Source organism: Gaiella sp., from assembly GCF_035558935.1.
Classification (GTDB): domain Bacteria; phylum Actinomycetota; class Thermoleophilia; order Gaiellales; family Gaiellaceae; genus Gaiella.
Genome location: NZ_DATMBZ010000033.1, coordinates 1 through 40,986, shown reverse-complemented (window position 1 = coordinate 40,986; position 40,986 = coordinate 1). Strand labels below are relative to the sequence as shown.

44 protein-coding genes are annotated in these 40,986 nt (G+C 70.9%); 30 read left to right on the top strand and 14 right to left on the bottom strand.

Annotation, left to right across the window (positions count from 1 at the left end; genetic code table 11):
* The 4 genes from VNM44_RS03875 to VNM44_RS03860 form a co-directional block, all read right to left on the bottom strand.
* On the bottom strand, nt 1–852 hold an 852-nt coding region (locus VNM44_RS03875; RefSeq protein ID WP_325622827.1), incomplete at its 3' end, for a sulfate/molybdate ABC transporter ATP-binding protein.
* The gene (locus VNM44_RS03870; protein WP_325622825.1) at nt 852–1,643 is read right to left on the bottom strand and encodes a sulfate ABC transporter permease; all 792 of its coding nucleotides are present in this window, start codon (nt 1,641–1,643) and stop codon (nt 852–854) included. The genes VNM44_RS03870 and VNM44_RS03875, both read right to left, overlap by 1 nt.
* Nucleotides 1,636–2,508, bottom strand: a complete 873-nt coding sequence (cysT, locus tag VNM44_RS03865; RefSeq protein ID WP_414652952.1) for a sulfate ABC transporter permease subunit CysT — start codon at nt 2,506–2,508, stop codon at nt 1,636–1,638. Before cysT ends, VNM44_RS03870 begins: the two co-directional genes overlap by 8 nt.
* On the bottom strand, nt 2,501–3,505 hold the full coding sequence (locus VNM44_RS03860; protein ID WP_325622819.1) for an extracellular solute-binding protein: 1,005 nt from the start codon (nt 3,503–3,505) through the stop codon (nt 2,501–2,503). The genes cysT and VNM44_RS03860 overlap by 8 nt, the downstream gene beginning before the upstream one ends.
* A 122-nt stretch (nt 3,506–3,627) precedes the next feature.
* Between VNM44_RS03860 and VNM44_RS03855 the strand changes: the two genes are divergently transcribed.
* Genes VNM44_RS03855 through VNM44_RS03830 form a run of 6 tightly spaced genes read left to right on the top strand, consistent with a single transcriptional unit; the run spans nt 3,628 to nt 7,379 of the window.
* Nucleotides 3,628–4,005: a TOBE domain-containing protein gene (locus VNM44_RS03855; RefSeq protein ID WP_325622817.1), complete on the top strand. Its 378-nt coding sequence runs from the start codon at nt 3,628–3,630 to the stop codon at nt 4,003–4,005.
* Nucleotides 4,002–4,574: a ferritin-like domain-containing protein gene (locus VNM44_RS03850; RefSeq protein ID WP_325622815.1), complete on the top strand. Its 573-nt coding sequence runs from the start codon at nt 4,002–4,004 to the stop codon at nt 4,572–4,574. The genes VNM44_RS03855 and VNM44_RS03850 overlap by 4 nt, the downstream gene beginning before the upstream one ends.
* A gap of 8 nt (nt 4,575–4,582) precedes the next feature.
* Complete coding sequence (gene modA, locus VNM44_RS03845) at nt 4,583–5,335, top strand: molybdate ABC transporter substrate-binding protein (RefSeq protein ID WP_325622813.1); 753 nt, start codon at nt 4,583–4,585, stop codon at nt 5,333–5,335.
* Nucleotides 5,336–5,376: 41 nt separating this feature from the next.
* A complete protein-coding gene (locus VNM44_RS03840) occupies nt 5,377–6,162 on the top strand; it encodes an ABC transporter permease (protein WP_325622811.1) in 786 nt (261 codons plus the stop codon).
* On the top strand, nt 6,102–7,139 hold the full coding sequence (locus tag VNM44_RS03835; protein WP_325622809.1) for an ABC transporter ATP-binding protein: 1,038 nt from the start codon (nt 6,102–6,104) through the stop codon (nt 7,137–7,139). Before VNM44_RS03840 ends, VNM44_RS03835 begins: the two co-directional genes overlap by 61 nt.
* 9 nt (nt 7,140–7,148) lie before the next feature.
* On the top strand, nt 7,149–7,379 hold the full coding sequence (locus VNM44_RS03830) for a hypothetical protein (RefSeq protein ID WP_325622807.1): 231 nt from the start codon (nt 7,149–7,151) through the stop codon (nt 7,377–7,379).
* Here the strand turns inward: VNM44_RS03830 and pgsA are convergent.
* Complete coding sequence (gene pgsA / locus VNM44_RS03825; RefSeq protein WP_325622805.1) at nt 7,328–7,873, bottom strand: CDP-diacylglycerol--glycerol-3-phosphate 3-phosphatidyltransferase; 546 nt, start codon at nt 7,871–7,873, stop codon at nt 7,328–7,330. The genes VNM44_RS03830 and pgsA overlap by 52 nt on opposite strands.
* A 23-nt stretch (nt 7,874–7,896) precedes the next feature.
* Here pgsA and VNM44_RS03820 point away from each other — a divergent pair, with 23 nt between their 5' ends.
* Together VNM44_RS03820 and VNM44_RS03815 are read left to right on the top strand one after the other, a co-directional pair.
* Nucleotides 7,897–9,684, top strand: a complete 1,788-nt coding sequence (locus VNM44_RS03820) for an acetyl-CoA carboxylase biotin carboxylase subunit (RefSeq protein ID WP_325622803.1) — start codon at nt 7,897–7,899, stop codon at nt 9,682–9,684.
* Nucleotides 9,681–10,844: an SAM-dependent methyltransferase gene (locus VNM44_RS03815; RefSeq protein ID WP_325622801.1), complete on the top strand. Its 1,164-nt coding sequence runs from the start codon at nt 9,681–9,683 to the stop codon at nt 10,842–10,844. The genes VNM44_RS03820 and VNM44_RS03815 overlap by 4 nt, the downstream gene beginning before the upstream one ends.
* Nucleotides 10,845–10,846: 2 nt before the next feature.
* On the opposite strand, the gene VNM44_RS03810 is transcribed toward VNM44_RS03815, so the two are convergent.
* Nucleotides 10,847–11,413, bottom strand: a complete 567-nt coding sequence (locus tag VNM44_RS03810; protein ID WP_325622798.1) for a hypothetical protein — start codon at nt 11,411–11,413, stop codon at nt 10,847–10,849.
* An 86-nt stretch (nt 11,414–11,499) separates the two neighbouring features.
* On the opposite strand from VNM44_RS03810, the gene sucC reads away from it, so the two are divergent.
* The 6 genes from sucC to VNM44_RS03780 are packed head-to-tail and all read left to right on the top strand — an operon-like array spanning nt 11,500 to nt 15,693.
* On the top strand, nt 11,500–12,642 hold the full coding sequence (gene sucC, locus VNM44_RS03805; protein ID WP_325622796.1) for an ADP-forming succinate--CoA ligase subunit beta: 1,143 nt from the start codon (nt 11,500–11,502) through the stop codon (nt 12,640–12,642).
* Nucleotides 12,639–13,283 carry a class I SAM-dependent methyltransferase gene (locus VNM44_RS03800; protein ID WP_325622794.1) on the top strand — a complete coding sequence of 215 codons (645 nt, stop codon included), beginning with the start codon at nt 12,639–12,641 and terminating at the stop codon, nt 13,281–13,283. The genes sucC and VNM44_RS03800 overlap by 4 nt, the downstream gene beginning before the upstream one ends.
* Nucleotides 13,283–14,152: a succinate--CoA ligase subunit alpha gene (gene sucD, locus VNM44_RS03795; protein ID WP_325622792.1), complete on the top strand. Its 870-nt coding sequence runs from the start codon at nt 13,283–13,285 to the stop codon at nt 14,150–14,152. The genes VNM44_RS03800 and sucD overlap by 1 nt, the downstream gene beginning before the upstream one ends.
* Nucleotides 14,153–14,171: 19 nt before the next feature.
* Nucleotides 14,172–14,888, top strand: coding sequence for a hypothetical protein (locus VNM44_RS03790; RefSeq protein WP_325622790.1), 717 nt, complete (start codon nt 14,172–14,174; stop codon nt 14,886–14,888).
* 48 nt (nt 14,889–14,936) lie between these two features.
* Entirely contained in the window at nt 14,937–15,341 is a 405-nt protein-coding gene (locus VNM44_RS03785) for a potassium channel family protein (RefSeq protein WP_325622788.1), read from the top strand.
* A gap of 10 nt (nt 15,342–15,351) precedes the next feature.
* Complete coding sequence (locus tag VNM44_RS03780; protein WP_325622786.1) at nt 15,352–15,693, top strand: cupin domain-containing protein; 342 nt, start codon at nt 15,352–15,354, stop codon at nt 15,691–15,693.
* 15 nt (nt 15,694–15,708) lie between these two features.
* Here VNM44_RS03780 and VNM44_RS03775 read toward each other — a convergent pair whose 3' ends face one another.
* Nucleotides 15,709–16,902 carry a DEAD/DEAH box helicase gene (locus VNM44_RS03775; RefSeq protein ID WP_325622784.1) on the bottom strand — a complete coding sequence of 398 codons (1,194 nt, stop codon included), beginning with the start codon at nt 16,900–16,902 and terminating at the stop codon, nt 15,709–15,711.
* A gap of 216 nt (nt 16,903–17,118) precedes the next feature.
* Between VNM44_RS03775 and VNM44_RS03770 the strand changes: the two genes are divergently transcribed.
* Entirely contained in the window at nt 17,119–18,201 is a 1,083-nt protein-coding gene (locus tag VNM44_RS03770) for a PLP-dependent aminotransferase family protein (RefSeq protein WP_325622782.1), read from the top strand.
* A 6-nt stretch (nt 18,202–18,207) separates the two neighbouring features.
* On the opposite strand, the gene VNM44_RS03765 is transcribed toward VNM44_RS03770, so the two are convergent.
* From VNM44_RS03765 to VNM44_RS03745, 5 genes are all read right to left on the bottom strand, one after another.
* The gene (locus VNM44_RS03765) at nt 18,208–18,471 is read right to left on the bottom strand and encodes a LapA family protein (RefSeq protein ID WP_325622780.1); all 264 of its coding nucleotides are present in this window, start codon (nt 18,469–18,471) and stop codon (nt 18,208–18,210) included.
* Nucleotides 18,472–18,808: 337 nt separating this feature from the next.
* Nucleotides 18,809–19,819 (bottom strand): PDZ domain-containing protein, encoded by a 1,011-nt coding sequence (locus VNM44_RS03760; RefSeq protein WP_325622778.1) that lies wholly within the window; start codon nt 19,817–19,819, stop codon nt 18,809–18,811.
* Nucleotides 19,816–20,562, bottom strand: coding sequence for an SDR family oxidoreductase (locus tag VNM44_RS03755; protein ID WP_325622776.1), 747 nt, complete (start codon nt 20,560–20,562; stop codon nt 19,816–19,818). Before VNM44_RS03755 ends, VNM44_RS03760 begins: the two co-directional genes overlap by 4 nt.
* Nucleotides 20,563–20,625: 63 nt before the next feature.
* A complete protein-coding gene (mdh, locus tag VNM44_RS03750) occupies nt 20,626–21,561 on the bottom strand; it encodes a malate dehydrogenase (protein ID WP_325622774.1) in 936 nt (311 codons plus the stop codon).
* 32 nt (nt 21,562–21,593) lie between these two features.
* The gene (locus tag VNM44_RS03745) at nt 21,594–22,673 is read right to left on the bottom strand and encodes an isocitrate/isopropylmalate dehydrogenase family protein (RefSeq protein WP_325622772.1); all 1,080 of its coding nucleotides are present in this window, start codon (nt 22,671–22,673) and stop codon (nt 21,594–21,596) included.
* Between the two features lie 83 nt (nt 22,674–22,756).
* Here VNM44_RS03745 and VNM44_RS03740 point away from each other — a divergent pair, with 83 nt between their 5' ends.
* The 4 genes from VNM44_RS03740 to VNM44_RS03725 are packed head-to-tail and all read left to right on the top strand — an operon-like array spanning nt 22,757 to nt 25,877.
* Nucleotides 22,757–23,839, top strand: coding sequence for a citrate synthase 2 (locus tag VNM44_RS03740; protein WP_325622768.1), 1,083 nt, complete (start codon nt 22,757–22,759; stop codon nt 23,837–23,839).
* Nucleotides 23,840–23,847: 8 nt separating this feature from the next.
* Complete coding sequence (locus tag VNM44_RS03735; RefSeq protein ID WP_325622766.1) at nt 23,848–24,348, top strand: HEAT repeat domain-containing protein; 501 nt, start codon at nt 23,848–23,850, stop codon at nt 24,346–24,348.
* Between the two features lie 36 nt (nt 24,349–24,384).
* Complete coding sequence (purE, locus tag VNM44_RS03730; RefSeq protein ID WP_349258007.1) at nt 24,385–24,849, top strand: 5-(carboxyamino)imidazole ribonucleotide mutase; 465 nt, start codon at nt 24,385–24,387, stop codon at nt 24,847–24,849.
* A 5-nt stretch (nt 24,850–24,854) separates the two neighbouring features.
* Entirely contained in the window at nt 24,855–25,877 is a 1,023-nt protein-coding gene (locus tag VNM44_RS03725) for a 5-(carboxyamino)imidazole ribonucleotide synthase (protein ID WP_325622762.1), read from the top strand.
* A 33-nt stretch (nt 25,878–25,910) separates the two neighbouring features.
* Here VNM44_RS03725 and VNM44_RS03720 read toward each other — a convergent pair whose 3' ends face one another.
* Together VNM44_RS03720 and VNM44_RS03715 are read right to left on the bottom strand one after the other, a co-directional pair.
* Nucleotides 25,911–26,825, bottom strand: a complete 915-nt coding sequence (locus VNM44_RS03720) for a tyrosine recombinase XerC (RefSeq protein WP_325622760.1) — start codon at nt 26,823–26,825, stop codon at nt 25,911–25,913.
* Between the two features lie 49 nt (nt 26,826–26,874).
* Entirely contained in the window at nt 26,875–27,714 is an 840-nt protein-coding gene (locus VNM44_RS03715) for a tyrosine-type recombinase/integrase (protein ID WP_349258005.1), read from the bottom strand.
* A 53-nt stretch (nt 27,715–27,767) separates the two neighbouring features.
* Here VNM44_RS03715 and VNM44_RS03710 point away from each other — a divergent pair, with 53 nt between their 5' ends.
* The 11 genes from VNM44_RS03710 to VNM44_RS03660 form a co-directional block, all read left to right on the top strand.
* A complete protein-coding gene (locus tag VNM44_RS03710; protein ID WP_325622758.1) occupies nt 27,768–28,349 on the top strand; it encodes a hypothetical protein in 582 nt (193 codons plus the stop codon).
* Complete coding sequence (locus VNM44_RS03705) at nt 28,346–28,942, top strand: lysophospholipid acyltransferase family protein (protein ID WP_325622756.1); 597 nt, start codon at nt 28,346–28,348, stop codon at nt 28,940–28,942. Before VNM44_RS03710 ends, VNM44_RS03705 begins: the two co-directional genes overlap by 4 nt.
* Before the next feature lie 89 nt (nt 28,943–29,031).
* Nucleotides 29,032–30,840, top strand: a complete 1,809-nt coding sequence (locus VNM44_RS03700; protein ID WP_349258006.1) for an ABC transporter ATP-binding protein — start codon at nt 29,032–29,034, stop codon at nt 30,838–30,840.
* A gap of 70 nt (nt 30,841–30,910) precedes the next feature.
* Complete coding sequence (pckA, locus tag VNM44_RS03695; RefSeq protein WP_414652951.1) at nt 30,911–32,509, top strand: phosphoenolpyruvate carboxykinase (ATP); 1,599 nt, start codon at nt 30,911–30,913, stop codon at nt 32,507–32,509.
* Entirely contained in the window at nt 32,506–32,916 is a 411-nt protein-coding gene (locus VNM44_RS03690; RefSeq protein ID WP_325622750.1) for a VOC family protein, read from the top strand. The genes pckA and VNM44_RS03690 overlap by 4 nt, the downstream gene beginning before the upstream one ends.
* A 92-nt stretch (nt 32,917–33,008) precedes the next feature.
* Nucleotides 33,009–33,788, top strand: coding sequence for a hypothetical protein (locus VNM44_RS03685; protein ID WP_325622748.1), 780 nt, complete (start codon nt 33,009–33,011; stop codon nt 33,786–33,788).
* Nucleotides 33,789–33,874: 86 nt separating this feature from the next.
* A complete protein-coding gene (locus VNM44_RS03680; protein ID WP_325622746.1) occupies nt 33,875–35,215 on the top strand; it encodes an O-antigen ligase family protein in 1,341 nt (446 codons plus the stop codon).
* Nucleotides 35,216–35,226: 11 nt separating this feature from the next.
* The gene (locus VNM44_RS03675; protein ID WP_325622744.1) at nt 35,227–37,107 is read left to right on the top strand and encodes a hypothetical protein; all 1,881 of its coding nucleotides are present in this window, start codon (nt 35,227–35,229) and stop codon (nt 37,105–37,107) included.
* Between the two features lie 154 nt (nt 37,108–37,261).
* On the top strand, nt 37,262–38,962 hold the full coding sequence (locus VNM44_RS03670; RefSeq protein WP_325622742.1) for an FAD-binding protein: 1,701 nt from the start codon (nt 37,262–37,264) through the stop codon (nt 38,960–38,962).
* 130 nt (nt 38,963–39,092) lie between these two features.
* Nucleotides 39,093–40,187, top strand: a complete 1,095-nt coding sequence (locus VNM44_RS03665) for a succinate dehydrogenase/fumarate reductase iron-sulfur subunit (protein WP_325622740.1) — start codon at nt 39,093–39,095, stop codon at nt 40,185–40,187.
* The coding region (locus VNM44_RS03660) for a CoB--CoM heterodisulfide reductase iron-sulfur subunit B family protein (protein ID WP_325622738.1) at nt 40,184–40,986 on the top strand (803 nt) is incomplete at its 3' end. The genes VNM44_RS03665 and VNM44_RS03660, both read left to right, overlap by 4 nt.

Genomic DNA, 40,986 nt, shown 5'->3' with positions numbered 1-40,986 from the left:
CTCGCCGTCGCCGCCGACGAGATCGAGCCGGACGTCGAACCCGAAGTGGACGATGCGGTCGATCATCACCTCGCGTGTCGAGCCGTTCGGCTCCAGCGTCACCTCGAGATCGTGCGGGCGCACGAACGTGTCGCCGAGCCGGTGCGCCTGGCCGACGAACGTCATCACGAACGCATTCGCCGGCTGCTCGTAGACCTCACGCGGCGATCCCACCTGCTCGATCTGCCCCTCGCTCATCACGGCCACCTGGTCGGCGACCTCCATCGCCTCCTCCTGGTCGTGCGTGACGATCACCGTCGTGGTGTGCGTCTCGTCGTGCAGCCGCCGCAGCCAGTCGCGGAGCTCCGCACGGACGCGGGCGTCGAGCGCGCCGAACGGCTCGTCGAGGAGGAGCACGGCCGGGTCGATCGCGAGGGCCCGGGCGAGACCCATCCGCTGCCGCTGCCCGCCCGAGAGCTGCGACGGATATCGCTTGGCGAGCCCTTCGAGCTGGACGAGCCGGAGCAGCTGGTTCACGCGCTCGGCGATCTCCGCCTTGGGTCGTTTGCGGATCGCGAGGCCGAAGGCGACGTTGTCGTGGACGGTCATGTGCTTGAAGGCGGCGTAGTGCTGGAAGACGAAGCCGACCCCGCGCTTCTGCGGCGGACGGGCGGTGACGTCCTGCCCGTCGATGAAGACGGCGCCGTGATCTGCCGCCTCGAGCCCGGCGACGATTCGCAGCAACGTCGACTTGCCGCTCCCGCTCGGGCCGAGCAGGGCGGTGAGGGATCCCTTCCCGACGTCCACCGACACGTCGTCGAGAGCGACGAAGTCGTCGAAGCGCTTCGTGATGTGACGGATCGAGATCGACATCAGCGTCGGGCTCCCTTTGGTTGGAGGACGATCATCAGGACGAGAATGAGAATCGCCGTCGCCGCGAGCACGAACGAGATGCCGTACGCGGGGGCGTAGTTCCCGTACGCGAACTGGTACGCGTCTTCGACCCGAAGGGTCGCCGTCTGCGTCTGGCCCGCGATGTTCCCCGACACGAGGGCGACCGCGCCGAACTCGCCGATCGCGCGCGCGGTGGTGAGGACGACGCCGTAGACGACGGCCCAACGGATCGAGGGAAGCGTGATCCGCCAGAACGTCTGCCACCCCGACGCGCCGAGTGTCTGGGCGGCCTGCTCCTGCTCGGTGCCGATCTCGCGCAGCGTCGGCACGACCTCGCGCGCGACGAACGGGAGCGTGACGAAGATCGTCGCCAGCACGATTCCCGGCGTCGCGAAGAGGATCTCGAAGCCGTTTCGCTGGAACCAGCCGAACCAGCCGTTCACGCCGTAGAGCGCGATCAGCGAGAAGCCGACGATGACCGGCGAGAGCGCGAGCGGGAGGTCGATGAAGGCGTTCAGGAGCCCCCGGCCGGGGATGTTGCCGCGGACGATCACGAGCGCGCACACGATCCCGAAGACGGTGTTCACGGAGACGGCGATGGCCGCGACCTTCAGCGTCAGCGCGAAGGCGGCGACGGTGTCGGGATGCGTGATCGCGGTCCATGCGCCGTCGAGGTCCTCGGCGGTGCGCCAGACCATCATCGCGAGCGGCCCGACGAGAATGAGCGTCAGGTAGCCCAGGGCGACGAAGCGGAGCGAGAGCCTACCCACGCTCGTGCCTCGTGACGAGCCAGCGAAGCGCGCCGATGCCGAGCAGGACGGAGAAGGAGATCACGAGCAGGACGACCGCGATCGCCGCGGAGCCTTCCGGATCCTGCTCGATCCGATAGAAGAGGTGGATGGAGGCGACCTCCGTCTTGAAGGGGAGGTTCCCCGCGATCAGGACGATTGCCCCGATCTCCCCGACCGCGCGCGCGAACGCCATCGCGACGCCGGACAGGATCCCCGGGAGGATGCCCGGCAGCACGATGCGCCGGAAAGTGGTGAAGCTGCCCGCCCCGAGCGACTTCGCGGCGTCCTCGAGCTCCTGATCGAGCTCGATGAGCACGGGCTGCACGGTGCGGACGACGAAGGGGAGCGTGACGAACAGCAACGCGACGTAGATCGCGCCGCGCGTGAAGGTCACGTCGGCGTCGAAGTGGAACGAGCCGATCGTGACGTCGAGCGGCGTGCGTGGCCCGTAGAGCGCCATGATCACGAGCCCCGCGACGATCGTCGGTAGCGCGAACGGCAGGTCGATGATCGCGTTCACGACGCTCTTCCCGCGGAACTCGTCCCGCACGAGGACCCACGCGATGACCGTGCCGAACACCGCGGTCGTCAGCACCGCCAGCGTCGAGATCACCAGCGTGAGCTTCAGGGCCGCGACGGCCTGCGGGGAGGAGACGACCTCCCAGAACCCGGACCAGCCGTTGCCGGTCGACTTCGAGATCACGGCCGCGATCGGCAGCACGACGACGACGAGCAGGAACGTCGTCACGAAGCCGACCTGCAGGGGCAGAGTGTTGGTGGCTGTCTCCCCGCGACGCGCCGTCGGCGCCGGGAGGCGCGGCGCCCCGGTGACGGTGCTAGCCAGTGGAGACTCCGAGCGACTGCTCGATGCCCTGCATGATGCTCCTGTTCGGGTCGAACCACTTCTTGTCGACCGCACGCCAGCCGCCGAGCAGCCTGCTCGTGATCTTCGTCTCGCCCGGGCGGACCGGGAACTTGCGGCGGGACTCCGTGAGTGCCTGCTTGTTGACCGGGCGGTAGCCGTTCTCGGCGAGGATCTTCTGGGCCGGATACGTCTTCAGGAACCGCGAGAACGCGTTCCACTCCGCCTTGTTCTGGCTCTTCTCGATGGCCGCGATGTAGACGTCGATCAGCATCGTCTGGCGCGGGATGACGTACGGGATCTTCCCGTTGATCGCCTCGCTCTCGAACGTGAGGAGGACGTCGCCCTTGCCGGAGAGGAACGTGTTCGTGGCGTTCGACCCCGACGAGTCCTGCGACACGACGTTGTTCTTGTAGAACGTCCGCAGGTAGTCCACTGCCTGCTTGTCGGTCTTCCCGAGGCGGCGCTGCGCGACGTAGCCGGCGAGGATGTTCCACTTGGCGATCCCGCCGGTGAACGGGTTCACCGTCACCACCTGCACGCCGGGCCTCGTCAGGTCGTTCCAGCCCTTGACTTTCTTCGGGTTGCCGTTACGCAGGCCGAAGACGACGACCGAGTTCCAGACCACGCCGTTGTGGCTCTGCTTGTCCCAGTTCGGGCTGATCAGGCCCTTGTCGACGAGATCGTTGATGTCGTTGCCGGTGTTGAGGATCACGCCGTCGGCCGGAAGGCCGTTCGCGACGGCCTGACCCTGGGCCGACGAGGCGCCGTAGGACGCGCGGATGCTGATGTCGGCGCCTGCAGGCGTCTTTCGGAACTCGTCGATCAGCTTCGTCAGCACCGGCCGCGGCGTCGAGTACGCGACGAGGTTGAGCGTCACGCCCTTCGAGCTCCTGTCGGCGGCGCTCGCGGTGGCGGCGACCGCGACCGCGGCTCCGAGGGCAAGGGTCAGTACCGTCGCGACGAGACGTCCTCGCATCGGGCTCCTCCTGTTCTCTGCAATCTCCATCAGGGTGATGGAGATTAGCAAATCATATTCCAGGCATTAGCGTGACCCGCACATGATCCGTGAGCGTCCTCGTCTGTGGTATTGAATAGGCAATGCCTAGGAAAACCCTGACTGCCGCACAGGCCTCGCGAGCGCTCGGGATCAGCCTCGACACGCTTCGGCGTTGGGATCGCGAGGGCAAGCTCCGTGTCGAGCGCGACGCGGCGAACCGGCGCGTCGTCCCGGCCGCGGAGGTCGAACGGCTCCGCGGCGCGGAGGGCACAGAGGGACTGACGGCGCGCAACCGCTTCCGTGGGATCGTCCGCTCGGTCGAGACCGACGGTCTTCTCGCCCGCGTGGAGATCGACGTCACGGAGCCCGCGCGCGTGGTCGCCATCGTGACCCGCGAGTCCGTCGAGGAGCTCGGCCTCGCTCCCGGCGTGAGCGCGGCGGGAGTCGTCAAGTCGACGAGCGTGATGGTGGAACGGTGACGAGGCTCCTGAGTCGCCGCCGACTGCTCGGGGTCGCCGCGGGAGGGGTCGCTCTGGCGACGGTGCGTGTGCCTGCGGCTCCTGCCGCCAGCGACGACGAGCTCGCCTACGCGAACTTCGGGCTCGCGGCGTCGTTCCTCGCGGCCGACTACTACCTGCGGGCGGCGGAGTCGGGCAAGCTCGGCGCGGGCGCTCGGCCGAAGCTCCGCAGCAATCGGGCCGGGTCGCTCGCCCAGGCTCGCGCGCTCGGCGATCTCGTCACGGGCGCCGGAGACACGCCCGCAGCCGCCGAGGACTTCGACTTCGCGTGGCCGACGAACGCGTTCGCAACCGCAGCGAACGCGCGCAGGACGGGCCTCGCTGTTCTGCGACCGACCCTCGGCGCCTATCAGAGCGCTGCTGCGACGGTCGCGGTGCCGACGTATCGCGTGCTCTACGCGAGCCTCGGCGCGAGCCTCGGCCAGCAGATCGGCGCCCTCGCAGGCCCGGCCGGCGCGCGCCTGGAGCCGTTTCCCGTCGCCATGGAGCTCGAGGCCGCGAGCGCGGCGCTCGAGTCGTACCTCGGTTAGGAGATTCGTTGAGCCACCGCCTCGCATCGCTCGTCCTGGCGCTCGTCGTCACCGCATTCGCCGCGACCGCGGCGAGCGCGCGTACGACCGCGGCGTCCCCGCTGACGATCTACGCGGCGGCGTCGCTGACACAGGTGTTCAAGGTCCTGGATCCCGCACCGAACTACAGCTTCGCCGGGTCGAACGCGCTCGAGACGCAGATCCGGAACGGCGCCCCGGCGGACATCTTCGCGTCGGCTGCGCCGCTCAACACGCAGCGCCTGTACAAGGCGGGCATCGTCGACAAGCCGGTGACGTTCACCGCCAATCGGCTCGCGCTCATCGTCCCGAAGTCGAATCCGGCCGGCATACGGTCGATCTACGACCTGCGCTCGAAGCCGGTCAAGCTCGTCGTCGCGGCTCCCGCGGTGCCGGTCGGCGGGTACACCCTCACGGTGCTGAGGAGGATGGGGCTCTCCGGCGTGCTGAGCAAGGTCGTAAGTCGCGAGTCCGACGTCAAGGCCGTCACGGGCAAGGTTGCGCTCGGCCAGGCCGACGCGGGGTTCGTCTACGTGACCGACGCGCGTCCCGTCAGCGACCAGGTGACCGTGGTTCGCATCCCCGCCTGGGCTCAGCCGCGCGTGCGCTACGAGATCGCCGTGGTCTCGAAGTCGCCGAACAAGGCTGCGGCCCGGGCGTGGATCACCATGCTGCGGTCGGCGAGAGGCCAAACGGCGCTCGAGAATGCCGGTTTCCTGCCGGTGCCGAAGCCATCGACGTAGGGCGGTTCCTCTTCCGCTCCGCGCTCGTCCTCGCGACGGGCGTGGCGCTCGCGTTCCTCGTGCTACCCGTCGTGGCGATCTTCGCACGGGTTCCCCCCGGCGAGCTGCTGTCGGCCCTCGGCACCGAGGCGGCGAAGGACGCGCTCGTCGTCACGGTGAAGACGAACCTCGTCTCCATGGCGCTGATCCTCGCGTTCGGCACCCCCGCGGCGTACTGGATCGCCACTCGTGAGCCCCGCCTTCGGGACGTGGTCGTAACGCTCGTGGAGCTCCCGCTCGTGCTGCCGCCGGCCGTCGCCGGGATCGGGCTCCTCGCCGCATTCGGGCGCCTGGGGCTGCTGGGCGGGACGATGGACGCGCTCGGGATCGACATCGCGTTCACGCAGACCGCCGTCGTCCTCGCGGTGACCTTCGTGGCGAGCCCGTTCTACGTGCGGACGGCGGTCGCGGCCTTCGAGGCGGTCGATCCGGCCCTGCCCGCGGCGGCGAGGACGCTCGGCGCGGGCCCGGGGCGTGTCTTCTTCCGCGTTGCGCTTCCGCTCGCTGCGGGCGGCCTCGGCGCAGGTGCCGCTCTCGCGTTCGCGCGTGGGATCGGCGAGTTCGGCGCGACGATCATGTTCGCGGGCTCGCTCGAAGGCCGGACCCAGACGCTCTCGCTGGCGATCTACGAGCAGTTCGATCTCGACTTCGACGTGGCGCTCGCGATCAGTGCCCTCCTCGTCATCGTCAGCGGCACCGTCCTCCTCTCCGTCAAGCTGCTCACCCGATGGCGCTCCGGATCGACTACTCCCATTCCCTTCGCCCCTTCGACGCGCACGTCGAGCTGACCGTCGCCGCGGGCGAGACGCTCGCGCTCGTCGGCCCTTCGGGGGCGGGGAAGACGACGACGCTCAGGGTCGTCGCCGGCTTGCTCCGCCCCGATCGCGGGATGGTGGCGGTGGACGGCGAGACCTGGCTCGACACGAGCGCCGGCCTCGAGCGACCGGCCGAGCAGCGGCGCGTCGGCTACCTGTTCCAGGAGTACGCGCTCTTCCCGCACCTGGACGTCGCGGCGAACGTCGGATTTGGCGCGCCGCGAGGCGCGTCGATCGACGAGCTGCTCGAGCGGTTCCGGATCGGCGCGCTCGCCCGCGCTCGCGTGCGAGAGCTCTCGGGCGGCGAACGGCAGCGCGTCGCGCTCGCCCGCGCGCTTGCCCGGCGGCCCGCCACCCTCTTGCTCGACGAGCCGCTGTCCGCGCTCGACGCGCACACGAAGACGACCGTGCGAGGAGAGCTGCACGAGCTGCTCCGCGAGCTCGGCCTCCCGACGATCGTCGTCACGCACGACTTCGAGGACGCGGCCGCGCTCGCCGACCGCGTCGGCGTCATCGTCGGCGGCCGGATCGTGCAGCAAGGCCCCGCCGCGGGCCTCGTCGCCGAGCCCCGCGACGCCTTCGTCGCGAGCCTCACCGGCGCCAGCCTGCTGCCGGGCGTGGCCCGCGCGGCGCCCGACGGCCTCACGGAGGTCGTCCTCGACGGCGGCGGCTCCGCGTGGAGCACCGACGCCGCGACCGGCCGCGTCGGCGTCGCGATCCACGCGTGGGAGGTCGCTCTCGCGCGCGAGACACCGGACGACTCGTCGCTCAACCACTTCCGCGGGGCGATCACCTCGGTCGTGCCGCTCGGAAACAGGGCCCGCGTACGGGTAGGCGATCTCGTGGCGGAGATCAGCTCGGCGTCGCTCGACCGGCTCGCGCTCCAGGAGGGCGACGTCGTCGTGGCGTCGTTCAAGGCGACTGCGGCGCGCCTGGTGCCGCTCGCGTAGCCTCGCTCTGTGGCGCTCGAGCTCGTTCCGCCGCCCGACGACGCGCTCGGCGCCGACGTCGTCGCGCGCGCGGCGGTGGCCGTCGGCTTGTCGCTCGAGCCGCCTCGACTCAGCGACGGCGCGTGGTGGCGCGCCGGTTTGGCGGAGGCGGTGGAGCGGGCTCCCGCGGTCGCGCGGCCGTCGCCGGCCTACGAGGCTGCGCCCTCGCCGCGGAGCACCCGCGGGGCGACGCGCGCGTAGTCGAGCCCCGAGATCCACGTCAGGAGCGTTGCGACGAGGAGCGCCCACCACGCGACGTCCGCATCCCACGCTCCGGCCGCCTGGAGCCCTGCGAGCGTCGCCGCGAGCGTCTGCGCCCAGGTCTTCAGCTTGCCGAGGTCGCGCGCGCCCATCACGACGCCGCGCTCGATCGCCGCAAGCCGGAGGCCCGACACGGCGACCTCGCGAGCGACGATCGCCGCGACCATCCACGCGGGCGCGACGCCCTCGGCGACGAGCATCACGAGCGCGGCGAGCACGAGGACCTTGTCCGCGATCGGGTCGAGGAGCGACCCGAAGGCCGACGTCTGGTTGCGCCGGCGTGCCAGCCAGCCGTCGACCTGGTCGGTCGCCATCGCGATGACAAAGACGCCGGTCGCCCAGTACAGGTGATCCTCGAAGTCCCAGGCGAAGAGGACGATCACGACCGGGACCGCAAACGCCCTCGCGAGCGTCAACTGGTCGGGCAGCGTCACGGTTCGGGGAGAATACGCGCCGTATGCCTCCCTTCTCGAAGGTCCTCGTGGCCAACCGGGGTGAGATCGCGATCCGGGTGTTCCGGACGCTGCGCGAGCTCGGGATCGGGTGCGTCGCGGTGTTCTCGGAGGCCGACCGGGGGCGCGCGCACGTGCGCGCCGCCGACGAGGCGTACCTCGTGGGGCCGGGCCCGGCGGCGGAGAGCTACCTCCGCGCGGACGTGCTCGTCGAAACGGCGCTCCGTGCGCGCGCGGAGGCGATCCATCCCGGCTACGGGTTCCTCGCCGAAAACGCGGCCTTCGCGCGGCTGGTGGAGGAGGCCGGCCTGACCTGGATCGGCCCGCCGGCGTCGGCGATCGAGCTGATGGGCTCCAAGACGGCGGCCCGCTCGACGATGCGGGCAGCAGGCGTGCCCATCATCCCGGGCGCGGTCGAGGCGCTCGCCTCGGCGAAGGACGTCGTCTCGCTCGGCGAGGAGATCGGATACCCGCTCATCATCAAAGCGGCTGCCGGGGGCGGCGGAAAGGGAATGGAGATCGTCACCGGGCCCGACGAGGCCGAGCGCGCCTTCGAGGCTGCGACGAGGCAGGGCGAGAAGTACTTCGCCGACGCCGCCGTGTACGTCGAGCGCTACATCGAGGATCCACGGCACGTCGAGGTCCAGGTGCTGGCGGACGCCCACGACAACGTCGTCCACCTCGGAGAGCGCGACTGCACGATCCAGCGCCGGCACCAGAAGCTCGTCGAGGAGACGCCCTCGCCCGCCGTCGACGACGACCTGCGGGAGCGGATCGGGCGGATCGCGGTCGACGCCGCGCGTGCCGCGGGCTACCGCTCCGCGGGGACCGTCGAAGGCCTTCTCACCCCGGAGGGCGAGTACTTCTTCATGGAGATGAACACGCGCATCCAGGTGGAGCACACGGTCACGGAGGCCGTGACCGGCCTCGACCTCGTCCGCGAGCAGGTCCTCATCGCCGCCGGCGAGCCGCTCTCCGTCCGCCAGGACGACGTCGTGCTGCGCGGCCATGCGATCGAGTGTCGGATCAACGCGGAGGACGTCGCGCAGGGGTTCCTCCCGGCACCAGGGCGGATCACCGCGTATCGGGAGCCCGCCGGGCCCGGCGTCCGGGTCGACTCGGGCATCGAGGTCGGCGACGAGGTGAGCGGTCTCTACGACCCGATGATCGCCAAGCTGATCGTCCACGACGTCGACCGCGACCGCGCGATCGCGCGGATGTTGCGGGCCCTCGAGGAGTTCCGGATCGAGGGCCCGCCGACGCTGATCGGGTTCCATCGAGCGCTGCTCGAGCATCCGTGCTTCGTCAGTGGCTCGACCTGCGAGGGGATCGTCGAGTCCGAGCAGCTGGCGCAGCGAGCGCAGGAGCTGGAGGAGTCGTTCTCTCATCGGACAACTAGTGTCGCACAGGGCGCGGACGGAGCCGTTCCGACCGTCGCTCGCCTCGTCGGCGTCGAGGTGGACGGGCGCTCCTACGACGTGCGTCTCCACGTCACCGAGCCGCCCTGGGCCGAGCTCGCCCGCCGCCGGCGCGAGCGAGGCGCCTCCGGGCGCGGCGGCGGCGACGACGACGGCGAGGTGACGAGCCCGATGCAGGGCACTGTCCTCGCCGTCGCGGTCACGGAGGGGGATCCCGTGGAGGCGGGCCAGCTGCTCTGCGTCGTCGAGGCGATGAAGATGGAGAACGAGATCGTCTCGCCCCGCATCGGGATCGTCCGCGAGGTCGCAGTGGCGCCGGGAGCCGGAGTGACGTTCGGTCAGCTGATCTGCATCGTGGCCGACGCGGCGGAGTGACGCTCGACGACCTCGTCGAGCTGCTCGTGGGCGGCGCGACGCTGACCGGGGCGACCCTGAGCCGTCCGCGCGCAACAGGCACGGACGAGCCGCCGCGCATCACCGTCCAGCCGGTGACACTGAAGCGCGGCAAGCGCTGGGCGGTGCGTCGTCATTACGGGTCGCGGACGACCGACGAGAACCTCGACGATGCTGCTCTGGGACGGCTGCTGCGTGCGTCGATCGGGAAGAACTACCGGCAGGCCCTCCTCCACGCGCCGGACGCCGACTGGCAGGTGCTCGCGGGTCGTGGCGAGCCACGAATCCTGCGCAAGCCGCCGACGCGGCCGCGTGCGGCGGGCGTGCACGACCGGGTGAAGCGCCACGTGCTCCCGGAGGGGGAGCCGGTGCCGTTCCTGGTCGAGCTCGGCGTCCAGACGCCGGACGGCCGTGTCCGGGCCCAGCGTCGGTCGAAGTTCCGGCAGGTCAACCGCTTCGTCGAGCTCGTCGACGACATCGTCCCGGCGCTTCCCGACGGTCCCGTCCGTGTTGTCGATTTCGGCTCGGGGCGGGCGTACCTCACCTTCGCGCTCCACGACCTGCTCACCCGCGTCCACGGCCGGAAGGTCGACATCCTCGGCCTCGATCTGAAAGCGGACGTCGTCTCGGAGTGCGAGGCGCTGGCTCGCCGTCTCCGCGCCGACGGGCTGCGCTTCGAGCTGGGCGACATCGCAGCGGCCGACCTCGTCGGTGTCGACCTTGTCGTGAGCCTCCACGCCTGCGACACCGCGACCGACGCCGCGCTCGATCGGGCCGTCCGCGCCCGCGCCGAAGTCATCCTCGCCGTGCCGTGCTGCCAGCACGAGCTGTTCGGGCAGCTGGAGAACGAGACGCTCCGGCCGCTGCTCCGCCACGGCACGCTCAAGGAGCGGTTCGTTGCCGACGTGACCGACGCGGCGCGCGCCCGTCTGCTCGAGCTCGCGGGCTACGACGTCCAGGTCGTCGAGTTCGTTCCCCTCGAGCACACGCCGAAGAACGTCCTCCTCCGCGCGACGCGCACCGAGCGCCCGGGCCGCGATCGCGACCGTCTCGCCGCCGAGTACCGTGCTTTCGCAGACGCGCTCGGGATCGAGCCCGCGCTCGAGCGGCTGCTCGGCGACCTCGTGCCGACGGGAGGCTGAGGTCAGCTGCGCAGCCGGTAGGTGTGGTCCGTGATCCACACGAACCGCGCGGGCACCCCCTTCGGCGGCTTCCCCACCGCGACGAGTGGGCCGAAGACGACGCGGACGTAGCGGTTCGCAGCGAGCTTGCCGGGCGCCGAGATCGTCCCGCGCCACGAGGCGTCGGGCGCGAGCCGCGGCGCAAGCGCCGGGACGAACTTCTGGGCCGGGCGGAGACCGGGCAGGTCCGAGGCGTCGCTCCGCTGCTCGACCTCCCCGAGCTCGCCCGTCGCGAACAGCATCAGCCCGAACGACTGGGAGACCGCGACGGGATCCTCGCCGAGGATCCACGGGATCTCCGACCGGTTCTCGACCTCGACGTCCGCCTCCCAGCCGTGCTCGGTCACGGCGAAGCGGTGCACGCGGAAGACGAGGCCGGGGCCCGTCTCCGGGGTTCGCTCGTTCCAGGCCAGCTCCTCGGCCTGCGGCGGCGCGGCGACGGCCGGCGGAGGCGCCGTGCCCGACGAGCCGCAGCCGGAGGCGAGCAGGAGCGTGCCGAGCGCGACCAGGACGGCGGCGGGACGCTGCATCGGCGTCATGCTCGCACAGGCCGCCGCGACCCACGCACGGTGGCGCCTCCGTCCGGTGGGGCGTCTTCGATAGCCTGCCGCGCGGCGTGGACCTCTACGAGTACCAGGGCAAAGAGCTCTTCCGGAGGGTCGGGATCCCCGTCTCGGAGGGCCGTCTCGCAACGACTCCGGGCGAGGCTCGCCAGGCCGCCGAGGTGCTCGGTGGGCCGGTCGTGGTCAAGGCCCAGGTGCTCACCGGAGGACGCGGGAAGGCCGGCGGGATCAAGCTCGCGGCGAACGCCCACGAGGCGGAGGAACGGGCGAAGGAGATCCTCGGGCTCGACATCCGCGGCCACGTCGTCCGCAAGCTGTGGATCGAGCGCGCCTCGGACATCGCGAAGGAGTACTACCTCTCCCTGACGTTCGATCGCGGCGCGAAGCAGGCGCTCTACATGTTCACGACCGAGGGCGGCGTCGACATCGAGCAGGTGGCCGCGGAGAGCCCGGACGCGCTCGTCCAGCTCCGCGTCGACCCGCTGGAGGGATTCCATCCCTGGCAAGCCAGGCGGCTCGTCTACGGCGCCGGGGTGAGCGACCCCTCCGAGCAGAAGCAGATCGCGGCGATCGTCGGGAAGCTCCACGAGGCGTTCGTCGGCTTCGACGCGATGCTGTGCGAGATCAACCCGCTCATCGTCACCCCCGAAGGGGAGGTCAAGGCGCTCGACTCGAAGTTCACGGTCGACGACAACGCGCTCTTCCGCCACCCCGACGTCGCGGAGATGCGCGACCTCGAGGCCGCCGACCCGCTCGAGGCGCTCGCGCGCAAGAAGCACGTGACGTACGTGCGGCTCGACGGCGACGTGGGCGTGCTCGGCAACGGCGCGGGGCTGACGATGTCGACGGTCGACGTCGTCACCTTCGCGGGCGGCCGCCCCGCAAACTTCTGCGACCTCGGCGGCGGCGGCGACGCACAGGGGGTCGTCGACGCTCTTTCGGTGATCACGCAGGACCCGCAGGTGAAGGCGATCTTCTTCAACATCTTCGGCGGCATCACGCGCTGCGACGAGGTCGCGCGCGGGATCCTCCAGGCGCTCGGCGAAATGTCCCTCGAGCTGCCGATCGTCGTCCGGCTCGACGGCACGAATGCCGAGGAAGGCCGGCAGATCCTCGCCGAGGCCGCGCCCGCGAACCTCCGCGTCTCGCCGACGATGCTCGAGGCGGCGAAGCTGGCCGTGGAGCTGGCCGCATGACGAGCGACATCTGGAGTGGCCGCGCCGACGCCTACGTGGAGTCCGACGCGCACCGCGAGGGCGAGGACCTCGACCAGCTCGTCGCCTGGGCGGCCGGCGCGCGGACGGCGCTCGACGTGGCGACCGGCGGCGGTCACGTCGCCCGCCGACTGCGCGAGGCGGGGATCGAGGTCGTCACGTCGGATCCCGCACCGGGAATGCGCCCGGACGTCGTCTCGAGAGCCGAGTCGCTGCCCTTCGCCGACGGCGCGTTCGACGTCGTCGCCTGCAGGACCGCCGCGCACCACTTCGCCGACCCCGCAGCCGCCGTCCGCGAGATGGCCCGGGTGAGCCGGGACCGCGTGCTCCTCGTCGACACCGTCTTCATGGGCGACGAGGTCGAGGAGGCCGAGCGCCGACGCGACCCCTCGCACGTGCGGAACTACACCGAGGCCGAGTGGCGCGGGCTCGTCGAGGACGCCGGCCTCGAGATCGGCGACGTTCGCCTCTCGGCTCACACGTTCGACTTCGCCGCCTGGCTCGCGCGCACGGGCTGTGAGGGCGAGGAGGCGCAGCTCGTGGAGGACCTGCTCGGCGACCGGGTCGCCGAAGGGCGGCTGACGCTCGACAAGATCGCGATCCGCGCGGCGAAGGGGTACTAGTGGCGATCTTCGTCGACGACGACACGCGCCTCGTCGTCCAGGGGCTGACCGGCTCCGAGGGCCGCTTCCACGGCCTCCGGAACCGCGAGTACGGGACGCAGCTCGTCGCCGGAGTCACACCCGGAAAGGGCGGTCAGGACGTCGACGGCGTTCCCGTTCTGAACACGGTGGCCGAGGCCGTTGCGGAGCACGGCGCGAACACCACGATGATCTTCGTCCCGGCCCCGTTTGCCGCCGACGCGATCTACGAGGCGGTCGACGCCGGCGTCCACACCGTCGTCACGATCACGGAAGGCGTCCCGGCACACGAGATGCTGCGCATCCACGCGTACATCCGGTCGAAGGGGGTCCGGATGCTGGGGCCGAACTGCCCGGGCGCCCTCTCGCCGGGCAAGGCGAACGTCGGGATCATCCCCGCGGAGATCTTCGCGCCCGGCGACATCGGCCTCGTCTCCCGCTCCGGCACGCTGACGTACCAGATCGGCCACGAGCTCACGCAGATGGGTCTCGGCAACTCCACCATCGTCGGGATCGGCGGTGACCCGATCGTCGGGTCGTCGTTCATCGACGTGCTGACGCTCTTCGAGGCCGACTCCGAGACGAAGTACGTCGTCATGGTCGGCGAGATCGGCGGCGACGAGGAGGAGAAGGCCGCGGACTTCATCGAGGCGGAGATGACGAAGCCCGTCGTTGCCTACATCGCCGGCTTCACGGCGCCACCGGGCAAGACGATGGGGCATGCGGGGGCGATCATCTCCGGCTCCTCGGGAACGGCCGAGGGGAAGAAGAAGGCGCTCGAGGCGCGCGGCATCCGTGTGGGTACGACGCCGACCGAGACCGCTCAGCTCGCGGCCGAACTCGGCCGCTGACTGCGACCGTGTGGACGTCGTGACCCGCGCGAGGCGCTCCGAGACCTTCGCGGAGGACCTGCGAAGCGTCATATGGTGGGTGCTCGTCGGAGCCGCGGCGGGCGCGATTGCGGGAGGCGTGGTCGGTGGCATCGGCGGACGGCTCGCGATGCTGCTCCTGCGGCTCACGTCGTCCGACGACGTGCTCGGCATGACCTCTGACGACGGCTTCGAGATCGGCGTCGTCACCTTCGACACCGTCCAACTCGTGCTCGCGATGGCGATGCTCGGCGGGATCAACGGCGTGCTCTACGCCGCGTTCCGCGGCGCGATCCGGCCGCGGCTCCGGCTGCCGCTCTGGTCCGTCTTTGCGGCCGCGCTCGGCGGCGCGAACGTCGTCCACGAGGACGGCGTCGACTTCACGTTCCTGGAGCCAGCCGCCCTCGCCGTAGCGCTCTTCGTCTTCCTGCCCGGCGCCGCGGCCGCCCTCGTCGTCGTGCTCGTCGAGCGCTGGAGCCGGGTAGAGCCCTGGTCGGACCGGCGGCAGAGCGTCGCGCTCGGCGTCGCCGCAGTGGCAGGGACGTTCGCGCTCGTCTTCGCGGCGCTCGTTGCAGCCGGCGCGCTCGTCCTGCGCAGAGCGCGCCTCGACGGGCTCGCAGGACGTGTCGGCCGCATCGCAGTCCCGGCGGCGTTGGTCGTCGTGACCGCGGTGAGCGTCTGGGAGCTCGTGGGCGAATCCGTCCGCATCGTCGACTGACGCAGGGAGCGGCGCCCGTCGGGCGAACACGCATCTGTGCGCCCGCGGATGGAGGAGCGAGTTCAGCGTGCGATCGAGCGGCTGACGATCTTCCGCGCGGTGCGCATGGTGGCGCTCGTTGCGTTGAGCCTCGCCTTCGTCGCTGCAGTCCTCGAGCGGCTCGTCGATCCGGCGATGGGCGACTTCGCCGACGCCCTCTGGTGGGCGATCGTCACCGTGACGACAGTCGGCTACGGCGACGTGATACCGACGAGCACCAGCGGACGGGTGATCGCGTCCTTCCTGATGGTCGCCGGCGTGAGCGCGATCCCGATCACGACGTCGCTCGTCGTGTCGGTCTTCGTCTCGCGCGCCCAGGCCCAGCAGCGCGCGCACGACGCGGAGCTGCGGGCCGAGCTCATGGCCCGCCTCGAGCGCATCGAGCAGGCCCTCGCCGCCAGGGCAGACACGTAGGATCGCGCCCGTGGAGCTGCGCTCGCTCGCCGACGCCGAGCCGTTCACGACCAAGGACGGGTCGACGATCCGCGAGCTCCATCACACCCGGGCGCAGTCGCTCGCCGAGGCGCAGCTGGAGCCGGGGCAGGCCACGCAGCGCCACTACCACGCACGGGCCGAGGAGATCTACCTCGTGACCGAGGGGGGCGGTGTGCTCGAGGTCGACGGGGTCGTGCGCGACGTGCGTGAAGGCGACGCAGTCCTCATCCCACCCGGCGCACGGCACGAGCTGATCGCGGGCCCGGACGGCGTTCGGATCCTGTGCATGTGCGCACCGCCGTACGCGCACGACGACACGTTCTTCGCCTGACTCCTCCCGGAAGGGTCAGATCTTCCGGCGCGGCCTGGTCGAGCCCCACGCGCCGCGCCGGCGCGACGAGTAGATGAGCTTGGGGGCGGCCGTCTTCATCCCGGTCGAGACGAACGTCTCGTGCTGCCCGTTGAGTCGCGCGACGCGACTCATGTCTGCCTGCTGCTCCGGCAGGACGAGCGTCACGCCCGTGCCCGACCGGCCGGCGCGGCCCGTGCGACCCACCCGGTGGGTGTACGACTTCCCGTCCTCCGGGGGGTCGAAGTTGATCACGTGCGTCACGTCGTCGAGGTCGAGCCCTCGAGCCGCGACGTCCGTCGCGATCAGGGTCGTGACGTTGCCGGAGTCGAAGCGCTCGAGCGCGCGCTGGCGCTGCCCCTGGGTCAGGTCGCCGTGCATCGCGAGGGCCTTCACGCCCTGCTGTGCGAGCTTGCGCGCGAGCCGGTCGGCGCCGCGCTTGGTGCGCACGAACACGAGCGCGAGCCCGCGCTCGGCGTGGAGCAGCTCGACCAGCGTCGAGACCTTCGTGTCGGCCGTGACCGGGACGAACCGGTGCTCGATGTCGCCGGGTGCGTGCTCGCTCGGGAGCTCGGCCTCGATCCGGACCGGCGACTGCGTGTAGGCGCTTGCCAGCTCCCCGACCTCGCCGTCGAGCGTCGCCGAGAAGAACATCGTCTGGCGGTCGCGCGGCAGCCGTTTCACGATTCGGTCGACCTGTGGCTTGAAGCCCATGTCGAGCATCCGGTCGGCCTCGTCGAGGACGAGGATCTCCACGGCGTCGAGCGTGATCAGCCGTCGGTCGAGCAGGTCCTGGAGGCGGCCGGGCGTGGCCACGATGATGTCCGCGAAACGCGCGACGTTCGCCTGCTGGCGGAGCGCGACACCGCCGTACACGGTTGCCACGCTGAGGTCACGGGCGGTCGCGAGCGTCTGGATCTCCTCGGTCACCTGGACGGCGAGCTCGCGCGTCGGGACGAGCACGAGCGCGGCTGGACGTGCGTCGTCGTGCGGTGCGCGCTCGACGAGAGGGATCGCGAAGGCGAGGGTCTTGCCCGAGCCCGTCGGCGACTTCGCGAGGAGGTCCGTGCCCGCGAGCGCGGGCGGGATGGCCCGCGTCTGGATCTGAAACGGGCTGTCGATGCCGCGCGCTTCGAGCACCGCGGTCAGTTCTGCGCTCACGCCGAGCGCAGCGAATGTGTCCTGCGACATGTGACTCCTGTGTTGTCGTGAATCTGGCTCGAGACCTACCACACTCGAGCCCACAAGGAGTCGAACGAAGCGGATCTCACGGGCCGACGTCGTGCCGACCGTTCCCGAAAGGTAGCAGCCGGGTCGGTCGCCGCCCGATCCCGTGCAAGGCACGAAGCCGAAGTCCGAGACGGACGCGGAGGCCTGCCCGTCACGCCCCGCCGGTAGGCTCGGCGCGTGGCTCCGATCTCGTTCGCGCGCGGCGCTCCGTCCCCGGCCTGCCTCGATCCGGAGCTCCTCTCCGACTGCGCGCGCGTCGCCCTCGAGCGGGACGGCAAGACGATCCTCTCCTACGGGACGGGCGGTGGGTACGGCCCGCTCCGGGAGGTGCTCGCCCGCCGGCACGACGTCGACCCGGCGCGCATCTTCCTGACGACCGGCGGCCTCCAGGGCTTCGTCTTCTACTCCGCCGTGCAGCTCGCCCGGCGGCCGGGCCGGGTGCTCGTCGAGGGCCCGACGTACGACCGGCCGCTCAAGCTTCTCCGCTGGCAGGGCGTCGACGTCGTCGCGCTGCCGATGGACGAGGAGGGGCTCGTGCCCGATGCTCTCGAGGCGGAGCTCGAGAAGGGCGGGGAGATCTCGTTCCTGTACACCATTCCCACGTTCCAGAACCCGAGCGGCCGCACGCTGGGTGAGCGTCGCCGGCTCCGGATCACCGAGCTCTCGCGCGCCCACGACCTCGACGTGCTCGAGGACGACCCGTACGGCCTCGTGCGCTACGAGGGGTCCGCGCCGCCACGCCTCCACGCGCTCGAGGGGGGCGAGCGCGTGACGTTCACGTCGTCCTTCTCGAAGACCGTCGCGCCGGGGCTCCGCGTCGGCTGGTTCGTCGTGCCCGAGGCGCTCGTCCCGGCGTTCGACGAGCGCGCCGTCTCGACGTACATCTCGCCGCCGCTCCTCACGCAGGCGATCGTGCACGAGCTCTTCGAGCGAAACGGCTTCCGACCGAACCTCGACCGGATCCGCGGCATCCTCGGCGCCCAGCGCGACGCGATGCTCGCCGCGCTCCACGACGAGCTCGTCGGGCGGGCGACCTGGAATCGGCCCCGGGGCGGCTATTTCCTCTGGGTCGACTTCGGCAAGAGCGTCGATGCGGGCGACCTCCTCGCCCGCGCGACGGAGGCCGGGGTCACGTTCGTCCGCGGGGCGGACTTCTTCCCCGCAGGATCCGGCGGAACGAGCTCCGCGCGGCTCGCGTTCTCTTACGAGCCGCCCGAGCGGATCGCCGAGGGCGTCCGCATCCTCGCGCGCCTGCTCTGAGCGTCCTCAGCCTCGGCGTCGGCTGCGCCACCAGCGCGGGCCGATGATCGCGAGCGCCGCACCCAGCGCCATGCTGAGCAGGATCAGCCAGGGGAGCCGCGTGTTCACGGTGAAGAAGACGAAGTCGACCGACTGCTTGTCGTCGTTCAGCAGGAGGAAGGCGAGCGCGTAGACGGCGATCGCGACCCAGAGCACCAGCTTCCACGGGATCTCCCGGGAGTCGGTCCGGGATCGGTCGTCGTCCCCAGGCGGGAGTGGCGCGCTGCTCACGCGGCGATCTTATGCGCCTGCGGCGTGCGCGACCTGCGGAAGGGGCGCGCGGAGGATCAGGCGCGGCTGCACCGGCGGTGTCAGGTGAGCCGTGGCGGCGCGGAAGGTGGGGCACGGGCTGTTACCCGGGAGAGCGCACAGACCCTCTTTGCGGAAGTAGCAGTCCTCGCACGTCGCGATAGCTCGCTTGCTCATGTCCCCTCTGTTCCCCTTGCCCTTGACCCTGCTGGACAGCGGGGATTGTGGCGCTGTCCGGCAGTCTCCGCAACCCCCTCCGGGGCAGAAAACACCGCATTTTGCGGGTGTCGCCCTTCCTGACGAAATGCCTGCAAAGGGTCTATTTCTGGGGGAGCGTTTCCAGTGCGTGCAACGCCTGTTCAAAACTCTCCACAGGGACGATCCGCAAGCCCCCTGCATACCGGCGCGCCGTCGCCGCGTTTTCCCCAGCCGGGACGAGGAACACGTCCGCTCCGGACGAGCGGACGCCGTACGTCTTCTGCTTGATCCCGCCGACCGACCCGACGTTGCCGTCGAGCTCGATCTCCCCGGTCGCCGCCACGCGGTTGCCGCCGTCGACGTCGTTCCCGAGCTCCTTGTAGATCTGGAGTGCGAACGGAAGACCGGCAGACGGCCCGCCGACGTTCCCGAGATCGATGTCGACCTTCACCGGAAGCCGGATCTTCGCGTCCTGCGCCACGCGGATCCCGATGATCGCCTTGCCGGCTTCGTCGGGCGCGCGGACGGTGGCCACGGTGCGGTCGAGCGTCTTCCCGTCGCGCCGCAGGCGGAGCACGAGCTCGTCCCCCGGCCGCAGCGTTCCGGTCGCCCGGCGGAGCTCGCTCACGGTCAGCGTCTGCCTTCCGGCCGCCCGGACGATCACGTCGCCGCTTTCGAGCACCTTCGCGGCGGGCACGTCGACTGCGACGGCCTCCACGAGCACGCCGAGCGGCCTCGTCGTGACGTCGAGGCCGCCGGCCCGGAGCGCCACCGCCGCGGCGACCTGCTCGGAGCGGTTCATCTCCACGCGAGCCTCCGCGATCCGGTCGCGGAAGCTCTCGCCCGGCGCGGTGACCACGTCTGCCGGCACGAGTGACGCCCCGTCGGGACGCAGAAACGGCAGGAGGCGTTCGAGCCAGCGGACCTTGCGGACCGTGACGTCGACGTAGTAGATGCCGCCAGGCCCTCCGGGATCCTTCTTTCCCTCCACGGCGACGTTGGTCGCGACCGGATGTGCGCCGTTCGGGACGTAGAGGTAGTCGTCGGCCGGCAGCGTCGCCGCGAGGAGCACCACGACCGCGAGGAGGGCCGCGCCGGAGAGCGCGAGCCAGCGGGGTGCCGAGCCTCTCACAGCAGGCCGCGCGTGAGGCCGCCGTCGACGGGCACGACCGCGCCCGTCACGTAGCCCGCCCGATCGGAGGCGAGGAACGCGACGACCGCGGCGATCTCGGCCGCCGTCCCGAGGCGCCGGAGCGGGACTTGCTCGAGATCCGCGGCGGGCGGCCCCTCGTCGCCGTACACCGCCCGCAGGCGGTCGGTGTCGATGCGCCCGGGAGCGATGGTGTTGACGGTGATGCCGTCTGGGCCGAGCTCACGGGCCAGCGTCTTGAGCCACCCCACGACGCCGGGCCGCACGGCGTTCGAGAGCGCGAGGTTCGCGAGCGGCTCGCGCACGGACGAGGACTCGATCGCGAGGATGCGCCCGCGACCGCTCGCGCGGAGGTGGGGGAGGCAGTGCCCGACGAGCGTGACGTGCGACGTCAGGAGCAGCGCGACCGCCTCCTCGACGGACGCCGCGGTGAGCGTGGCCGCCGCGCCAGCCGGAGGTCCGCCGCCGTTCAGGACGAGGATGTCGACGCCGCCGAACGCGCCGACCGTCGCCTGCGCGAGCCGTTCGAGGTGCTGGGGAATGGTGAGGTCTCCCTGGACGGCGAGCGCGCCGAGCCGCTCGGCCTCCCGCTCGAGGAGCTCGCGCCGCCGCGCGAACATCGCGACGTTGGCGCCCTCCGCGGCGAGCGCCTCCGCGACCGCGAGGCCCATGCCGGACGAGGCGCCGCACACGATCGCCGTGCGTCCGGCAAGTCCGAGCTCCATCGCGGCGAAGGGTACCCCTGCAGGTGTTCAGCGCCGGTGAAGCGCCGCGGCGCCGGACGGCGGCTACGAGGTCGTCGTCAGGACGCCGACGACCTCGCGGACGGCGGCCGCCGACTCCCGCACCATCTTCTTCTCCTGCGCGCTCAGCTTGAGCTTCACGATCTCCTCCACGCCGCCCGCGCCGAGCCGCACGGGAACTCCCATGTAGAGCCCGTCGACCGAGTACTCGCCCTCGAGCAGCGCGGTGCAGGGGAGGACGCGCTTCTGGTCGAGGCAGATCGCGTCCACCATCTGCGCGGCCGCGGCGCCGGGTGCGTACCAGGCCGAGGTGCCGAGCAGCGAGACGAGCTCGCCGCCGCCCTTCCGTGTCCGCTCGACCATCTTCGAGATCTTCCCCCTGGTCGTGAGCTGCTCGAGCGGCACGCCTCCGACGGTCGTCGCGGAGACGACGGGGACCATCTGGTCGCCGTGGCCGCCGAGCACCATCGCCTGCACGTCCTTGACCGACGAACCGGTCTCCCAGGCGATGAAGGCGGAGAAGCGAGCGGTGTCGAGGATGCCCGCCATGCCGACGACCCGCTCCTTGGGAAACCCGGAGACGGCCTGCGCGACGTGGCACATCGCGTCGAGCGGGTTCGAGACGACGACGATCACGGCCTTCGGCGAGCGCCGAGCGACCTCCTTCGTCACGGACGCGACGATCGCCTCGTTGGTCGTCACGAGGTCGTCGCGGCTCATGCCCGGCGAGCGAGGCTTGCCGGCGGTGATCACGACGACGTCCGAGCCCTTCGTCTCGTCGTAGCGCTCGCTGCCGACGATCGCCGGCTCATAGCCGGTGACCGACGCCATCTGGTTCATGTCGAGCGCTTTCCCTGCGGCGAAGTTCGGGATGATGTCGACGAGGACGACGTCCGCGTAGTCGCGGCGTGCCACCTCGAGCGCGCACGTCGCACCGACGTTTCCCGCCCCGACGACGGTCACTTTCTTCCTGCCAGTCACGGTCTCTCCCTTGGGCTAGGCGCGGGCCCGCGTCAGGCGAGCCGCGCGATGATGGCGTCCGCGTACTCGGACGTGCCGACGGCGGACGGGTCGTCGCGCGTCGGCTTGAGGTCGTAGGTCACGCTCTTCCCCTCGGCGATCACGGCCGCGACGGCGGCCTCGAGCCTCGCGGCGGCATCGCGCTCGCCGAGGTGCTCGAGCATCAGCTTTCCCGAGAGGATCATCGCCGTCGGGTTGACCTTGTTCTGGCCGGTGTACTTCGGCGCCGAGCCGTGCGTCGCCTCGAAGACGGCGGCGTTGGCGCCGATGTTCGCGCCGGGCGCGACGCCGAGTCCGCCGACGAGGCCGGCGGTGAGGTCGCTGATGATGTCGCCGTAGAGGTTCGGCAGCACGAGCACGTCGAATTCCTCCGGGCGCTGGACGAGGCCCATGCAGAGCGCGTCGACCAGGGTCTCCCACGCCTCGATCTCCGGGTAGTCCTTCGCGACCTCGCGGAACACGGCGAGGAAGAGCCCGTCCGTGTGCTTCATGATGTTCGCCTTCGTGATGCACGAGACGCGGCGGCGTCCGTTCGCCTTCGCGTACTCGAAGCCGAAGCGGATGATCCGCTCGGAGCCCTCGGGGCTGAGCGGCTTGATCGAGATTCCGGAGCTCGCCCTGATCTGCTTGGGCTGGCGCGCGTTCAGGAAGTCGATCACCGCATGCGCGTCGTCGGTGCCGGACTCGAACTCGATGCCCGCGTAGAGATCCTCCGTGTTCTCGCGGATGATCACGACGTCCACGTCCTCGTAGCGCGAGCGCACGCCCGGGTAGGTCTTGCACGGCCTGACGCATGCATAAAGGCCGAGCTCGTGGCGCAACGCGACGTTGACCGAGCGGAAGCCCGTGCCGATGGGCGTCGTGATCGGGCCCTTCAGCGCCACGCCGTTGCGCTTGATCGACTCGAGCGTCTCGGGCGGCAGGGGCGTCCCGGCCGTCTCCATCACGTCGACCCCCGCCTCGCGGACGTCCCAGGCGAACGTGACGCCGGTCGCCTCGAGCACCCGGCGGGTCGCTTCGGTGAGCTCCGGGCCGGTCCCGTCGCCCGGCACGAGTGTCACGTCGTACGCCATCGACGCGTGAGGATAGTGACACTGCCCCGGATGACCGATCGGGTACCGTCCGCGTTCGAGCCGACGGAGGGGAAGGGAGCCCGATGACCGACTTCAAGCCTGGCCTCGAGGGCGTCGTCGCCTTCGAGACGGAGATCGCCGAGCCGGACCGCGACGGCGGCGCGCTCCGCTATCGCGGGGTCGACATCGAGGAGCTCGTCGGCTCCGTGCCGTTCGAGCAGGTGTGGGGGCTGCTGGTGGACGAGTCGCCCGAACCGGGGCTACCGCCCTCCGAGGACTACGCCGCTCGCGACCTCACCGGCCGCACCCCGTCCGACCTGCAGACCGTCACCGCGCGGCTCGGCGGGGAGTGGGGCCTCGGGCAGCTGATCGACATCTCCGACGACGAGGCCCGCGAGGACCTCCGGCGTCTCTCCGCGACGATGATCTCGGTCTGCGCGCAGTCCGCCAGGCTGGCCGACGGTCACGCCGACCGCGTCGACCCCGCGGTCGTCGCGCAGGGGGAGACCACCGCCGAGCGGTTCCTGCTCGAGTGGCGGGGCGAGGCGGACCCCAAGGACGTCACCGCGATCGACACATACTGGATCTGCACCGCGGAGCACGGGCTCAACGCCTCCACCTTCACGGCACGGATCGTCGCGTCGACGGGCGCCGATTGCGCTGCCGCGCTCTCGTCCGCCGTCGGGGCCCTCTCGGGGCCGCTGCACGGCGGCGCGCCGGCGCGGGTGCTGCCGATGCTCGACGGCGCGGCCGCCGCGCCGTCCGTCGAGGGCTTCGTCAACGATCTGCTCGACCGAGGCGACCGACTGATGGGCTTCGGACACCGCGTCTACCGCGCCGAGGATCCACGCGCGCGGCTGCTGCGCCGGACCGCGCAGGAGCTCGGCTCGCCGCGGTTCGAGGTGGCCGAGGAGCTCGAGCAGGTCGCGCTCGCGGAGTTGCACGCGCGGAAGCCGGATCGGGTGCTTGCGACGAACGTCGAGTTCTGGTCGGCCGTGGTGCTCGACGTGGCGGACGTCCCGCCGCAACTCGCGCCCGCGATGTTCGCGTGCTCGCGGACGGCCGGCTGGTCGGCCCACATCCTCGAGCAGAAGCGCCTCGGCCGGCTCGTGCGGCCGTCGGCCCGGTACGTCGGCCCGGCCGCCCGATCGTTCTCGGCGGTCTAGGTCGCGTCGTGGAGCTGGCCGAAGCCGCAGCCCGCGCCGAGGAGCTCGCCCGCACGCCGGGCAGCGAGCAGGAGCTCGCATCCCTGCGCGCGCAGTGGGACGACGAGCTCGAGGCGGCTGCGCGCAACTCCGACTACCGCGTCCGTGGCCAGGCGTTCAGGGCGGTCGGCCAGTTCCGCTTCCGGCAAAAGCTGGAGCTTCTTCGTCGAGGGCTCGAGGACGAGAGCGCGGCGGCGCGCGGGTCGGCGCTGATCGCGCTGACGACGCTGTCCTCCGACCACCCTGGCGACGTGAACACGTACCGGCCGCTCCTCAACGAGCTCGCGATGCGCGATCCGAACGCCGCGGTCCGCCGGCTGGCGATCGCCTGTCTTCGCAACGGGACACCCGACCGCGGGACGATCCAGCTCCTCGAGGGGATCGCACAGGACGACGATCAGGACCGCGACGTCCGCGAGGCCGCGCGCGTCGTCGCGGCAGCGCTGCTCAAGAAGTCCAGGACGAAGTAGCCTCCGCTCGTGGCGTCGCCGCTCGTCGGGGTGATCATGGGCTCGCGCTCCGACTGGGAGACCATGCGGCACGCCGCCGAGACGCTCGAGGAGCTCGGCGTGCCGTTCGAGCAACGCGTCGTCTCGGCGCACCGGACCCCGGACATGCTCTTCGAGTACGCGGCCTCGGCCGAGGGACGCGGCCTCAGGGTCTTGATCGCGGGCGCGGGAGGCGCGGCCCACCTGCCCGGGATGGCCGCGTCGAAGACGGCGCTGCCGGTGCTCGGGGTTCCGGTCGAGTCCAAAGCGCTCTCGGGCATGGACTCGCTGCTCTCGATCGTCCAGATGCCGGCCGGAATCCCGGTGGGGACGCTCGCGATCGGTCGCGCGGGCGCGGTCAACGCGGCGCTGCTCGCCGCTGCGATCCTCGCGGGCTCGGACACGGCACTCGCCGAGCGACTGCGGCGTTTCCGAGTGGCCCAGACGCAGGCGGTCCTGGACAGTCCCGACCCGGCGGCGTAGCCGGGATGACACTCGTTGCCTGCATCGGGGGCGGGCAGCTCGGGCGCATGCTCGGGCTCGCGGGCCTTCCCCTCGGCCTCTCGTTTCGGTTCCTCGACCCGTCCCCCGACGCCTGTGCGCGTGAGGTGGGCGAGCTCGTCGTCGCGCCCTACGACGACCGCGACGCGCTCGACCGGTTGGCCGTCGGCGCGGCGGTCGTGACGTACGAGTTCGAGAACGTCCCCGTGGAGGCTGCCGCAGGCGTGGGAGCAGTCCCGGGACCGCGTGCCCTGGAGCACGGCCAGGACCGCTTGTCCGAGAAGGAGCTGTTCCGCTCGCTGGGGATTCCGACCGCAAGGTTCGGGAGGCTGGAGGAGACCGGCCTGCCCGCGCTCGTGAAGACGCGCCGCCTCGGGTACGACGGGAAGGGACAACGGCGGGTCGATCGGGACGAGCCGCTCGAAGACGGCGAGCTCGCCGAGGAGCTCGTCGCCTTCGACCGGGAGCTCTCGATCGTCGGCGTGCGCGCGCGCGACGGCGAGACGCGCTTCTGGCCGGTCGGCGAAAACGTGCACCGTGAGGGCATCCTCCGCGTGACGCGGGCGCCGGCGCGCGATGCGCCGCAGGTCGAGGCCGAGAGGATCTGCACCCGGCTGCTGGATGCGCTCGGGTACGTCGGTGTGATCGCCGTCGAGCTGTTCGAGGCCGGCGGGCGACTGCTCGCGAACGAGTTTGCGCCACGCGTCCACAACACGGCCCACTGGACGATCGACGGCGCGGAGACGAGCCAGTTCGAGAATCATCTGCGGGCGATTCTCGGTCTCCCTCTCGGATCGACGGCCCTGCGAGCGCCGTCGGTGATGGTCAACGTGATCGGCGGCATCCCGCCCGTCGAGGAGCTGCTGGAGTTGCCCCGAGCGCATCTGCACCTCTACGGCAAGGCCCCGCGCCCAGGCCGGAAGATCGGCCACGTCACCCTTGTCGATCCCGACGAGGAGACGGTCGCGCGCGCAGTCGCTCTGGCCTCCGAAGAAGGGGGGCGAGGCTAGAACCGCGCCCCGGCACTCCCGGGTCCCGCCTTCCTAACGGGCGTCCGGCGTTCGTTCGCCTCGGCGTCGGGCGTGCGGGTGCGCGCGGAAGTACGCCTCGCGGCGGTGCCGGTCGGAGACGTGCGTGTAGCGCTCGGTCGTTCCGACGTCGGCGTGGCCGAGCATCTCCTGGACGCTCCGGAGGTCGGCGCCACCTTCGAGCAGGTGGGTCGCGAACGAGTGGCGGAGGAGATGCGGATGCACGCGGCCCGGCTCGAGGCCTGCGCGGTCGGCCAGGCGGCGGAGGATCAGGAACGCTCCCGCCCGGGTCAGTGCGCCGCCACGCGCGTTGAGGAAGAGATCGGGGCGATGCCGACGGTCGAGGTGCGGCCGTCCGAGCGCCATGTACCGCCGCACGGCGTCGGCTGCCGGCCGCCCGAGGGGGACGAGGCGCTCCTTGCTGCCCTTCCCGACGACTCTGACGATGCGCTGGTCGAGGTCGACCGAGGCCTTGACGAGCCCGATCGCCTCGGAGACGCGGAGGCCGGCGCCGTAGAGCAGCTCGACGAGCGCCCGGTCGCGCATCGCACGCGGCGACGTTCCGCCGGCGGTCTCGACGAGGCGCTCGGCCTCGGCCGGCGAGAGCGTCCGCGGGACCGTTCGCGCTCTTCGCGGTCCGGCGATCGAGGCCGCCGGGTTGTCGGAGCGCGTTCCCATCAGCGTGAGGTGGCGCAAGTAGGCTCGCACGGCGGCGAGGCGGCGCGCGATCGTGGCGGGAGCGCGACCGTCCGCGCGCATCGCGGCGAGCCACGCTTCGATCTCGTCGGTCGTCGTCTCGCCGATGCGCCCGTCGATCGTCGCCGCGAAGGCGGCCAGGTCGCGACGGTACGCGTCGACCGTGCGCGGCGAGCGGCGGGCCGCGAGGAGGAGCAGGAAGCTCTCGACGTCGGGGTCGGTCAGGTCGCTCATCGCGGCGGGACCCGATTCGGCGGCGCCGCGCTCCCTCCTGCGCGCCGCGCTACGAACGCGGGTGCGCGTGGTCGTACACGCGCCGCAACCGCCGCGCGTCGACGTGGCTGTAGATCTGCGTCGTCGAGAGCGACGCGTGCCCGAGGAGCTCCTGGATCGTGCGGAGGTCGGCGCCGCCTTCGAGGAGGTGCGTCGCGTACGCGTGGCGGAGGCGGTGCGGATTGGGAAGCAGCCGACGGAGGACGCTCGTGTCGAGCCGGTTCCCGCGCACGGAGACGAAGAGGGCGTCGCACGCACCACGGGCGAGCTGCGGCCTGCCGTCGCGCAGCCACCGCGCGAGCAGCCAGGCCGCCTCCTCGCCGACAGGCACGAGCCGTTCCTTGTTCCCCTTGCCCCGGACGTGGAGGTGCTCACGATCCAGGTCGACGTCTCCGAGGTCGAGGCCGACTGCCTCCGCCGATCGCAGGCCACAGGAGTAGACGAGCTCGAGCAGCGCCGCGTTGCGTAACGCCAGCGGGCCGCCGTCGCGCCCCGCCGCCGCGTCGACCGCCGACTCCACCTCCGACAGCGCAGGTGTCTCGGGCAGCCTCCGCGGACGCCGCGGCGCGAGCGCCGCGTCGGGTACGCGAGCCGGCCCGAGGGCATGCCGAGCGAGCGAGCGAACGGCGGAGAGACGGCGTGCGATCGTCGTCGGTGCGAGCCCGCGACGCGCACGACCGAGCTCCGCCGTGTACGCCGCGAGCGTCCGGACGTCGAGGTCGTCGAGCTCGAGCCCTTCGCCGCGCAGCCAGGTCGAGAAGTCGCGCAGATCGGCGGCGTAGGCGCGTCGCGTCGCGTCCGACAGCGCGGGGCTCGAGAGAAACCGCTCGACCGCGATGTTCGTGTCCACGACTACCGTTTCTCGCCCGTCCCGGCCACGCCTGCCCAGGCCACCCCTGCCCGATGCGACTCTCCCTCGCTCTCGTCCTCGCGATCGCCGTCGGCGTCGCCGCGTTCGCCGTCCTGCGTGACGACGACGGAGCGACGCAGGACACCGGCTCGGTCACCCTCGTCGGAGACTCGCTCAACGTCGGCATCGAGCCCGAGCTCGGAAAGCTGCTGCCCGGCTGGCAGATCGACGCCCACGACCGCGTCGGACGTGCGACGCCCGAGGGAATCGAGGAGCTGCGCGATCTCGACAGGCGGCTCGCCCCCGTGGTCGTCATCAGCCTCGGCACGAACGACCCCGACGGCTCCGAGCGCGAATTTCGACGGCTCGTCGACGAGGCAATCGACGTCGTCGGGCCCCACCGCTGCCTCGTCTGGGCGACGATCGTCCGTGACGGGGCCGCCCGAACCGGCTTCAACCACGAGCTCGAGGAGGCGCGTTCGGAGCATCGCAACGTCCGACTCGTCGACTGGGCGACGCTGGTCGCCGGGAGCCCCGAGCTGCTGGCGGCGGACGCGGTCCACGGGACGCCGGAGGGCTATGAGCGTCGTGCCGAGGAGACCGCGGACGCGATCCGCGGCTGCCCGGAGACGTGATTCTCTATCGCATCGCCCGCGCGGTCCTCGGCCCGCTGCTGCGGCTCGTGTGGCGCCTCGAGGTCGTCGGCGCGGAGAACGTCCCCACCGGCCCGGCGATCGTCGTGGCCAACCACGACTCGCTCTCGGACCCGTTCTTCCTCGGCGCCGCCATCGAGCGCCCACTCCACTTCCTCGCGAAGCGCGAGCTCTGGTCGAACCCGGTCGCCGGCCGGCTGCTCGACCGGCTCGGCGGGATCCCGGTCGAGCGGCGGAGAGGGGACCTGACAGCCGTCGCCGCGCTGGCGAGCGCGCTCGAGCGCGGCGACGCGGTCGCGATCTTTCCTCAGGGGACGGTGCTCGGCGACGTCGACCGGCCGTGGCAGCGCGGAGCCGCCCGCCTCGCGCTGACGACGGGAGCCCCTCTCCTCCCGGTCGCGATCGTCGGTGCGGCGCACGTGCTCCGGCCGGGAACCCGCATCCCGCGGCTCGCGCGCGTTCGGATCGTGATCGGCCCGCCGATCGACGTCGAAAGAGCCGATCCGACGATCCCCGCGACGCGCGAGCTCACCGGCCGCGTTCGTGACGCGGTGCGAGCCATGTCAATCTCCTAGGCGCTTTCCCGCCCGGCAGGGTGGGAAAGCGCCTCAGGCACACTCGATCCGTGCCGGGACGCCGCTTCGACTCGTTCGCCACCGCCGAAATGCCCGAGCGGCCGGCCGATCCCGCGGTCCGGAAGGCGAATTTTCGTCGGATCATCCGGCTCTTCGGCCCGTACCGGGCGCGCCTGGGCCTCGTCGGGACGCTGATCGTCTTCTCTGCCGGGCTCGGCGTCGTCTCGCCGTTCCTGCTCCGCGCGGTGCTCGACACGGCGATCCAGGTCGACCCGTCGAGCGGCGAGGCGACCGTGCGGCTCGGCCTCCTCACCGCCCTCGTCGCCGGCATGGTCGCGATCCCGATCGTGACGGGCATCCTCGGCGTCTGGCAGACGCTCCTCTCGAACCTCGTCGGGCAGGCGGTGATGCACGACCTGCGCACGTCCGTCTACCGCCACCTCCAGCGGCTCTCGCTCGCGTTCTTCACGCGGACGCGCACCGGCGAGGTGCAGAGCCGGATCGCGAACGACATCGGGGGGATCGAGAACGTCGTCACGTCGACGGCGACGTCGGTGTTGTCGAACGTCACGACGGTGATCGCGACGGTGATCGCGATGGTGCTCCTCGACTGGCGCCTGGCGGCCTTCGCGCTCGCGCTCCTGCCGCTCTTCGTCTGGCTGACCAAGCGGGTCGGCGAGCAGCGCAAGAAGGTGACCGCCGAGCGCCAGGCGTCCCTCGCCGACGTCTCCTCGATCGTGCAGGAGTCGCTCTCGGTCTCCGGGATCCTGCTCGGGAAGACGATGGGCCGCGCGACCGACCTCGCGACGCGGTTCGAGACGGAGTCGCAGCGCCTCGCGGGGCTGGAGGTGCGGAGCCGCATGACGGGGCGCTGGATGATGGCCGCGATCCAGACGACGTTCGCGGTGATGCCCGCTCTCGTGTACCTGTTCGCGGGCTGGACGATCGAACGCGGGTCGACCTCGATCACGATCGGCACGCTCGTCGCGTTCACCACGCTGCAGACGCGCCTCTTCTTCCCGATCGGCAGCCTGCTCGGCGTCCAGCTCGAGGTGCAGAGCTCGCTCGCGCTCTTCGACCGGATCTTCGAGTACCTCGACCAGCCGGTCGACATCGCGGAGGGGACGCGTGAGATCGACCGGCCCCGCGGCGACGTCGCGTTCGACGACGTCTGGTTCCGCTACGAGCAGGACGCGTGGACGCTCGAGGACGTCTCGTTCACCGTGCCCGCGGGGACGAAGACGGCGCTCGTCGGCGAGACGGGATCGGGGAAGACGACTTGCGCGTACCTCGTCGCACGCCTCTACGACGCGACCCGCGGCACGGTGTCGATCGACGGCATCGACGTGCGCGACGTGACGTTCCCGTCGCTGACGGCGGCCGTCGGAGTCGTCTCCCAGGAGACGTACCTCTTCCACGCCTCGGTGCGCGAGAACCTCCGCTTCGCGAAGCCCGACGCGACGGACGAGGAGGTCGAGGAGGCTGCGCGCGCCGGCCAGATCCACACCCTGATCGCGTCGCTGCCGGAGGGGTACGAGACGATCGTCGGCGAGCGCGGGTACCGGTTCTCGGGAGGCGAGAAGCAGCGGATCGCGATCGCGCGCACGATCCTCCGCAACCCGCCGATCCTCGTCCTGGACGAGGCGACGTCGGCACTCGACACGCAGACCGAGCGCGCCGTCCAGGCCGCCCTCGAGCGTCTTGCGGAGGGCCGCACCGTGATCGCGATCGCCCACCGCCTCTCGACGGTGCGCGACGCCGACCAGATCGTCGTCCTCGACCGCGGCCGCATCGTCGAGCGCGGCACGCACGACGAGCTGCTCGCACTCGGCGGCCGCTACGCGTCCCTCGTCGCGCGCGACGCCGACGTCGGCGAGATCGTGCCCACGCCGAGCTGAGGCTCGTCGCCCGCGTCGGCCCGATTCCGACTACCGTTTGCCGGTGCTCGCCCGCGAGCAGACCCCGACCATGACGGCGACGACGAGCCCGACCCTTCTCGACGAGCACGGCCTCTCGCCGCAGGGGCGGGTGATCCACAACCCGACCACCGCCCAGCTCTACACGCATGCGCTCGCGCGTGGAGACGGAAAGCTGGCGCACGGCGGTGCGCTCGTCGTCGACACGGGGCGGTTCACGGGCCGCTCGCCCGAGGACAAGTTCGTCGTCGACGAGCCTGGGTCGACCGACCGGATCTGGTGGGGAGACGTCAACCACGCCCTCGCGGAGCACCACTTCGAGGGCCTGCGCACGAAGGTCGTGGATCACCTCGCGCGACAGGAGACCCTCTACGTCGTCGACCACTTCGCCGGCGCCAACCCCGATCATCGCGTCGGCGTCCGCGTCGTCACGGCGAGCCCGTATCACGCGCTGTTCGCCAAGACGATGTTCATCGCGCCCACGGGTCGCGAGATGGCGCGGTTCGCGGTCGACTCGCTCGTGCTCCACGCGCCCGAGGTGGAGGCGGACCCGAACGAGGACGGCACACGCGGCGGCACCTTCGTCGTGCTGCATCCGAGCCGCAGCGAGGTCCTGATCGGCGGCACGTTCTACGCCGGGGAGATCAAGAAGTCGATCTTCACTGTGATGAACGACCGGCTCCCGCTCGAAGGCGTGCTCCCGATGCACTGCTCGGCGAATGTCGGCGAGGACGGCCGGGTCGCCGTGTTCTTCGGCCTCTCGGGAACCGGAAAGACGACGTTGTCGGCGGATCCCGACCGTGCGTTGATCGGCGACGACGAGCACGGCTGGAGCCCGAGCGGCGTGTTCAACGTCGAGGGCGGCTGCTACGCGAAGGTGATCAGGCTCTCGGCCGAGGCGGAGCCGCAGATCTGGCGCACGACGAGGACGTTCGGGACGATCCTCGAGAACGTCGCGGTCGACGAGCGCGGCGTGATCGACCTCGACGACGACTCGAAGACGGAGAACACCCGCGCGGCGTACAAGCTCGAGCGTATCGCCAACGCCTTGCCGACGAAGCGCGCGGGGCATCCGAGCTCGGTCGTCTTCCTCGCGGCGGACGCCTTCGCCGTCCTACCGCCGATTGCGCGCCTCTCGCGCGACCAGGCGATGTACTGGTTCCTGTCGGGGTTCACCGCGAAGCTCGCCGGCACGGAGCTCGGCGTGACCGAGCCGCAGCCGACCTTCTCGGCCTGTTTCGGCGCTCCGTTCCTTCCGCAGCCGCCCGCCACGTATGCCCGCATGCTCGGCGAGAAGCTCGACCGCCACGGGGCCTCGGTGTGGCTCGTCAACACAGGCTGGACAGGAGGGCCGTTCGGCGTCGGGCACCGGATGCCGATCGCCGCGACACGTGGGCTGCTCCATGCCGCGCTTTCCGGCGCGCTCGACGACGCGACGTTCCGGACCGATCCGCTGTTCGGCTTCGAGGTGCCCGTTTCGGTCCCGGGCGTCGAGAGGAAGCTCCTCGACCCTCGCTCGACGTGGGGCGATCCGGACGCGTACGACCGCAAGGCGAAGGAGCTCGCCGCGATGTTTCGCGAGAACTTCGACGCGAAGTTCGGCGCCGAGGTCGACCCGGCGATCGCAGGCGCCGCCCCGCGCGAAGCGTGAGCGTCCGACAGCTCCGCGTCGTCGTTACCGCCGAGGACTACGACGACGCCCTGCGGTTCTATCGGGACGTGCTCGGCCTGACCGAGCTCGGGGCGTTCACGGGTGAGCACGGCCGCGTGACGATTCTCGATGCGGGGCGAGCGACGCTCGAGCTGTCCGATCCTGAGCATGCCGAGTACATCGACGAGGTCGAGGTCGGCTCCCGTGTCGCAGGGCACATTCGCGTCGCGTTCGAGGTCGACGACGCGGCCGTGAGCACGCAGACGCTGGCGGACGCCGGGGCGACCGTGCTGGCAGAGCCGACGACGACGCCGTGGGGCTCCCTCAACTCGCGACTGGAAGCTCCGGCCGGCCTGCAGCTCACCTTGTTCCAGGAGCCGGCCGGCGGGGAGCGCTTCGTCGGATGATGCACCCCGGTTAGCGGCTCGTTAGCCGTCTCGGCGACCCTCTCGCTCAGGGAACGGGCTCGACCCCGTGCCGTGCAACGAAGGAGGTCGTCGTGCGCACCCACTCGATCGATCACGGGACGCTTCGGAGGCGCATCCCGCTGTGGGGGCTCGTCGCGGTAGCGGTTGCAGCGCTCGCCACCGGGTCGGCGCTGGCCGCCAACATCGTCGGCACGGCGCGTGGTGAGGTCATCAGGGGGACTGCAAAGGCGGACCGGCTGTACGGCCGCGGCGGCGACGACCGGCTCGTCGGCCTCGCGGGTGACGACTACCTGGCGGGTGGCGCGGGAGTCGACCGGATCTCGTGCGGTCCGGGTCGGGACCGCGTGCTCGCGGATGCGCGCGACAAGGTCGCGAAGGACTGCGAGTCCGTCGTCACCGTCGGGACGCCGCCACCGGTGGCGCCCGCACCCGAGCCTGCTCCCCCGCCCCCGACGACGCCCGCGCCACCGCCCCCCTCGCCCGTACAGCTTGCAAAGCCCGGCTTCTTCGGCGGCTTCGCGAGCACGGGAGGAAGCGTCAACTTCGTCGTCGGAGCCGACGGGCGCAGCTTCTCGCAGTTCCAGTTCAGCTACCAGGCGGACTGCCGGCCACCCGGCAGGCTCAGCGCGGGCGTGACGTACTCCGGAACCGTTCCGATCGCGGCTGACCGGACCTTCTCGGCCGACGGAACGACGTCAGAGGGCACGACGATCAAGTTCAGCGGCTCGTTCGACGCGTCCGGTACGTCCGCGTCGGGACGCTTCCAGGTGCACGTGACGCACGATCAGGACGGCACGCACTACGACTGCGACTCGGGTGGGGCGGACTGGTCCGCCAAGTGGCAGGGCTGACCGCGGCCGACTGCGCATGATCGTCCGTTAGCGCCCGGTTAGGCCGATCGCTCACCGTGGTGCGGATGACCGGGTCCGCGACTCACGTGTCCGCCGCTCGTCTCGTCGGGCGCGACCGAGCGTTGCGCCTCGACCGCCGCGCCGTCTCGGCCGCGGCCCTCGGGGCGTCCATGGTGCTCTCGGTCGGGCTGACCGACGGCGGCTACTACGGGCGGACGTCGACCGCGCTGACGATCGGCTTCACCGCCGTGGCCGTGCTCGGAGCGATGCACGGCGGCGGGCTGGGGCGAGGCGGAGCCGCCGCGCTCGGCGTTCTCGTCGCGCTCTTCGCGTGGACGGCGCTCTCGGCGAGCTGGGCGGTTCCAGGATCGCTCGTGGAGCAGGAGGCCTCCCGGGCCCTGCTCTACACGAGCGCTCTTGCGGCGCTGCTCTTTGCTTCCGACCACAGGCGTCGGCGGGCGCTGCTGCTCGGTCTCGCTGCGGGGATCGCAGTCCTCGGCCTCGTCGCGGTCTGCATGCGAGCCGCATCCGGAGAGGTCGTCGACCGCTTCTACGGGACGCTCCTCGAGGAGCCTCTCGGCTACCCGAATGCCCTCGGTGTCCTCGCGGCACTCGGAGTCGTGGTCGGCGTCGGGCTCGAGCGACCCGGGATCGCGGGGCGGGCCCTGCGCGGGTCCGCCGCCTTTCTCGTGCTCGTCCTCGGTCTGAGCGGCAGCCGCGGTGCGGCACTCGCGCTCGTGGTCGCGTTCGTGATGCTCGTCGCGCTCGGCGAGCCGGGGACGCGGCCGGGCATCGCGCTCCGCGCGTTGGCCGCCCTCCTGCTCGGTGGTGCAGCGTGGGCGGGAGCGGTGTGGACGGATGCGGGGGGAGCCTGGCTCGTCGTTCTCGCGACGGTCGCGTGGGCGGGCGCGGCGCTCATGGTCGACCCGGCCAGGGCCCCGGCCGGTGCCGCCCTGGCCTCGGTCGGTCTGGCGGCCGCGGCGGCCGCCGTGGCGATCGCCGTGCTCCAGCCGGTCGACACGACGACGAGCTTTCGCACCGCCTACTGGCAGGCAGCGCTCGAGGAGGCGCGCGCACGCCCGCTGCTCGGCAGTGGAGCGGGGAGCTTCCACCTGACCTGGGAGCGACGCGGGCCCGACGGGATGTTCGTGCGAGACGCGCACAGCCTCTACGTGGAGGCACTCTCGGAGCTCGGGCCGGCCGGGCTCGTCCTGACCCTCGCGCTCGTGATCGTTCCGATTTCCGCGGCGATCCGGAGGAGAGGCGATCCGATCGTCGCCGTGGCCGGAGCGGCATTCGTGCTCTTCGCCGTCCACGCCGCTCTCGACTGGGACTGGGAGATGCCCGTCGTGACGCTCGCAGCCCTCGGGTGCGCGGCGGTCGTGCTCGCTCGTCCGCCGTCGCCGGGAACACACACGACCGATTGAGGAGGGAAGAGATGTCCAGCAGGGTTCCACGAGCCTCGGGCCGCCAGGCGGCGATCTGGTTCCTCGCCACGGTCGTCGGGGTCGCCGCCACGATGCTCCTCCTCGACGGCGGCCGGCCCGCCGTCGCGGCAGGCGACTGTCAGTACCAGCCCTACCAGCCCTACGGCGAGCCGTGCCCGAAGGCCAAGCCGACGTTGACCACGGCGCCGCAGCCGGCCGAAGCACAGCTCGGCTGGTACGTGAACGACCGGGCGACGCTCTCGGGCGGGAACGCGCCGACGGGGGCGCTCACGTTTTCGCTCTACCGGCCGAACGACCCCAACTGCTCCGTTGCAGCATTCGCGTGGGGGACCGGAGTGAGAGGCAACGGCGACTACTACTCGGCGTCGTTCCCGGTGGACGCCGTCGGGACGTGGCGCTGGAGGGTCCACTACTCGGGCGACGACAACAACGAACCGGCCACCAGCGGATGCTCGGAAGAGCCGTTCACCGTGGTCAAGCCCACGCCCTCCCTCTACCTCTCGTCATACGGGTCGACCGGGATCGGCTCGACGCTCTACGCGAGCGGCTACGGGTATGGCGGCTTCCAGCCGACCGGCTCGGCGACGGTGCGCCTGTACCGGCCGAGCGACCCGAGCTGCTCGGGCACGCCGGTCGCGAGCCAGGACTTCCCCTGGTCGGGCGGGTGGCTCAACATCTGGATGTACTACGGCCCTGCCGACGAGATCGGCACGTGGCGCTACCGCGTGGACTATCCGGGAGACGCCAACAACGGCGCGGTCTCGCTCGCGTGCGGCGCCGCTTCCACCGAGGTCGTGAAGGCGTCGCCGTATGTGTGGACGGGTCTCTCGTCGGGCAACGTCGTGGTCGGCCAGGACGTCTCCGTGAACGGACAGGTCAGCAACGGCTATCAGCCAACGGGGACGGTCGCCGTCCAGCTCTTCGCGCCGGACGATCCAGGGTGCTCGTCCCCTGCGGAGACGAAGAACGCGACGATGGATCCGTACGGAGCCTTCTCCACGACCTTCACGCCCACCCGTGTCGGCACATGGCGGGTGATGGTGAGCTATCCGGGAGACGTCTTCAACAACCCCGCGTCCACGTGGTGCGGGATGACGGCCGTCGACGTGGTCAAGGCCTCGCCGACGCTGTTCCCGGCCGTGACGCCGACGACCGCGCAGACGGGCGCGAGGCTCCAGGCGTTCACGCTCGTGCAAGGTGGGTACAAGCCGGCCGGACGGGTGACCTTCCGCCTGTACCGGCCCGACGACCCGACCTGCGCGGGGCTGCCGGCCTATATCGAGGAGGCGAACGTCGTCGGCGGCTCCGCGGCAACCGCGACGGGATTCCTCGCACCCTCCGAGGGAACCTGGCGCTGGCAGGCTGTGTACGCCGGGGACGCGAACAACAACGGAGCGACGTCCGGGTGCGACCAGGCGCCCGTGTCGGTGGTGGCGAAGCTCGGGACGCCCCCCAGGGATCCAGGTGGGACGCCGTTCGTGACGAACGTCTACTTCAACTGCGTCGACGACCACTCGATCGGCGTGCCGTACGGCAGCCGGCTCGTGCTCCGAATCGCCTTCCAGACGAAGACCGAGAAGCAGATCAAGTCGTTCCTGACCGGCATCGTGACGCGCACGGTCGTGGACGGCCTGCCCGTGGGCAACGCGGACCAGTACTGGAGCAAGCCGTTCCTGCTCGGAGGCCTCTGGACCGCGAGGTGGGAGTACGACACCGGTCGGGTCGTGACGGCGTACACGCAGCCGTTCACGGTCGAGTTCAGCGAGACGGCCACGAAGGCGGGGACGGACGGCTTCGGGACGTGGAACGCCGGCGACGTGCTGGCCTCGACGGGCGGCCCGTGCGTCGTCGCGGGCTATCAGCCCTCCTGACGGAAACGACCGGACGTCGAGCGGAGGGGCGCTCCAAGCGCCCCTCCGCCTTGTCGACCAGTCGTCGAAGCCCCACTCGTCCGCGTCGGGCTCCGCGGTTCGACTGCGCGTTCCGCAGGCTGACGGAGCCGCCCATCCGATAGGTTCCAAGCAGATGGACGGCCCCTTCGACGTGCTCGTGGTCGGTGCCGGCTGCGCGGGGATGCGCGCCGCGATCGAGGCCCACGACGCCGGGGCCCGCGTCGCCGTCGTCTCGAAGCTGCACCCGACGCGAAGCCATTCCGGCGCAGCCGAAGGCGGCATCAACGCGGCACTCGGGAACAAGGCCGACGACGATCCCGAGACTCATGCGTTCGACACCGTCAAGGGCTCCGACTACCTCGGCGACCAGGATGCGATCGAGATCTTCACGCGCGAGGCGCCGGCCGACATCTACCAGCTCGAGGGCTGGGGCTGCGTCTTCTCCCGGAACGAGGAGGGCGAGCTCGACCAGCGGCCGTTCGGCGCGGCCGGCTCGCCGCGCACCGTCTATTCGGCCGACATCACGGGCCACGTGCTCATCCAGGTGCTCTACGAGCAGCTTCAGAAGCGGATGGACGAGGGGCTCGTCGTCCTCGAGGAATACTTCGCGTTCCGGCTTCTCGACGACGGCGGCCGCTGCGTCGGTGTCGTCTGCTGGGACCTCCTGAACGGAGGCGTCAAGGCAGTCACCGGCTCCGCGACGATCCTCGCGACCGGCGGTGCGGGGCGCCTCTACCGCGCAACGACGAATGCCTACGCGTGCACGGGCGACGGAATGGCCATGGCCCTGCGTGCGGGCCTCCCGCTCAAGGACATGGAGTTCATGCAGTTCCATCCGACCACGATGTATCCCTCGGGGATCCTGATCACGGAGGGCTGCCGTGGCGAGGGCGGCTACCTCATCAACAAGGACGGCGAGCGCTTCATGAAGCGGTACGCGCCGAACGCGCTCGAGCTTGCGTCGCGCGACGTCGTCTCGCGTTCCGAGACGACCGAGATCGAGGCCGGCCGCGGCGTCAACGGGTCGGTGATGCTCGATCTCCGGCACCTCGGCCCGGAGAAGATCCTCTCGAAGCTGCCCGGCTCGCGCGAGCTCGCCATGACCTACGCGGGCGTCGATCCGATCTTCGCGCCCATCCCGGTGCGGCCGGGCGCGCATTACCACATGGGCGGCGTCGAGACCGACGAATGGGGCCTCACCGCGCTCGAGGGCCTGTACGCGGCCGGCGAGGTCGCGTGCGTCTCGGTGCACGGTGCCAATCGGCTCGGCGGGAACTCGCTGATGGAGACGATCACGTTCGGCCGCCGGTCCGGCCGCCACGCCGCCGAGTACGCGCTCGGTCGCGCGACACCGACGAACAGTGGAGTCGAGGCCGCACGGGCCGACGCCGAAACCTGGGTGCAGGGTCTGCTCGACGTCTCGACGGGCGAGCGGCCGTGGCAGATCCGCGACGAGCTCGGCCAGTCGATGCTCGAGAACTTCGGTGTCTTCCGCTACCCCGACCGGATGGAGAAGCAGGTCGGGATCATCGACGGGCTTCGCGAGCGGTACGCGCGAGGCGTCGTGGTCGAGGACAAGGGAACCGTCTTCAACAGCGACCTCACGCAGGCGATCGAGCTCGGCTATCTGCTCGACCTCGGCGCCTGCATGCTTCAGGCAGGGCTCGCACGGAAGGAGTCGCGCGGGGCGCACTCGCGGCCCTCCGACTTTCCCGAGCGCGACGACGAGCAGTTCCTCAAGCACTCGATCACGGAGTGGGTCGACGGTGGCCCGAAGCTCTCGTATCGCGACGTGCGGATGACCCGGTGGGAGCCGATGGTGAGGTCGTACTGATGACACGGAATTGGCACAGTGTTGATCCATACTCGTTGCTCTTTTCGGCAACGCAGCCGATAGAATTGGCAGCGGGTGGTGGGTTGGGGTGCCCCGAGAGAGGCGCCGCTGAAGATCGGAGCAACGTGCGGTGAACGTCGAGCTCAAGATCTGGCGCTACGACGCCTCCACGGGCGAACGCGACCTCCGACCCTACGAGGTCGACGTGCCCGACGAAGCGACGCTCCTCGACACGCTCGACGCCGTGAAGGACAAGGTCGACGGCACGCTCGCGTACCGCAAGAGCTGCCGGATGATGATCTGCGGCTCCTGCGGGATGCGCATCGACGGCGGCGCGGTGCTCGCCTGCAAGACGCGCATCGCCGACGTCGTCGCAGACGGCCATGTCCCCGTGATCTCGGCGATGGGGAACCTCCCGATCGTCAAGGATCTCGTCGTCGACATGGATCCCTTCTGGCAGAAGATGCGCGCGATCCAGCCGTATCTCTCACCAAGGCTCGACCGCGCGACCGAGAAGGAGAACATCGTCCCGCAGGAACGGATGGACGTGATCCACAAGGAGTCGCTCTGCATCAACTGCGGCTGCTGCGTCTCGGAGTGCAACTCGATGGAGTCCGATCCGGACTTCCTCGGCCCGGCGGCGCTCGCCAAAGGGTTCCGCTTCGTCGGCGACGCGCGCGACGGCGCGACGATCGAGCGCCTCGAGCGCTACAGCGAGGAGCACGGGATCTGGGACTGCACCCGGTGCTACTTCTGCAACGAGCGCTGCCCGAAGGGGGTCGATCCCCGCGACGCGATCGCCAAGCTCGGAGCCGAGGCGATGAAGGCGGGCATCGATCGCGACATGGGCGCGAAGCACGCGAAGTGGTTCGTGACCTCTGCGAAGACGACCGGCTGGCTGCGCGAGACGGAGCTCGTCCCCAAGACGCAGGGGATCGTGAAGGCGATCAAGGAGATCAAGTTCGCAATGTCCCTCCTGCCGAAGGGAAAGGTGCCGCCGCCGTTCCCGCCGCACGTCGCGGCGGACGTGGGGGAGTCGCGCGCCCTCTTCGACCTGGTCAAGGACCAGGGACGCGACGGCGCCGCGGGGATCGTCCAGGGGGAGAAGGCGCTCCAGCACCTCGGCCACCACGGCGAGACGATCGAGGGCGGCCCGACCCACCCGTACGACGACCCACGCTCGTTCGCCAAGCCCTATCTCCCCGACGAGGAGCCCGTCACGTGAAGCAGGTCGCCTACTACAAGGGGTGTCTCGCGAGCCTCTCCGCGAAGGAGCTCGACACCTCCACCCGCGCGCTCGCCCCGAAGGTCGGCTACGAGCTGATCGAGCTCGAGTCGGTCACATGCTGCGGCGCCGGCGACATCCACGAGGCCGAGCCCGACTACTACCTCCACCTCAACGCGCGCATCCTCGCGTACGCCTCGGCGACCGGGGCGGACACGCTGATGACCGTCTGCAACGTCTGCACGCTCAATCTCCGTCAGGCGAACTACCAGCTCCTCGGCGACGCAGCGCTCCGCGAGCGTGTGAACGACAACCTCGAGAAGGTCGGCGCGCCGCGCTACGAGAACGACGTCGACTGCGTCCACTTCCTCTGGCTCGTCGCCGGCGAGAGCTTCGGGACGCTGCAGGAGGTCGCCCACAAGGGGCTTCGCGGCCTCAAGATCGCGCCGTTCTACGGCTGCCAGATCCTGCGGCCGTCGAAGCTCATGGGCTTCGACGACCCCGACCGGCCGGACTCGCTCGAGCGGATCATCGCCGCCTGCGGCGGCGAGGCGATCGACTATCCGGCAAAGATCAAGTGCTGTGGCTTCCCGATCATCCAGGCGCGCGAGGACACGGCGCTCGGCGAGCTGATCCAGCCGATCGAGCAGGCGAAGGAGGCGGGCGCCGACGCGATCGTCACCCCGTGCCCGCTCTGCCACCTCTCGCTGGACGCGTGGCAGTCGAAGCTCAAGAAGCAGACGGGGAAGGACTTCCAGATGCCGATCCTCCACCTCTCGCAGCTGATCGGCGTCGCGGC

Bases quoted from the DNA above. Each gene is read 5' to 3' on its own strand.
- VNM44_RS03800 (WP_325622794.1), top strand. From the start codon at position 12,639: ATGACGAGCGACATCTGGAGTGGCCGCGCCGACGCCTACGTGGAGTCC.
- pckA (WP_414652951.1), top strand. From the start codon at position 30,911: ATGACGGCGACGACGAGCCCGACCCTTCTCGACGAGCACGGCCTCTCG.
- VNM44_RS03740 (WP_325622768.1), top strand. From the start codon at position 22,757: ATGACCGACTTCAAGCCTGGCCTCGAGGGCGTCGTCGCCTTCGAGACG.
- VNM44_RS03860 (WP_325622819.1), bottom strand. From the start codon at position 3,505: ATGCGAGGACGTCTCGTCGCGACGGTACTGACCCTTGCCCTCGGAGCC.
- VNM44_RS03810 (WP_325622798.1), bottom strand. From the start codon at position 11,413: ATGCAGCGTCCCGCCGCCGTCCTGGTCGCGCTCGGCACGCTCCTGCTC.
- VNM44_RS03775 (WP_325622784.1), bottom strand. From the start codon at position 16,902: ATGTCGCAGGACACATTCGCTGCGCTCGGCGTGAGCGCAGAACTGACC.
- VNM44_RS03670 (WP_325622742.1), top strand. From the start codon at position 37,262: ATGGACGGCCCCTTCGACGTGCTCGTGGTCGGTGCCGGCTGCGCGGGG.
- VNM44_RS03720 (WP_325622760.1), bottom strand. From the start codon at position 26,825: ATGAGCGACCTGACCGACCCCGACGTCGAGAGCTTCCTGCTCCTCCTC.
- VNM44_RS03755 (WP_325622776.1), bottom strand. From the start codon at position 20,562: ATGGAGCTCGGACTTGCCGGACGCACGGCGATCGTGTGCGGCGCCTCG.
- VNM44_RS03855 (WP_325622817.1), top strand. From the start codon at position 3,628: ATGCCTAGGAAAACCCTGACTGCCGCACAGGCCTCGCGAGCGCTCGGG.
- VNM44_RS03820 (WP_325622803.1), top strand. From the start codon at position 7,897: ATGCCTCCCTTCTCGAAGGTCCTCGTGGCCAACCGGGGTGAGATCGCG.
- VNM44_RS03700 (WP_349258006.1), top strand. From the start codon at position 29,032: ATGCCCGAGCGGCCGGCCGATCCCGCGGTCCGGAAGGCGAATTTTCGT.
- VNM44_RS03785 (WP_325622788.1), top strand. From the start codon at position 14,937: ATGGAGGAGCGAGTTCAGCGTGCGATCGAGCGGCTGACGATCTTCCGC.
- VNM44_RS03675 (WP_325622744.1), top strand. From the start codon at position 35,227: ATGTCCAGCAGGGTTCCACGAGCCTCGGGCCGCCAGGCGGCGATCTGG.
- purE (WP_349258007.1), top strand. From the start codon at position 24,385: ATGGGCTCGCGCTCCGACTGGGAGACCATGCGGCACGCCGCCGAGACG.
- VNM44_RS03725 (WP_325622762.1), top strand. From the start codon at position 24,855: ATGACACTCGTTGCCTGCATCGGGGGCGGGCAGCTCGGGCGCATGCTC.
- VNM44_RS03835 (WP_325622809.1), top strand. From the start codon at position 6,102: ATGGCGCTCCGGATCGACTACTCCCATTCCCTTCGCCCCTTCGACGCG.
- VNM44_RS03710 (WP_325622758.1), top strand. From the start codon at position 27,768: ATGCGACTCTCCCTCGCTCTCGTCCTCGCGATCGCCGTCGGCGTCGCC.
- VNM44_RS03745 (WP_325622772.1), bottom strand. From the start codon at position 22,673: ATGGCGTACGACGTGACACTCGTGCCGGGCGACGGGACCGGCCCGGAG.